The sequence below is a fragment of the Pseudomonas sp. HMSC063H08 genome, assembly GCF_001813645.1.
In the GTDB taxonomy this organism is placed as follows: Bacteria; Pseudomonadota; Gammaproteobacteria; order Pseudomonadales; family Pseudomonadaceae; genus Pseudomonas; species Pseudomonas aeruginosa.
Genome location: NZ_KV813540.1, coordinates 55,109 through 109,938 on the forward strand (window position 1 = coordinate 55,109; position 54,830 = coordinate 109,938).

Here is a 54,830-nt window from a genome sequence, read left to right on the forward strand (position 1 = left end):
CTTCTCGAAGTCGACGATCCGGTCGTCCAGTTGCAGGACCACTTCCAGGCGCGGGTTGCGCGCCATGAATTCCATCACCAGCGGCCCCAGCCAGAGCGTGCCGAAGCTCATCGGCGCCATCACCCGCAATTCCCCGCACAGGTCGTTCTCGCGCAGGGCCACGCTTTCCGCGGCGTTGTTCAGGTCCTGCAGCGAGGCCTTGGCCGACTTGTAGAAGAAGCCGCCGGCCTCGGTCGGCTCGACGTTGCGCGTCGAGCGGTAGAGCAGGCGCACGCCGAGGTGGCGCTCCAGGTCGCTGACGCGTTTGCTGATCACGGACTTGGACAGGCTCATGCGTTCGGCGGCGGCGCTGATGCTGCCCAGCTCGACCACGTTGAGGAAGGCCTGTATGTCTTCAAGGCGCAGGCTCATGGCGAATCTCGAAACAATCGGGAGGCAGACTGTCGCATGCGGGAGAACTCCTGGTAAGGGGACGCGCGCGTCGAACGTGCAGGAACGGCAATGGCAGGGCAAGCGTAGCGCGCCCGGGGAATGGCATTGTTCTGGTATCGAGAACACCGTTTTCGCATTTTGCCGGGCGGTAAATCGCTGTCGCTGTCACTACTCTTGATGGGCGGCGTGCGCTCCCGAGACCGCCCATGCATGCCTCCCAGGAGGCGCTTCGTTTCACACCGCGCGGCGACGGACGCCGCCCGAGACCGGAGAAACACCATGTCCTTCACCTACAAGCGACTCGACAAGAACGATGCGGCGGTGCTGTTCGTCGACCACCAGGCAGGCCTGCTCTCCCTGGTCCGCGATTTCAGCCCGGACGAGTTCAAGAACAACGTCCTGGCATTGGCCGACATCGCCAGGTTCTTCAACCTGCCGACCATCCTCACCACCAGCTTCGAGGACGGCCCCAACGGCCCGCTGGTGCCGGAACTCAAGGAAATGTTCCCGCAGGCCCCGTACATCGCCCGCCCCGGCAACATCAACGCCTGGGACAACGAGGACTTCGTCAAGGCGGTCAAGGCCACCGGCAAGAAGCAACTGATCATCGCCGGCGTGGTGACCGATGTCTGCGTAGCCTTCCCGACCCTCTCGGCGCTGGAGGAAGGGTTTGACGTATTCGTCGTCACCGACGCCTCCGGCACCTTCAACCCGGTGGTGCGCGACGCCGCCTGGGCGCGCATGACCGCCGCCGGCGCGCAACTGATGAACTGGTTCAGCGTCGGCTGCGAACTGCACCGCGACTGGCGCAACGACATCGAAGGCTTCGGCGCCATCCTCGGCGGCCACCTGCCGGCGTACGCCAACCTGATCCAGAGCTTCGGCACGAAGAAGTAAGCCGGCTTCGCCGCTGTCCCGGACACAAGGCACTCCGGCCATCGGGTGCCTTGTGTCGTTTTCCGTCCAGGTGTTTTCATCGGAACGCCGCTTCGCCGGAACCCGAGGTTCCGGCACGCCCCCCATGCACAGGAGAAACCCCATGGCTACCCAGGTCGTCAACGCTTCCCTCGGCACCACCCCTTACCGCGTGACCCTCGGCGACGACAGCCACCAGTGGCTGAGCGACGTGCCGGCCGCCCTCGGCGGCGGCGACAGCGGTCCCTCGCCGTACGAGATCCTGCTCTCGGCGCTGGGCGCCTGCACGGCGATCACCGTGGCGATGTACGCGCAGCGCAAGGAGTGGCCGCTGGAAGGCATCGACGTGCAACTGGACATCGTCGAGGAACGCACCAAGCCGGAGCCTTTCACCCATATCCGCCGCGACATCCGCCTGGCCGGCGATCTCGACGCCGAGCAACGCCAGCGTCTGCTGGAGATCGCCAATGCCTGCCCGATCCATCGTGTACTCTCCGGAGAGGTCAGCGTCAGCAGCCAACTGCGCGACTGAACCCCGCACACACATCGAGGAGCACGGCATGAGCGACGACATCAAGGTATTGGGCATTTCCGGCAGCCTGCGCAGCGGCTCCTACAACAGCGCGGCGCTGCAGGAGGCGATCGGTCTGGTTCCGCCGGGCATGAGCATCGAATTGGCGGACATCTCCGGCATCCCGCTGTACAACGAGGACGTCTACGCCCTCGGCTTCCCGCCCGCGGTGGAACGCTTCCGCGAGCAGATCCGCGCGGCGGACGCGCTGCTGTTCGCCACCCCGGAATACAACTATTCGATGGCCGGGGTGCTGAAGAATGCCATCGACTGGGCCTCGCGGCCGCCGGAGCAGCCGTTCTCCGGCAAGCCGGCGGCGATCCTCGGCGCCAGCGCCGGGCGTTTCGGCACCGCGCGGGCGCAGTATCACCTGCGCCAGACGCTGGTGTTCCTCGACGTTCATCCGCTGAACAAGCCGGAAGTGATGATCTCCAGCGCGCAGAACGCCTTCGACGCCCAGGGCCGGTTGCTCGACGACAAGGCGCGCGAGCTGATCCAGCAGCAGTTGCAGGCCCTGCAGCTATGGGTGCGCCGCCTGCGCGGTTGAATGCCTCGTCACCGGAGAGCCTGAACATGAGCAATACCGAAGAGCGCTGCGACCTGTCCTCCTCGCGGGACTGTCCGGAGCGCCGCGACCACCTGCTGCAACGAGTCACCGCGCGTGCCGCGGAAATCGGCGGCGGGATCACCGTCAGTCGGCTGATGCCGTCGCGCCAGCGGCGGATGATCGGTGCCTGGTGCTTCCTCGACCATGCCGGTCCCGCCGAATTCGAACCCGGCGGCGGCCTGGCCGTGGGCCCGCACCCGCACATCGGCCTGCAGACCTTCACCTGGATGATCCAGGGCGAGGCGTTGCACCGCGACAGCCTGGGCAACGTCCAGGTGATCCGTCCGGGCCAGGTCAACCTGATGACCGCCGGCCATGGCATCGCCCACACCGAGGAGTCGCTGCCCGACGAGCGCCACGCCCACGCCGCGCAGTTGTGGATCGTGCTGCCCTACGAGCAGCGCGACATCGCCCCGGCCTTCGACCATCATCCCGACCTGCCGCGCTGGCAGGAGCAGGGGGTCACCTTCACCCTGCTGGCCGGCGCTCTGGACGGGCGGCAGGCGCCGTGCCGGCTTTACTCGCCGCTGCTCGGCGCCGACCTGGCCTGCGACGATGGCTCGACCCTGCAACTGACGCTCGACCCGCACTTCGAGTACGGCCTGCTGCCGCTGGAAGGCGGGTTGGAAGTGGGCGGCGAGCATTTCGCGGTGAACGAACTGGCCTACCTGGGCGACGGCCGCGACGGCCTGCAACTGCAACTCGATCCTGGCGCGCGGGTGCTGTTGCTGGGCGGCGCACCGTTCGGCGCGGAGATCTTCATGTGGTGGAACTTCGTCGGCCACAGCAAGGGTGAGATCGCCCGGGCGCAGAAGGCCTGGGAGGAGGGGGATGCCCGCTTCGGCCGGCTCGACGCCCTGGAAGGGCCGCGCTTGAGCGCTCCGCCGATTCCCTGGAAGATCGACGCCGAGTGAGGTCGATGTGCCGCCGGGTGCCCCGGCGGCGTCCTCGAATGCCTGTCGGCGATCGTTGCGGACCTGCGGTCTGGCGATTCGCCGGCAGCGGGAAAACTTTCTGCACCCATCGCCGGTCAGAACTCGCCTATCGCATGCACCGAACAGGAAGTGAGCCACATGCAATTCGAACACCTGGTCCAGGTCAACGACCGGACGCTTGTCGACCTGCCGGTCCTCGACCGGCTGCAACTCTGGGAAGGCCTGGTCTGCCGTGCGCGCGAGCCACAGTATTTCGTCGTCGGCCTGGAGCGTTTCGAGATCCTCGTCGATGACGGCGACCGCCTGCACCGGCGCCTGTACCTGCCGGGTCTGGTGGTCGAGGACGAAGTCGTGCTGAAGGCGCCGGACAGTGCCCACTACAGCATCAAGCCGAGCGCCGAGGTGGCCGGCGGCAGCCTCGACATGACCATCGAGGAGCCGGAGCCCGGCTCGCTGTTCGTGCGTTTCGCCTACTGCACCCGCTACCTGCAGCCGCTGGGCGACGAACTGCCCTACGACGCCTTCGTCAAGCAGGCCTATATCGCCATGGATGTGGAGACCATCGCCACCATCCGCGACCGGTTCGGCGCCAGCGCCGCCAGCGGGAGTTGAGCGTGGAACACGGAAGCAGTTTTCTCCAGTCCGGCGTGGTCTTCCTGATCGCGGCGGTGTTCATGGTGCCGCTGGCCAAGCGCCTGCAACTGGGCGCGGTGCTCGGCTACCTGCTGGCCGGCGTGCTGATCGGTCCCAGCGTGCTGGGCCTGGTGGACAACCCGGAAAGCGTCGCGCAGATCTCCGAGATGGGCGTGGTGCTGCTGCTGTTCATCATCGGCCTGGAGCTGTCGCCGCGGCGCCTGTGGGTGATGCGCAAGTCGGTGTTCGGCGTCGGCCTGCTGCAGGTGCTGCTGACCGGCGTGGTGATCGGCACCGTGGCCCTGGTCGGCTTCGACCAACCGGTGAACAGCGCGGTGGTGCTCGGCCTGGGCCTGGCGCTGTCGTCCACCGCCTTCGGCCTGCAGATACTCGCCGAGCGCAAGGAACTGACCCAGCCCCATGGCCGCCTGGCCTTCGCCATCCTGCTGTTCCAGGACATCGCGGCGATCCCGCTGATCGCCATGATCCCGCTGCTCAGCGGTGCGCACAGCGACGCCGGCGGCAGCGAACTGACCCAGACCCTCAAGGTGGTCGGCAGCATCGCCGCGGTGGTGGTCGGCGGCCGCTACCTGCTGCGCCCGGTGTTCCGCATCGTCGCCCAGACCAAGCTGCAGGACATGTCCACCGCCACCGCGCTGCTGGTGGTGATGGGCACCGCGCTGCTGATGGAGCTGGCCGGTGTGTCCATGGCCCTCGGTGCCTTCCTCGCCGGCCTGCTGCTGGCCGACTCGGAGTACCGCCACGAACTGGAGGCGCAGATCGAGCCGTTCAAGGGCCTGTTGCTCGGCCTGTTCTTCATCAGCGTGGGGATGAGCGCGGACATCAGCCTGCTGCTCAAGTCGCCGTGGATGGTGCTCGGCCTGACCGTGCTGCTGATCGCCCTGAAGGCGCCGGTGCTGTACTTCGTCGGGCGTATTTCCGGCGGCCTCGACAAGGCCTCGGCGCTGCGCCTGGGCGTGGTCCTGGCGGCCGGCGGCGAGTTCGCCTTCGTCGTGTTCAAGATGGCCCGCGACCAGGGCCTGTTCCAGAACGACCTGCACAACCTGCTGGTGCTTTCCATCACCCTGTCGATGGCCCTGACCCCGTTGCTGGTACTCGGCCTCGCGCGCCTGCTGGCGAAGGAGCCGGAGGCGACGAAGCCGCCGCCGGAAATGGAACGCATCGACAACGACGACACCCCGCGCGTGGTGATCGCCGGGGTCGGCCGCATGGGCCAGATCGTCGCTCGCGTGCTGCGCGCCCAGCGCGTGCCGTTCATCGCCCTGGACACCTCGGTGGAGACCATCGAGCTGACCCGTACCCTCGGCGCGATCCCGATCTTCTACGGCGACCCGATGCGCCCGGAGATCCTTCGCGCGGCCCAGGTAGAGAAGGCCGAGTTCTTCGTCATCGCCACCGATGACCCGGAGACCAACATCGAGACGGCCAAGCGCGTGCGCAAGCTGTATCCACACCTGAAGATCATCGCCCGCGCGCGTAACCGCCAGCACGTCCACCTGTTGCTCGACGCCGGGGTCGAGCCGGTGCGCGAGACCTTCTTCTCCAGCCTGGAGATGAGCCGCATGGTGCTCTGCGGCCTGGGTCTGAGCGAGGAACAGGCGGACGCGCGGATCCGTCGTTTCCGCCGGCACGACGAAGAGGTCCTGGCCTCCCAGCACCTGTTCTACAACGACCGCGACGCGCTGATCAAAAGCGCTCGCGAGGCGCGGGTCGAGCTGGAGACGCTGTTCCAGACCGACCAGCTGGAAGACCGTGGCGCGGTAGCGGCGGAGACCCCGGAGAAACCTTCCCGCGCCTCCTAGCGCCCGACCCATGCCGGTACGCCGGCATGGGTGATTCCCACGCCTGGGTCCATACTTTGCGGATATCGCAGTACGAAGGTTGGGATACCCGCGCGGCATCCCCTCTGTAGGGTGGAGGGCATCAGCCCAGCAGACGGCTGGACGCTTCCGCCGATCGAGGAACCTTATGCCTGTCGAACACCTGGACGTACTCATCGTCGGCGCCGGATTGTCCGGCGTCGGCGCCGCCTACCACCTGATGAAGCATTGCCCCGGCAAGAGCTTCGCCCTGCTCGAGGGGCGCGCGGCGATGGGCGGTACCTGGGACCTGTTCCGCTACCCCGGCATCCGTTCCGACTCGGACATGTTCACCCTCGGCTACAACTTCAAGCCATGGAGCGATCCCAAGGCCATCGCCGACGGTCCGTCGATCCGCCGCTACATCGAGGAGACCGCGCGGGAGAACGGCATCGACCGGAAGATCCGCTACCGCCACCGGGTGCTCAGGGCCGACTGGGACTCCGCCAATGCGCGCTGGAACCTCGACGTGCAGCGCGGTGACGAGCCCGAGCCGCTGCGCATGACCGCGCAGTTCCTGCTGATGTGCACCGGCTACTACCGCTACGAGGCTGGCTATACCCCGGAATTCGTCGGCCGCGAGGACTTCGCCGGGCAGGTCGTCCATCCGCAGCTGTGGCCCGAGGACCTCGACTACAGCGGCAAGAAGGTGGTGGTGATCGGTAGCGGCGCGACCGCCGTGACCCTGGTGCCGTCGCTGACCGACAAGGCCGCCCACGTCACCATGTTGCAGCGCTCGCCGTCCTACGTGATCACCCTGCCGCAGAAGGACGCGATCTCCAATTTCCTTCGCCGCTTCCTTCCGGAAACCTGGGTCTACCGCCAGGCGCGGGCGCGCAACGTGGCCATGCAGATGGTCTTCTTCATGCTCGCCAGGACCTTCCCCGGCCTGGTCCGCAAGGTCCTGCTCAAGCTGGCCAGCCTGCAACTGGGCAAACGCTTCGACATGCGTCACTTCAGCCCGCGCTACAAGCCGTGGGACGAGCGGGTCTGCGCGGTGCCGGACGGCGACCTGTTCAAGGTGCTGCGCAAGGGCAAGGCGTCGGTGGTCACCGAGCACATCGACCGCTTCGTCGAGCGGGGCATTCGCCTGAAGACCGGCGAGGTGCTGGAGGCGGACATCATCGTCACCGCCACCGGCCTCGACCTGGTGATGTTCGGCGGCGCCGAGCTGGCGGTCGACGGCAAGCCGTTCCAGGTCAACCAGAGCATGGGCTATCGCGGCATCATGCTGCGCGACCTGCCAAACCTGGCGGCGGTGGTCGGCTATACCAACGCCAGCTGGACGCTCAAGGCGGACCTCTCCAGCGAATACTTCTGCCGCCTGATCAATCACATGGACGCCACCGGCATGCGCCAGGTGACCGCCCGCGACAGCACCGGCGACGTGCGCGAGGAGCCCTTCCTCAACCTCGACTCCGGCTACATCCAGCGCGCCGCCGAGCGCATGCCCAAGCAGGGCGACCGGATGCCCTGGAAGCTTTACCAGAACTACGTCCTCGATCTGGCGCTGCTGCGCTACGGCAAGGTCGAGGACGGCTACCTGGTGTTCTCCTCGCCGGCGTCGCAGCGGCAAGCCGGCGGCGCGGCGGTGCAGGCCCTGGGCTGAACCCGGCGGGCACCGCTCAGGCGTTCGCCGCGACCTGCCCGTAGGCCTTGCGCCAGGCGTCCAGGCCGCCGGCCAGCGCCCAGGTGCGGGTGAAGCCGGAGGCGTTGAGGCGCTGGGCGAGCATCGCGGCGGAAAGTTCGTGGGGACAGGCGCAATAGATGACGATGCTGGCGTCCCTGAGGTCGCCGGGCAGGTCCTTCAGCGACACGTTCAGTTCCACCGGGATGGCTCCCGGAATGCCGCTCGGCTCGTCTTCGTGATGGGCGCGGACATCGAGGATCACCGGCAATTGCCCCTGTTCGCGAAGGCTTTCCAGTTCCTCCACGCTGATTCGCGGAATCCGCCGGCTGCGCGACAGCAGGCGCTGGCGCTGCCAGAGCTTCCAGGCGATGAAGGCGGCGAAGGCGCCGGCGATCAGCAGCGCGCCGATGGCCGCGTAGTCGCTGAGCAGGGCCAGCAGGTGGTCCACCGCATCGCTGAAGATCACCCCCAGCAGCAGCGCGGAACCGGCCCAGAGTGCCGAGCCGGCGGCGTCGTAGGCGAGGAAGCGGCGCAGGCGGGTGCGGGTCATGCCGGCCAGGGTGGTGGACAACGCACTGGCGCCGGGCAGGAACTTCGACATCAGCAGCGCCCTCGGACCGACCCGCAGGTACATGTTCTGGCTCTGGCGGATGCAACTGTCCTGGGACAGCGAGACCTTGCAGATGCTGCGCAGGAGGAAGCCGCCGTAGTGGCGCCCGGCCAGGTACCAGGCGACGTCCGCCAGCAGGCAGGCGAGCACCACCACCAGCAGGACCACGCCCAGCGGCGCGCCGACGCCCTGCATGGCCAGCGCGCCGGCGACGATCAGCGCCGGGTAGGCGGGGATCGGCAGCCCGGCCTGTTCGCAGAGCACGTTGAGGAACAGCAGGAGCAGCCCGTGGTTCTCCAGCAGGGGTTGCAGTTCACGCATGGCGGAGCCTCTCGAATTCTTCTGCGGGTAGTGTGAGCGCGAAGCGTGAAGCTGGGAAGAACCAAGTCGGCAGGGCCGGAGGCGTTGCGGCGGATAACGCCGCTGCGTCGAGAGAGGCGGCCCTGGGCTGGGGCGAAACGAAAGCAGCCCCTCGCCCGTGGGGGGGCGAGGGGCTGTCGGGTCAGGCCACTTCCACCAGCAGCACTTCGCTGTCTTCCAGGGCCGTGACCTTCAGGGTCGGTTCGTCGCGTACCGCCAGGCCATCGCGGGCCTCGGCGCGCACGCCGTTGACCTCGATGCTGCCGGTGGCCGGCACCAGGTAGGCGCGGCGACCGTTTTCCAGGGCGTACTCGGCGCTCTGGCCGGCCTTCAGGGTCACCGCGGCGACCTCGGCGTCGGCGCGGATGTGCAGCGCTTCGCTGTCCTGCTCGTCGCCGCTGGCGAGAGTGACGAAACGACCGTCGCGCTCGGCCTTCGGGAACGGTTTGGAGCCCCAGCGCGGCTGGTCGCCGCGGCGGTCCGGGATGATCCAGATCTGGAAGATCCGGGTGGTCTCGGCTTCCAGGTTGTACTCCGAATGGACGATGCCGGTGCCGGCGCTCATCACCTGCACGTCGCCGGCCTCGGTGCGGCCCTTGTTGCCCAGGCTGTCCTGGTGGGTGATCGCGCCTTCGCGGACATAGGTGATGATCTCCATGTCGCGGTGCGGGTGCGGCGGGAAGCCGCTGCCGGCGGCGATCTCGTCATCGTTCCAGACCCGCAGGCGGCCCCAGTCCTCGCGCTCCGGGTCATAGTAGTCGGCGAAGGAAAAATGATGACGCGCGTTCAGCCAGCCGTGGTCGGCATGGCCCAGACGGTCGAAGGGACGACGTTCGATCATGATCGGATCTCCATTGGGCCCGTCGCCGCTCGTTTGCGCGAGGGGGCGGGCGGTTGATGGGGTCATCATCCGTCAGATCGTTACGATAAAAAAGTGCTTATTTTCGGCTTTATCTATCTAATTATTAGATTCGATCAGGGCGCGAAGGAAGCGCGGGTCCGCCAGTGCGGCGAGGTGCCCGCCCGGGTATTCCCGCACCCGAGCGTCCAGGCGACGGGCGAAGGAACGTTGCAGCGACGGCGGGCTGAGCCGGTCGGCGGCCGCCACCACGTAGGTGACCGGGCAGGCTGGACGAGTCTGCCGTGGCGAGTCGATCAGCAATTGCGCGGGTTCGCTGGCGCTGGTCGGCACCTCGGCGCCGAGCAGTTCGAGGAAGCCGGCGCGGTCTTCCAGGCGGACCCGCCCTCCGAGCGGGTCGAGGCGGCATAGCCCGAGGAGATTGTCCTGGCCGCTGTCCTGGTAGCTTTCCAGCGCGCCGCCGCCCTCGCTGACCAGCGCGCTGAACAGGTACAGGTGCGCGGCGCGCTCGCCCAGGCGGGCCGCCAGGCATTGCGCCAGGTAGCCGCCGAAGCTGTGGCCGCAGAGTATCACCCGCTCCTCGCCGGCCAGCGTGGTGGCGGCCTGGTCCAGCCAATGCGCCAGGTCGCATCCGGGCGCGTCGCGCAGATGGTCGCAGCTTCGCCAGCCGGCGCCTTCCACGGACCAGGCGGAGCGGCGCAGGAAAAATCCCGAGACCAGCAGCGCGCCGCTCATCCGCCGGCCCGCTCGGCCTGGCGCAGGCCGACCGCGCCGACCTGCAGCAGCATGATCACCCCGCACAGCGCGGCCAGGCCGAGGTACAGCGCCTGGCTGCCGGCATGGTCGAGCATGATCCCGCCGTACAGCGGTGCCAGCGCGGTGCCGAGGCTGTAGAGATTGGCCGCGCCGAAATAGCTGCCGCGCAAGTCGTCGGGGGTCAGTTGGTCGACCTCCACGCTGAAGGTCGGGAACACGATCAGTTCGCCGAGGCTGAGCACCACCGTGGCCAGCGCCAGGCCGGCGAACAGGGTCACCGGGGTCCAGGCGAAGCCTAGCTGGGCCAGGAGCATGAGCAGCATGCCGAGCATCAGGCGGCCGCCGGTGCCGGTGTTTTCCAGCAGGCGGAGGAGGGGAAACTGGGCGACCACTATGGTCAGCGCGTTGATGGTCACCAGCAGGGCGATGCTGTTGACCACGTCGGGCAGACCGCTGCGGGTGAGGTACTGCACGAGGGTCGAATCGAAGGTGGCGTAGATCAGCGCGGCCAGCATGTTGCACAGCAACAGCAGGGTGAAGGCGCGATGCCGGGCCATGCTCAGGCAGGCTTCGAGGAACCCGGTCGAGGATCGCGGGGCAAGGCTGCGCCGCTTAAGTTCGAGGTGGTGCAGCAGGCGCCAGAGCAGCAGGCCGTAGCAGAAGTAGACCAGCGCGGTGACCAGGAAGGTGCCGGCCTGGGCGGCGACGCCGAGGGTCAGGCCGATCAGCGGGCCGAGGGCGGCGCCCAGGTTGATCAGGAAGTACCGGCAGTAGAGCGCCAGTTCCCGCGAGCGGCGATCCTCGACGCGGTCGCCGATCAGCGCCTTGCAGCTCGATTCGAGCAGGGCGCAGCCGATGCTCACCCCGGAGATCGCCAGTCCGTAGGACAGCGGCTGGCCGCTGAAGCCCAGCAACACGAAGGAAAGCCCGCTGAGGCTGGTGCCGAAGAAGATCAGGCGCTTGCGCCCGAAACGATCCGACAGCCAGCCGGTGTAGATGCCGCTGAGCGCGCCGCAGACGGTCGCCAGCGCCAGCAGCAGGCCGATGGCGCTGGCGGACAGCCGGAACTCGCGCCACAGCAGCAATGCCAGGAACGGCCAGACCATGAAGTAGGCGCCGCGGGTCAGCAGCGTACCGACGAGCATCACGTGGATTTCCGTCGGCAGGGCGCGGAAGCGTTGCACGCTGAAGGTGTTGTCGCTCACGGGCGGGGCTCCTGGGCGAGGGGACGGATGCCGCCGCGCAGGCTGCCGGCGGCTACCTGGTGGAACAGCGGCAGGAAGCTTTCCGGCAGTTCGCGGGTGAATTCGCTGCTCAGCCAGCAGCGCAGCAGGCAGCGGCGCTGCCGCTCGTCGTCGCTGAACTCGGTGCGCGCGTGCAGGGTGGTGTGGTTGTTCACCAGCACCAGCATGCCCTTGCTGAAGTCCAGTTCGGCATAGCCGTCGGCGCGTTCGATCGCCTCGTCCAGGCCGTCGAGCATGCTTCGCACCTGCGGGGCGAGGCTTAGCCCGTGGCGCGTCACCGATTCGTTGAACTTGCGGATATAGCGCAAGACGAAGGTCCGTGGGGTTTCCGTGAGCAGCGGCACCAGCGCGTAGTCGGCGTCGCCTTCGTCGCGCAGGTCGTGGGGGATCGGTTGGCCGAGCAGGGGCAGCCAGGCCGGATTGGCGGCTTCCAGGGTGGCGAGGACGTCGGCCGAGGAACGGATGCGGAAGGCGCCGCCCCGGCGTGCCGGCGACCAGCAGGCGAGCACCGTGAGGTCGGCGCGATCGGAGTGGAAGGCCAGTTCCTGGCTGGTCAGGTGGCCGCGCTGCGGCGCGTCGCGGGCGTCGCGCAGACCGAGGTCGCGCACTTCCTTGAGGTACTCGCCGTTGCGGTTGATCGCCACGGTGCGTCCCAGCCATTGGCAGAATGCGCGGAACACCCGCTGGAATTCGTCCTCGGCGAGTCCGCGCAGCAGCGCGGAATCGTGCAGCAGCACGCCGCTGCCGTGCTCCAGTTCGTGATGCAGGCGCTGGCGCAGGAGAGCCTCCGCGCTATCCGCGGGACGCCGCTCCAGCAGGCGCGCGAACAGCGTTTCCAGGCCGGCGGCGAAAGCGGCCGAAGCGCAGAACACCGCGTTGCCCCGCCAGGGCGCGGGGCGACGATGGATGGTTGTCATAGCGAGGCTCCGTATTCCTGCTGCCAGAGCGACAGGGTGGTGAGGGTGAACAACTGGTCGCCGGGCAGCGCCGCGACGCTCGGTGCGTCCAGGCCTTCCAGGCCGAGGTCGTGGAGCGCCGGCAGACGTTCGGCGAGGTGCCGGCGCATTTCCCCGAGGGCCTGCGGCCACCGTTCGAACGGCAGGCGGAAATGCCGTTTCGGCTGTGCCTGCCAGCGTTTCTCGCGCTGCTCCAGGAGCGCCACCAGCGGAGCCTTGGCGGTGTCGCCGACGATCCGCTGGAGGCGCCCGGCGCGCTGCGCCAGGGCGCCATGCAGGTAGGGGGTGCGCGCTTCGATGGTGCGCGACATCAGCAGATGGTCGGCGCGTCGCAGCAGCGGCTCCAGCGAGTAGTGCAGGTCGAACTGGCCGATCGCCGCCTCGAGGCCCTGGCCGAGGGCCTCGTGGGCGAGTTCCTCGATCCGCTCGGCGACCCGTCGGCCCGCCGGTTCCGCCAGCAGCGTAGCCTTGCGCCGGTACTCGCCGAACCAGGCGGTGGCGAAGCGCCGCGGTTCCGGTGCGTCGCGCCGGCGCCAGAGTTCGAGATGGCGCGGGTAGCCCCAGAACAGTTCGTCGGCGCCTTCGCCGAGAAGCACGCAGTGATAGCCCTGCTCGCCGATACCGTCGGCCAGGCGCTGGTACATCAGCAGGCTGGACATCCGTGTCGCCCCGCCGAAGTTGCCGACCGCGCGACGCAGCAGCGGCATGAAGGCTTCCTGGCGCAGCTCGAAGCGTTGCAGCCGAGGGTGTGGCAGCAGGCTTTCCTCGTCGCCTTCCAGGCACAGGTGGAAGCGTTGCAACTGCGGGTCCAGGTAGCTGCCGAGCAGGTTGGAATCGACCCCGCCGCTGACCAGCAGGGCGCAGGGGCGGAAGGTCTGGCGGCAGCGTTCGAGGGTTTCGCCGAGCTGCTCGTCGAGGCTGTCCGCCTCGCTGGCCGGGGCGGTGGCCAGCCGCTGGCGCTGGCAGAGGCGCGGACGCTCCTGGGAGAGATCGAAGCGCAACACCTCGCCGGGCAGCAGCAGACGGACCTGCTGGAACAGGGTCTGGCCTTCCAGCGGCACGCCGGCGGCGACCACCTGGGCGATCGCCTCGGCGTCGGCGCGGGCGCCGCCGAGCAGGTGCAGCAGCGCCCGCGGCTCGGAGGCGAAGGCCAGCAGGCCGCGCTCGGGCTGGTAGCTGTAGTACAGCGGCTTGATGCCGAACTCGTCGCGCAGCAGGGTCAATTGCCGGGTCTGCGGGTCCCAGCTGGCGAGGGCGTACATGCCGTCCGGCAGTACCCCGCGCTGCAAGCCGTCGAGCAGCAGGCGGATCTCGCCATGGATTTCGCAGCCGGCCTGGTAGACCTCGCCGTTGTAGGCGACCCGCCGCTGACCCTCCTGCGGCGGCAGCGGCACCGCCGCGGCGCCGGACATCGGCAGGCGGGTCATGCCGATGGCGCCGTTCGGCAGGGCCGCGATGCCCTCGCCGAACGGACCCCGATGGGCCAGCAGGCGTAGCGCTCCGGCGAAGCGCGAGACACTGAAACCGGTGCCGACGTAACCGAGGATGCCGCACATCACGAGGCTTCCCGTTGCAGCAGCGTGGCGAGCGCACGGCGATCGTGCTTGCCGGCGCCATTCAGCGGCAGGGCCTGGTGCGACAGCACCACGCGCTGTGGCGCGCGGAGGGTGCCGAGCTGCTGCTGGAGCCAGGGCAGGAAGGCGAACTCGACCTGCGGCGCGGTGTGGATCACGGCGACATAGTCTTCGCCATAGAGCGGGCAGTCGACCTTCAGGCAGCAGACGTCGATCACCTCGTCCAGGCCGTTGAGCGCCCGTTCGCATTCATTCAGGTGGAACAGGTTGCCGCCCTTGTTGATGGTGCCGTCGCAACGGCCGAGGACGTGCACGCAGCGGTCCTCGTCGAAGTAGGCGAGGTCCTGGGTGTTCAGCCAGCCGTCCTCGAGCACCTGGGCGGTCAGGTCGGGGCGGTTGACGTAGCCGGAGAACAGGCTCGGCGTGCGCACCCACAGGCGCCCGCGTTCGCCGCTGCCCTCCAGCGGGCGGCCGTCGGGGTCAGTCAGCTTGAGTTCCAGGCCGACGGCCGGTCCCACCGAGTTGTCGAACGCATCGCCGCGACGCTTGCCGAAGAGGAAGGCGAAGCCGCACTCGCTGAGGCCGTAGATGTTCGCCAGCGCCGCGTAGTCGCGCTGGAAGGCCGCTTGCAGGTCGGCGTCCAGGCGCGCCGAGCCGGCGACGCAGAGCAGGCGCTGCAACGGCAAGCGGCGCGGCGGCGGGGAGCCTTCCTTGACCATGTGGTTGACCACCGGCGGCACCAGGTAGAGGAAACTGATGCCGAAGCGTTCCACGTATTCCCAGAAGCCTTCGCTGTCGGCCCAGCAGTGCAGCGGCAGGAGCACCGCGCTGCCGCCGTACAGCAGCGGGAAGAGGAAATTGATGCCGAGGATGCCCAGGCCGCTGATCCGGTAGAAGCAACCGGAGCGCGTGTGCTCGCCGATGCCCAGGCAGTCGCGGCCGATGCGGTAGGCATGGAGCATGGCCTGCTGGCTGAGTTCGATGCCTTTCGGCTGGCCGGTGGTGCCCGAGGTGAACAGGATCATGTGGCTGTGCGCGGCGCGGTCGAGCCGGCGCGTCGCGCTGCGCTCGAAATCCAGCGCCAGGCGCAGCCCGGCCAGCGCGCCCTCGAGCGGATGTTCGCTGACCAGCGCTTCCAGGCGCATCTCGTCGACGATGGCCTGCTTCGCGGCCTCCCCCCACTCGGGATCGATCAGCACCAGATGCTTGCCCGCGCGCATGACCGCATAGATCAGGCAGAGGTTGCGGTAGCTGTTGTCCAGCAGCACGCCGACACTGCGGCAGGCATGCGCGGCGATCTGCTCGGCGAGGGCGTCGACCTGGTGGTCGGCGTCGCCCCAGGTGTATTCCAGCGGGCGCTCCGGCTCGCGGGCGTCGATCAGGAACGGCCGCCGCGGGTCGGCGCTGCCGAGATGGCGGAGGGTGCTGTCGAGCGATACGGGTACGGGGAGGCTGCTCATGCCGGCTCCTCAGCGATTCAGCGCGGTGAAGGCGTGGATGTCGAAGTTCACCGCCACCTGCGGCGCGCTCTCGATCTCGCGCACCGCGGCGATGAAGCGGTCGGCGTAGTCTTCGCCGCCTTCCTGCTCGATGTAGCGGGTCACGTAGCTGGTGGAGAGGAAGAACAGCGCGACCTCCTCCGGGCTGAGGAAGATGATGTTGGCGAACACTTCGCGGCGGCAGTCGCGCAGGTGCGGGCAACTGCCCATGATCTCCAGGGTGTCGTCATAGCGGGTCAGGCGCGGGTCGCGGTGTTTGGCCCACTTGTTCACCAGTTCGTGCTCGATGAAGTCGCGCAGCGGCCCGTAGGCGATCGGGAAGTCATACTTGTAGGCGCAGAACAGCCCGCCGGGGGTCAGCCAGTCGGCCATGCGCGTCAGCACCTGCTTGCGGTCCATCCAGTAGAAGGAGGTGGCGCTGGTGACCAGGTCGAAGCGGCGTTGCGGCGCGAAGGTTTCCGCCGGCGACACGCTGAAGCGGATCTCCGGGTAGTTCTCGCGGGCCTTGGCGATCAGCGCCTCGCCCAGGTCGCTGCCTTCCACGTAGCGGAACCAGGGTTGCAGGCGGACGGTCGAGACGCCGTTACCGCAGCCGATGTCCAGCGCCGCTTCGCGTGCCGGGGCGCGTTCGGCGAGGTTGCGGTAGAGCGAATCCGGATAGGCGATCTTGCCGCGGACCACGTTGTAGGCGTCTGCGTGCTTGTCGAACTGCTTCATTGGGTAATCTCCAGTAGGCTCTCGTGGTAATCGCCCTTGTGGACGAAATTGATGTAGGTGCCGCTGCCGCCGAGGTAGCGGTAGCTGTGCTCGACGCCGGCGGGGATGAACACGCTGGCCGGGCTCTGCAAACGGCGCAGCTGGCCGCCTAGCAGGACTTCCACCTCCAGGCCGCGGTAGTCCTCGTCGCTGCCGAGGAACAGGAACACCGAGTCGCAGTTGTGTACGTGGCTGTCGACGTGGCCCGGCCCGCCGTCGCCGACGTCGTGGAACTGGCGGGCGATGAAGTAGAACGGCGAGCCGTCGAGCAGGCGCCGGTCGAGCATGACGAAGCGCTTGCCGGGGCCGTGGCGGTGGTACTTCAGTTCGCTGGCGGACTTCTCGAAAGGCGTGAGGAATAGGGATTGGCGGTGCATCGGCGTGTAGCGTTGCAGCGAGACGCGGCCGTTGATCAGTTCCGGATCGAAGGCGCTGTAGGCGTCTTGGTTTTCCTGCATGGCCAGCTGGTGCAGGCGGGCGACATGGACGAAGGCGTTCTCGCCGACCACCGGGTGCATCGGCGAACGCTTGATCCGGCTGTGCGCCTCGACCAGTTCGGAGACCGCGAGGACGTTCTTCAGGTTGAAGCGGTCGGCGGCGAACTTGGTGTGCAGCAGGGTCAGCAACTGGAAGGTATCGGTGATCCCGGCGCGTTCGCCGATCCCGTTGCAGCTCGCCGAGTGCCACTGGACCCCGGCCTGGATCGCCGCCAGGGTGTTGCCCAGGGCCAGGCCGCGGTCGTTGTGCACGTGGTACTCGAAGACCACGTCGGGGAACTCGTGGCGCAGCAGCGAGAGCACGTCGAAGGTCTCGTCCGGCAGCAGGATGCCCACGCTGTCGGCGAAGCAGATGCGATCGGCGCCGGCGTCGCGCGCGGTGGCGATCATGCTGACCAGGTCGCTGACCGAGGTGCGCGCGGCGTCTTCCACCGTGGCCCGGACCCGCAGGCCGCGTTCGCGGGCGTAGCGGATCGCGTCGTGGAACAGTTCGAGCACCTCCTCGCGGTTCATGCCCTTGAACTTGGTTTCCAGCGAGATCGCGTTGATCGAGGCGAACAGCCCGACCCACTGCGCACCGGTTTCCAGCACCGCGTCGATATCCTCCCGGCGCGCCCGGGCGTGGGCCAGCACCGGCGTGGAAACCGCCGCCACCACGGCGCGTACCCGCTCGCGTTCGTCCGCGGAAATCCGCGGGTGGCCGCACTCGATCATATCCACCCCCAGCGCCGCGATTTCCCTCGCCAGCTGGACCGACTGCGCGCTGTCGAAGCTGCACTGGCGGGCCTGGCACCCCTCGCGCAGGGTGCAGTCGATGACCCGGATCATCGTCTCGCTCCCGCGTCCGAGGCCGACAGCGTCGCCAGCCGCGGCTCCCTGATGAAGTCGTGGATCTTCGGCGCATGGCCGAACTGGCGGGAGAAACGGGCGAGGAAGGTGACCATCTTCAGCGAGTAGTCGCACAGCTGCGGAAGATAGTGGTCGAGGTTGTCCTCGGTGATTGCCTCGTCCGGGAACACGCTTTTCAGGTTGGAAGCGATCCAGGTTTTCATGCTGTCCTCTCGATTCAGTTGGTGGAATTCGTCGTCGTCGACGAAGACGATCGGCATGCCGATGCGCAGCTCGCCGCTGCGGTTGTTGTGGCTGCCATGTGCGGTGCGGGCGGGCCAGACCAGGACGTCGCCGGCGTCCAGCTCGGCATCCACCAGTTGCTCGCGGGAAATGCCGTTGGCCTGGAGGTCGATGCACTTGAACATCGGGTAGGCGAGGTCGAACTCGTGGGGGAAGATGGTGCGGTCGTCGGGGTAATAGAACATCCCGCCGTTGTCGTTCCGCGATGGGGTCAGGGCGACCCAGAAGGTCTGCGCGCTTTCGTAGCGCTTCTCCCACAGCGCGATGTCCTGGTGCAGCGGGATGTAGGACTCGTCGGCATGGCGCTTGATGAACGCCGCGTGGCGCAGCAGGCGCGGCTTGCGCAGATGGTCGCGGACCAGCGCGTCGAGCCCGGAACGGGCGAACCAGTCGTCCCAGAAGAGCGGATCGTGGCGGTGCAGGTTGCGCACTTTCTTCGCCTCGCGGCGCTCGTCGTCGGCGATGTCGAATTCCGGTTCCAGCGCCGGGTCCGGCCGCTGCGCCGCGGCGAGGATCCAGTCCAGCGCCTGTTGGCGCAATTGCGGGGATACCACCTGCCGATAGTGTTTCATTGGACGGACTCCTTGCTGACGGTGTGGACGATGAAATCGATCACCGCCGGGTCCTGCAGGGCCAGGTGGTGCGGACGCTCGCAGGGGAAGGTGTCGAGCTGCTCGATCAGGTCGCACCAGCGTTCGGCGGCCGGGTCGCGGCCGGCGTCGTCCCGGCAGCGCACCCAGCTGGCGCGGGCGAGGCGATGGCGGGGCTGCCAGCGGCCGAACAGCTCGACATTGCGCAGCAGGACCTCTTCGCGCAGTTCGCCAAGCTCGCTCATCAGGGCGATCCATTCGCGCATCTCGGCGCTCAGCCAGCGCTGGTATTGCTCGCTCGGCGGCATTCGCCGCAGGGCCGGCCAGGGCAGGTGGCTGTCGATCATCAGCAGGCGGCTGGCCGGCAACTGGCGGGCCATCTCGTAGCCGACCAGGCCGCCGAAGGAATAGCCGATCAGCCAGTCCGGTTCTTCCGCCAGGCCGTCGAGTACCTGGCTGGCGAGGGCTTCGATGCTGGCGTAGGCATCCAGCCGGTGGTAGTCGACCGGCCGGCAGTCCGTTGCGCCGAGGCGTGCCAGCAGCCCGCGGAAGCAGCTCGGGTGGCCGATGAAGTCAGGCAGCAGGATCAGCATGGGCGCAGCGCCTCGGCCATGGCCGCCGCCAGCGCCAGGGTCCGTTCGCGGCCGAAGCGGCTGGCCAGGCTGGCGTCCCAGCCGCCGTCGTCGCGCCGGACCAGGGTCAGGGTCAGCGGCAGGCGGCTCTTCAGCGTCGGCCGGTGGATGAACCCGGCGCTGCGGAATGGCTGGTCGATGACATTGATCATCACCTGGGCGTCGGCATAGCGCAGCCCGGCCCGTTCGGCGATGACCTCCGCCGGCAGCAGGCTGTGCTCGAAGGCCTCGAGCCTGTGTCGTTCGAAGGTGTCCTCGGCGATCGCGGCGTCCAGCAGCAGCGGCACCAGGTTCAGCCAGCAACCGGAAACCGCCGTGCCTCGGCGACTGCGCAAGCTGACCGGGGTCAGCGCCAGGACCTTGCCGGTGGCGCCCTGGCTGGCCAGGGCGAGAGCCAGGGCGCAGGCGAGCCGGGTCAGCAGGGCGGCTTCGCCGCCTCCTGGCGTGGCGGCCAAGCGGAAATCTTCGCAATGGCTGGCGCGCTCCGCCCAGGGCAGGCTCGCCAGTTCGCGGAACGCCTCGCCGCGCTCGCTCCAGTAGTCTTCCAGCCTGGTCCTGCGCTCCCGCAGCTGGCGCTCCAGGCGCCATTGCTGCTGGAGGAAGCCGAACTCGGGGGCCGCCGCTTCGGCCGCGGGGTTGGCGTTGAGCGCGGCCAGGCGGGCCAGCAGCACGCTGGCGAAGTCGGCGTCGGCGACCAGGTGATGCAGCCAGACGCCCCAGCGCGCACGTCCTCCGCAGCGCCCGTGGAACAGTCGCAGCAGGCCGCGCTCGAACAGGGAATGCGGGCGTTGCAGCAGCGCTGCGATGAGCGCGTCTTCGTCGGCGAAGGGGCCGACTTCCAGCGCCGGGCTCTCCTCGGGCCGCCCGTGGACGACCAGTTCGAAACCTTCCGCGCCGCTGTCCACCTGGCTGTCGAGCAACGGGAACTCTTCGCGCAGGCGCCGACCCAGGCGCGTCAGGTCGGATGCCGGCACCTCGGCCGGAGCCAGGTAGCAGAGGCCGAAGCGGGTCAGGTCGGCGCCGAGCAGCTCGCTGAAGACCATCCCGCAGGACCAGGGCGACAGGTCGACGCGCAAGGACTGCGCGGCCTCATCCGGCATCGGTTGGTGCCGCAGGCGATCGCGCTCGGAGGGGGACAGGCGGTGCCAATCGCCGACCACCACCAGGTGCTCGCGGAACCAGTGGTAGCGCACCTCCGCGGAGAGACCGACGTTCATGCCGCGCTCCTCGACAGCACCAGCGGCTGCTCCGGCGTCGCCGCCCGTTCCAGCAGACGCTCCGGCGCCAGGCCGTGGCTGCGCAGGAGACGGCTGAACTGGTCGAGGCGCGAGTTTGCCTGCAAGTCGGCGAGTCCCAGGTTTGCTCCCGCACCCGCCGATTGACAGAGGGCGACCAGTTGCAGGGCGAGCAACGAGTTGCCGCCGCAGAGGAAGAAATCCTGGTCGGCGGCGCCGACCTCGCAACCCAGCAATTCGCTCCACAGCTGCGCGCAGCCGCGTTGGTCGGGATCGAGCGCGCTGGCGCAGCGCTCCAGCGGTTCTTCCAGGCGGCGCAGCAGGGCGGCGCGGTCCAGCTTGCCGTGCGCCGTCAAGGGCAAGGCCTCGACCCGGACGCAGGCATGCGGGCGCTGCCAGGTGGGCAGTTGGCGGAGCAGGGCCTGTGGGCTGGCGTCGGCTTTTCCCGTCCAGGCGCAGAGCAGTTGCTTGACGCCGTTGCGCTCGCGGACCAGCAGGGCGCAGTCGAGGATGCCCGGCTGGCGGCGCAAGCGCTGTTCCAGGGCGGGGAGGTCGAGGCGATAGCCGTTCAGCTTGACCTGGCCATCGCCGCGGCCGATGAAGCGCAGCCGACCCTGCTCGTCGTAGCGAGCGCGGTCGCCGGTACGGTAGGCACGCAGCAGGCGGCCGCGATAGGGCAACTCGACGAAGCTGGCGCGGGTGCGCGTCGCATCGTTCCGATAACCCTGCGCCAGGCCGGCGCCGAAGGCGACGATCTCCCCGGCCCGGTCGGGCTCGGCGATCTCCTGTCCGTGCTCGTCGAGCAGGAGCACTGCGGTGCCGGCGATGGCCTTGCCGATGGGGATGTCGTCTTCCTCGAGGTCGTCGTCGGTGACGACATGGCAGCAGGTGAAGGTGGTGTTCTCCGTCGGTCCGTAGCCATTCACCAGGTGCAGTCGCGGATGCCGCAGCAGCGCCCGGCGCACGTGCGGCACCGAGAGGATGTCGCCGCCGGTGAGCAACTGGCGAAGGCCGCCGAGGCAGTCCGGGTCGAGGTCCACCAGGGTGTTGAACAGCGAGGCGGTGAGCCAGGCGCTGTCGGCTCCGCGCTCGTCGATCAGCCGGCGCAGCACGCCCGGGTCGAGGGGGCCGAGGTCGTTCAGCACGCAGCAGCCGCCGTTGAGCAGCGCGCCCCAGATCTCCAGGGTCGCCGCATCGAAGGACAGCGGCGAGTTCACCAGGAAGCGCATCTGCGGAGCGAACGCGAGGAACGACTGGCCCAGGCACAGACGGGTAATGCCGGCGTGGGTGCAGGCGATGGCTTTCGGGCGGCCGGTGGTGCCCGAGGAGAAGTTGATGTAGGCGATCTGGTCCGCCGCGAAGCATGGCCGGGCGACCGAGGCTGGAGCGGCAGGCAGGTGCCTGACCGGGACGCAGGGAAGACCGTTGGCGGGCGTCGGCGTGGTCGAGCAGTCGAGGATCAGGCGGCAGTCGACCTGCCGGCACAACTCTGCATTCCAGGCCGCCGGTTGTTTCAGGTCTATATATAAGTAGTGATGGCCGGATAATAGTATGGCGAGCAGGCAGACAATGCTTTCCCGAGAATATTCGCCGTACACTCCAAGACAAACTCCCGGCTGCGGATAATGCTCGAGAAGATAGTCTGAAAGTTGTTCGGCGCTATGCAGGAGTTGCCGATAGTCGACACTTCCGAAACGGTCCCTGATGGCTTCGCGATGGGGATGAAGCGCTGCCATTTCGCTGAAGCGGGCCACCACCGTTGGGTGCGCGTACAGGTCGAGCAGGGAGTTCTGGGACATTCTGGCGATCGCCTTTTTTCGAAAAAATGAGTCCATCTGCCGGCTTCTTCGGCTAAATGAAGGGTTTTTGGTTTTTCGTGAGGACGGCGGCCGAGTCATCCCGGGAACTGCCAGTCGTCCGCCGCCCACCGGCTCACTCACGCGAGCGGCAAGCGTCGAGGCGCCTTGCCCGGAAAAAACGTTATGGAAATACGGAGTGCCGTCGACTCAAGGGCAGTCAACTGCTGCCATGCAGACTTATCGTCAGGAAAGAGAGAAAAGCGATGAGAATGGATTCACGGTCACGCATTGCACTTCCACCTTGCGTTGGGTTTCCGAAGTGTTTCGCTGTGTGTGTGTTTTTATATGTTTCGTGGGTATTTAAAATAAGATACAAATTTCCCCTCACAACTATGAGAATTGGTAGTTGGCGAAAGGGCGGTATGAGGGGCGTCGAAGCGCGCCGGCTGATGGCTTTTTGCCGAGGCAGGCGGCCGCGGCTACGCCTGCCGGGGGTAGCACGGACAGGTGGTGTCGGGGGGGCCTGGCCGCTGCGGCGAGGCGCGGAGGTCCGGCTGGCGCGGCGATCATCACAGAAGATTCTGCGGCGTCATTCATCGCTTGAATGGTTGCTGCCGCAAGCGCGCCCGGCGCCGTCGATGCTGGTCGGCGGTGTCGGGCGCTCGCTGGCGTTGCGTTGGCCAGCCGTCCCGGCCGGGTGCGTAGGCACCGGCCGGAGGTTTTCAGGAGGCGGGCAGCGGCGCGCCCTTGGGCCATAGCAGCCAGAGCCGTCCCGGCTGCTTCATGTGTCCGGCGAGTTCGCCGGCGGCGTCGCCGGTGCCCCAGAACAGATCGGCGCGGACCTCGCCGACGATGGCCCCGCCGGTATCCTGGGCCGCCACCGGACGGACCACCGCGCTGCCGTCGTCAGGGCGGGTGGTGGACAGCCACATCAGGCTGCCCAGCGGAATCACCTTGCGGTCGATGGCTACGCTGTAGCCGTCGGTCAGCGGTACGTTCAGCGAGCCGCGCGGACCTTCGTCGCTGTCCGGGCGCAGGCTGAAGAACACGAAGCTGGGATTGCTCGCCAGCAGTTCGGAGACCCGCTGCGGATTGGCCTCGGCCCAGTCGCGGATGCGCTTCATGCTGATCTCTTCCTTCGGCACCAGGCCCTGCTCGACCAGCCAGCGGCCGACCGGCTTGTACGGGTGGCCATTCTGGTCGCCGTAGCCGATGCGCAGTTGCCGGCCGTCTTCCAGCTGGATGCGCCCGGAACCCTGGATCTGCAGGAACTGCAGGTCCATCGGGTCGCCCAGCCAGGCGAGCACCGGCGCGCTGGAGCCGTTGTCGCGGATCGTCGCGGCGTCGTCGTAGGGTTTCAGCACCCGGCCTTCCAGGCGTCCGCGCAGGCGCTTGCCCTTGAGTTCCGGGTAGACGCTTTCCAGCGCGACCACCACCAGGTCGTCCGGTACGCCGTAGACCGGCACCGGGGTTTTTTCGCCCTGGCTCAGGCTGCCGTGGTAGACCGGTTCGTAGTAGCCGGTGATCAGGCCCTGGTCGCCGTTGCTGGAGGAACGCAGGCTATAGACCTGCATCCGCTCCTGGAGGAACGCGCGCACCGCCGTCGGATCGGCGGCGACCGTCGTGGCGCTCGCACAGGGCTCGCCCCATACCGGGTCCTTGGCCAGCCGCGCGCAGGCCGAGCGCCAGGCATTGAAGCCGGCGAGCAGGTCGGCGTCGCTGGTGGCCGGCAGGGCGTCCCAGGGCACGCTGTTGTAGGTGGTGACTTCGGCGGGTTTGGGCGGGGGCTCTTTCTTGCCGTCGTCGCATGCGGTCAGCAGGGCGGCGAAAGGGAGCGCGCAGAGCAGCAGGCGGCGCCAGGGATGGAACGGAAACTTCACGCCAAGGACTTCCTGGTGGTGGATCGAAGCCCGCTAGCTTGGGCAAAGCGCGACGGTGCGTCAAACCGCGGCGACGACCGAAGCGTATCGCCGCGTTCCGCCTGCCTGACGATTCGCGCCGGCGCCAGGTCCAGCACCGCCAGGCGGCTGCCCGGCGCCTGGCGGCGAAGACTGGCGAGGATCGGCAGGAGGATCGCCGACTCGGCGTAGTCGGTGGCGGCGACGCGCCAGGTATGCCGCGACTGCGTCGGATCGAACGGCGCGGCCGGCGCCTCGATGACCTGCAGCGCTGCGCGCCGATCCCGTTCCGCCGGCAGAACGGCGGCGACCACCTGATCCCGGCGCTGACCTGCGCGACGAGCTCACCCCGCAGCGGGTCGGTTTCGCCATGCACCTGGAGTGAGCGTTATCCGCGCCGTCCAGGGGCTGTGCGCGATGCTCCGCCAATGGTTTCTTCCAGCCATTGGCAGAATGCCCGGGTCAGGCTGTTGCGTTCGCTGTCGCGGTGCACCAGCCAGGCCCATTCGGGCCCGCGGACATTCTGTTCGCAGAGCGCGACCAACTGTCCGGCGGCTCGCGCGGGTGCGGCCAGCAACTGGCTGACCAGCGCGATGCCGAGGCCCTGGGTGGCGGCCTCCAGCAGCAGTCCGGGGTCGGAGAAGTTCAGGCCGGCACTGCGTTGGCCAACGTCCGCGCCGCCCTGTACCTGCCAGTGGCTCCAGTCCATTTCGCGCTCGCCGTGCAGGGTGCCGCGCCGTTCCGCCGGCAGCGCCAGCAGGTCGGGATGGCAGGCGGGGTAGAGGCGGTCTTCGAGGAGCGAGCGAAAGCTGCATTCGGCCTGGGCGCAAAGGTCGTCGCGGATGGCTACGTCGATGGTCTGGCTGGCCATCTCGGGTACCTCGTCGGTGGTCAATAGCCAGAGGTCCACCTGTGGGTGACGGCGATGGAAATCGCCCAGGTGCGGCACCAGCCAGTGGCGGGCGAAGGCCGGGGTGGTATTGACCACCAGTTGGTTGGGCTTGCGGTACTGGTCGAGGCGACGGACCCCCGCGGCCAGTTGCTGGAGCAGGGACTGGGTGGTGCTGAGCAGATCGAAGCCAGCGTCGGTCAGGCTCACCTTGCGTCCGTTGCGAAAGAACAGCGGTTGCTCGAGATAGCCTTCCAGGCTGCGGATCTGCTGGCTGATCGCCGACTGGGTGAGGTGCAGCTCCTCGGCGGCCTTGTGGAAGCTGCCGAGGCGGGCGGCGGCTTCGAAGCCACGAAGGGCATTCAGTGGGGGCCAGTGTTTGAGCATTGCTGATAAGCCGGGCTAATTAGGTTTGCGCAGAATTTATCGTTTGTTGAGCCTGATGCCTAGCCATAGCATCTCTTCAGGCAATCCACGCCTATTCCGCCAGATAAAAAATACTTACTGGAAGCCGACCCATGAATACGCTCGACACAGGCTGGCGCATGCCCGCCGAATGGACTCCCCATGCCGCCACCTGGATGGCTTTTCCGCACAATCGGATGCTCTGGGAGTCCGAATGGGGCGTGAGCCTGGCGGACGTACAACAGGACTTCGCCGCAGTGGCCAACGCCATCGCGCGTTTCGAACCGGTGAAACTGGTGGTCGACCCCGCCGCGCTGGACAGGGCCGGGGAGCTGTGCGCGGGCAATGTCGAACTCATCGAGCTGGCCATCGATGACAGTTGGTGCCGCGATTCCGGACCGAGTTTCGTCTGCCATCCGCAACTCGGGTTGGCCGGTGTCAGCTGGCGTTTCAACGCCTGGGGTGGAAAGTCCGCCTACGCGCAGGACGCCAGCCTGGCGCGGCGGATTCTCGATGGCCTCGGCCTGGAGTGTTTCGGCGTGCCGCTGGCCAACGAGGGCGGGGCCATCCACGTGGACGGCGAGGGCACGCTGATCACCACCGAGTCCGTGCTGCTCAATGCCAATCGCAACCCTGGCCTGAGCAAGGCCGAGATCGAGGCATTGTTCGCCCGCCTGCTCGGCGTGACCAGGACCATCTGGTTGCCCGGCGATCCCGACCGGGTCACAGGCGACATGACCGATGGCCATGTCGACGGCGTCTGTGCCTTCGCCCGGCCCGGCGCGTTGTTGCTGGACGCCACCCGCGACACCACCTCCGCCTACGCCGAGGTGGTGCGGGAGAACCGTCGCGCCCTGGAGCTGGCGCTCGACGCCCGCGGTCGGCGTTTCGAGCTGATCGAACTGTTCGATGCCGGCGAAGTGGCTCCGGAGGAGGGGGTGTTCTGTGCCTCCTACACCAATTTCTATATCGCCAATGGCGCGATCATCATGCCGGCCTACGGTGTCGCCGCCGACGACGCGGCCGCCGCGACCCTGGCCCGGGCCTTCCCCGCTCGCGAGGTGGTGCCGGTGCGCATCGACCACCTGGCCCACGGCGGCGGCGGCGTGCATTGCATCACCCAGCAGCAGCCGGCCTGGCCGGCGCGGAGGTGAGCGATGCGCCACCTGACCCTGGCCACTACCCAGTTCGCCTGTAGCTGGAGTCTCGACGACAATCTCGACCGCGCCGAGCGCCTGGTCCGCGAAGCGGCTGCCCGGGGCGCGCAACTGGTCCTGTTGCAGGAGCTGTTCGCCACCCCGTACTTCTGCATCGAGCAGGACCATCGCCATCTGCGCCTCGCCGAAACCTTCCGTGGCAGCCGGGTGCTGGCGCGCTTTTCCAGCCTGGCGCGGGAGCTTGGCGTAGTCCTGCCGCTCAGCTGGTACGAGCGCGCCGGCAACGCGCGCTTCAACTCGCTGGCGGTGGCCGACGCCGATGGCCGGTTGCTCGGCGTCTACCGCAAGGCCCACGTCCCCAACGCCATCGGCTACCAGGAAAAGGAATATTTCAGTCCGGGGGATAGCGGCTTTCGCGTCTGGGACACCGCGGTCGGCCGTATCGGCGTCGGCATCTGCTGGGACCAGTGGTTTCCCGAGACCGCGCGCTGCCTGGCGCTACTGGGCGCCGAGGTGCTGCTGTTTCCTACCGCCATCGGCTCCGAGCCTGGCGCCGCACAGCTGGATTCCCGCGATCACTGGCAGATCGCCCAGCGCGGCCAGGCCGCCGCCAATCTGGTACCGCTGGTGGCTGCCAACCGGATCGGCCGCGAGGTCGCTTGCGGCGACCCGGCGCTGGCCATGCGGTTCTACGGTTCGTCCTTCATCACCGACCACAAGGGTGCCTTGCTCGCCGCGGCCGGCCGCGACGAGGAGGCGGTGCTGGTCTGTGGCCTCGACCTCGATGCGATAGGCGAAGAACGCCTGGCCTGGGGTGTCTATCGTGACCGGCGGCCAGAGCTGTATGGCCCGCTGATGAGCCTGGACGGGCGTGACCCGGCCAGCCGACACGCCTGGGAGGTGTCCCCATGAAACGTTCCGCGCGACCGCTGCTCGCCGCGCTGCTCCTGGGCCTGGGCGTGGCCCAGGCGGAAGAGAAAGTGCTGCGCCTGTATAACTGGGCCGACTACTTCGCGCCCGATACCCTCGCCGCGTTCACCCGGGAAACCGGCATCCGCGTGGTCTATGACGTGATGGACAGCAGCGAGACCCTCGAGGCCAAGTTGATGTCGGGGAACAGCGGCTACGACCTTATCTTTCCCGGCGATACCGTGGCCGAGCGGCTGATGCGCGCCGGCGCCCTGCAGAAGCTCGACCCCCGGCGCCTGGAGCATCTCGACGAGATCGAGCCGGGCCTGCGCGAACTGCAAGCCCGCTACGCGCGTTCGCGCGACGCCGCGGTGCCCTACACCTGGGGCACCATCGGCCTGACCTTCAACCGCGAGCAGATCGAACGGCGCCTGGCCGACGCTCCGCTGGACAGCCTCGACCTGCTGTTCAAGCCGGAATTGGCGGCGAGATTCGCCGACTGCGGGATTTCCCTGATCGACTCGCCGGACGAAGTGCTGGCGCTGGCCCTGCATTACCTGGGGCGCGATCCGCGCAGCGGCAAGCCGCAGGACCTGGCCGCCGCGCTGGCCTTGCTGCAGCGCATCAAGCCCTACATTCGCAAGTTCCAGTCGCAGCCGGTGGCGCAACTGGTGAACGAGGAGATCTGCCTGTCGCTGGGCTACAGCGGCGATGCGATCCAGGCCCAGCGCGCCGCCGACGAAGCCGGCAAGGCACTGCGCTTCGTCTACCGGGTGCCGCGCGAAGGCACGTCTCTGTGGATGGACAGCATGGCGATTCCGGTCGACGCGCAGCACCCGGAATATGCCTATGCGTTGATCAACTTCATCATGCGCCCGCAGAACATGGCCGCGATCAGCAGCGCTACCGGCTACCCGACCTCCAGCGCCGGGGCGCGGGCCCTGGTATCCGCCGACATGCGCGACAACCCGGACATCTATCCGGACGCGGCGACCTACGCCCGGCTGTTTCCCGGCCAGGACATCCCGCAGCGCGACATGCGGGCGCGGATGCGCGCCTGGACTACCTTCAAGACCACCCGTTCCGATCCCGTTCCCGAGGACCCGAAATGATGACCCGCAGACATTTCCTCCAGCGACTCGGCGCCAGCGCCGGCCTCGGTGCCGCCCTCACGCTCGGCCTGGAGTTCGGCTCGCCGCGTGGACAGGCGGCGGCCGATCACTGGCACATGCCCGACGAGCACCTGCCGCAGGAACGGGTGTTCCTTGCCTATGCCGCGTCCCCGTCGATCTGGAAGGACCTGGCCGAGGACGTGAATCGCAGCGTCGCCCTGCTGGCCAGGACCATCGCCCGCTACCAGCCGGTCACGCTGCTCTGCCGGCCCGCGCAGGAGGCCGCGGCGCGCCGCGCATGCGGCGGCGCCAACATCGACTACCTGGCGTTGCCGCTGGACGATATCTGGGTCCGCGACTACGGCGGCTGCTTCGTGCTGAACGGGGAGGGCGAAGCGGGCCTGGTGGATTTCAACTTCAACGGCTGGGGCGGCAAGCAGCAGGCCGGCAACGATAGCCGCGTCGCCGGCGTGCTAAGCGAGCGACTGGAGGTCCGCTACATCGCCAGCCAACTGACCGGCGAGGGCGGCGGCATCGAAGTGGACGGGCGTGGCACGGCGATCCTCACCGAAAGTTGCTGGCTCAACGACAATCGCAACCCCGGCATGGACAAGGGCCAGGTCGAGGCCGAATTGAAAGCCCTGCTCGGCCTGCGCAAGATCGTCTGGCTGCCGGGTATCCGCGGCAGGGACATCACCGATGCGCATGTCGACTTCTATGCGCGCTTCGTCAGGCCGGGCGTGGTCATCGCCAATCTCGACAACGACCCGGACTCCTACGACTACGCCGTGACCCGCGAACACCTGGAGATCCTGCGCACAGCCACCGACGCCGACGGTCGCGCGCTGCAGGTGCATACCCTGTCGCCGCCCCTGAAGCCGCGCCGCGACTACTCGCGAAACAACCCGGACTTCGCCGCCGGCTACATCAACTACCTGCCGATCAACGGCGCGGTGATTGCCCCGCAGTTCGGCGACGCCAGCGCCGATCGCCACTGCGGGGAATTGCTGGGCCGCCTGTATCCGGGGCGGGACATCGTCCAGCTGAACATCGATCCCATCGCCGCCGGAGGCGGCGGCATCCATTGCGTGACCAAGCACATGCCACGTGCCTGAGTCGCCTGCGGCGGGCTCAGGCCGGCATCGGCCGCCGGGCACTGGCGAACAGCTCGGCGCCGATTCGCCGAGCCTGCTCCAGGTGCGCGGCTGGATCGGCGCTCTCCGATTCCAGCAACAGTTCGGAACGGACCACCCGTGCGCCGCAGTAATCGAAGATGCCATGGTCGATCTGGGTGCGCATCGCCCCGGCGTAGCCGTGCCGCTCGAAGGTGTCGGCATCGGCGCCGCCGACACCGACCAGCACCACGCGCAGGCGCTGCAGCTTTTTCCGCAGGTCGCCGCCGATGCTGTAGTCGAAGGCCCAGCCATTGGAGAACACGCGATCGATCCAGCCCTTGAGCAGGGCCGGCATCGACCACCAGTAGATCGGGTAGACCAGCACCAGGGTATCGGCGCGATCGATGCGCGCCTGCTCGGCGAGGACGTCGGCGGGAGGCGACGCCTGGCCGCGATGCACGGCGTGGTCGGCCAGGCCGAAGCGCGGCTCGAAGCCTTCCGCCGCCAGATCGGCGGTTTCCGCGGAATGGCCGGCGCGGACTACGCCTTCGGCGATGTGGGCGGCGAGGGCGTGGGTGAGAGAGCGAGGATGGTGATGGGCGACGACGATCAGGGCATGCATGGGCGAATTCCTCCGGGAATTGCGGGAAGGGGGGGCAAGTCGATAGTCTGGGTAAAACCTACCTTTTGTAGGTTACCTTTAGTAAGTTACTTTTAGTAGGTTATCTATGTCAATGCACTCCCCAGACGACCCGTCGCCACGCCGCCGCCTGTCCCGCGACGAGCGCCAGCGCCAGTTGCTCGAGGTGGCCTGGCGGCTGGTCCGCGAAGAAGGCACCGAGGCGCTGACCCTCGGTCGCCTGGCCGAGCAGGCCGGGGTGACCAAGCCGGTGGTCTATGACCACTTCGGCACCCGCGCCGGCCTGCTGGCGGCGCTCTACCAGGATTACGACCTGCGCCAGACGGCGCTGATGGAGGCTGCCCTGGAAGCGAGCGAGGCGACCCTGGAGGGGCGCGCTGACGTCATCGCCCGCGCCTATGTCGACTGCGTGATGCAACAAGGCCGGGAGATTCCCGGGGTGGTCGCGGCCCTCGCCAGCTCGCCGGAGCTGGAGCGGATCAAGCGCGACTACGAGGTTCTCTTCATGGACAAGTGCCGCGCCGTGCTGGAGCCCTTCGCCGGCGGCGGACGGCTGACCGTCGCCGCTCTGCGCGCAATGATCGGCGCCGCCGAAGCGCTGTCGCACGCGGCCGCCACCGAAGAGATCGCCCCGGAAGAGGCGCGGCGGGAACTGTACGAGGCGATCGTGGCGATGGTCGCGCGGAGTCGTCGGTGAAGGAACCGCGTGCCCTGGAGGAATATCGCCGGGCGATAGTGGCGGCCTGTCCGGAGCTGGTGGACGCCACTTTCGCCATCCTGGCCTCGGGCTGGCATTCCACGGCGGTGGAGGTCGGAGGGCGCTGGGTGTTCAAGTTTCCGCGCGGCGCGGAGGCCGAGGCGGCGCTGCTGCGCGAGGCCGCCGTGCTACGCCTGGTGCGTCCGGCGGTGAGCCTGGCGGTGCCGGCGCCGCAGGTGTTTGCGGGACCGCCGCTGTTTTCCCGCCACGAGAAACTGCCTGGCGGTTACCTCCTGGGCGAGGACTATCGGCGCCTGGACGAACCCGCACGGCAGGCGGTCGGCGATGCGCTGGGGCGCTTCTACGCCGAGCTGCATCGACTGCCACCGGCGCGCATGCGGGCGGTTGGAGCCTTGCCGGTGCGTCCCTGGGAGTCGCCCGCGGCGATGCGCAGGCGCGCCTTGCCGCTGCTGCCTGCGGCCTGGCGCGAACGCGCGGAACGCTTGGTGCGGGAATATGCCAAGCTGCCTGCCGATCCGCTGGGTTCGATCTTCGGCTTCTTCGACGGCCATGGCTGGAACATGGCATTCGATAGCGAGGCCGGGCGGTTGAACGGTGTGTACGACTTCGCCGACGCGGGCATCGGTCCGCTGCACCAGGAATTCATCTATTCCGCGTTCATCGATGCCGACCTCACCGAGCGCATCGTCGCCGCCTACGAGCGCTTCAGCGGTCGGCGCCTGGAGCGTCGGCGGATCGCCTTGCTGACGGCGGCGCATCGGCTGTCGGAGTTGGCCGAGCTGGCCGACGAGCCGCGCCATCTGCCGGACATGCTCGCCGGCGCCCTCGACGGCCTGGCCCTGGCGGAGGCGCAGGGCCTGGCCTGATGAGGGGACGTGCGGTCGTGCTGGGCAGGACGGATATGCCCGCGTGCGGACATTCGCCGCGAAGTACCGCTACCGCTCAGAGATAGGCTTGCGCACGGCGCCGCGAGCGCGGCATGCGGTTCTTCCCGGACAATTCGTTGAGACGCGCCTGCCAGGCCTTGCGGGCGGCATCGCGGTCCTGGCGCTGCGCGGCGGCGGGCCTGGCCTCGGCTTTCGGCCGCGGCGCGGCCTTGTCGGTCACTGGCGCAGCGGCGGTGGGGGTGACAGGGGCACTGGCCGGAGCGGCGTTTTCCTGGGCCTGGGCGAAGGCGTTGGTGCGCCGGCAGGTCTTGCAACTGACCTGGCCGACGTCGCTCGAGCCGTTCACGTTGCTGTCGCCGCGCCCGCAGGCTGCCTGGCCGGATTCGCTCAAGAAGTGCGTAACCATCTGATCCTCCTGGAGAAAAAAGGGCGGCATTATTCCCAGAAGTGCCTTCGAGTGCCAGTCTCGGGGGAGAACAGCTGACGAACTGCAAGGCCGTTCCGTCGACCTCCGTTCAGTCGGCTGGCCGCCGCATGCTGTCGCGCACGTAGCGGGCCGGGGGGCTGCCGAGCGCCTTGCGGAACATGCCGATGAACGAGCTGACCGACTCGTAGCCGAGGATCTCGGCGGTGCGTTGCACCGAAACGCCGGCGGACAGTTGCTGCAGGGCGATGATGATCTGCAATTGCTGGCGCCACTGGCCGAAGGTCATGCCGGTCTCCCGGCGCACCATCCGCGCCAGGGACCGCTCGCTCATCGCCACTCGCCTGGCCCATTCGGCCATGCTGGCGCGGTCGCCGGGGGCGCGGGTCAGTTCGTCGGCGATGCGGCGCAGGCCGCGGTTGTCCGGCAGCGGCAGGTAGAGCTGTTCGGTCGGCGCCTGTTCCAGGAGTTCCAGCAGCACCCCGGCGAGACGTGCGAGCGGGCCGTCGTGCGGATAGTCCTGCGGTTGCGCGCTCAGGTGCAGGATCAGTTCGAGGACCAGCGGCGACAGGGCCAGGGTGCAGCAGTCGCTCGGCAGGCGTGCCGCCCCCGGCTCGACGAAGAGGAAGCAGACCTTGCCGTTGGCGGTGACCCGGTTGCTATGGGCGATGCCGCCGGGAATCCACACACCGAACCCGGCCGGCACCATCCACAGGCCATCGGGCACCGTGCAGGTGATGCCGCCGCGGCAGGCCACCACCAGCTGGCCCTTGCGATGCCGGTGCACCGGCACTTCGGTGTCGTTGTGCCGGGCCTCCAGCTGCAGGGCCAGGGCCGGCTGGCCGAGCGCGTCGGGATCGAAGCGTTGGGCGAGGTAGGTCTGCGGTTCACGGCTCACGGCAGGTCCTTTGGTTGTCCGAATTCGATTATTTTCTGGCTGAGTAGTCGATATTTGCAAATCGCCACGACCCGTAGCCTGTGCTCCTCAACCCGACAGGAGCGGCCGACCGCTCCGCGCCCTCGATACCCTGGTGCCCTGCATGCTGAGCGAAGTCTCCGTTTCCGGCCTCTACGTGCCGCCATTGTTCCTCTACCTGTGCCTGGCGATGCCGCTCTACCTGCTGCTGGAGCGCCTCGCCTGGCGCTGGCTGGAATGCGCCTGGCATCCCGGCCTGCTGCGTTTCTTCCTGTCGTTCATCGTGCTGTCCGTGCTGGTGCTGAAGTTCTGAGCCGAGGTCCCCATGTCCATCGTTCGTCTTTCCAAGGTGGCTGCGACCTTCGCCTGCGGCCTGCTCGCCCTGTGCCTGGCGTTGCAGTTGTGGCAAGCCTACGTGCTGGCGCCCTGGACCCGCGACGGGCGGGTCAGCGCGCAGGTGATTCGCATCGCGCCGGAAGTTTCCGGCAGCGTCGAGGCGGTGTTCGTCGCAGATAACCAGCGGGTGGCCCGCGGCGATCCGCTGTACCGCATCGATCCGCGCAGCTATCGCCTGGCCGTGCGCCAGCGCGAGGCGGAGCTGGAGCAGGCGCGGGAAACACTGCGCCAACGTGACGAGCAATGGCGCCGACGCATGCAGTTGGCCGGCGCGGTTTCGCGCGAGGAGGTCGCCAACGCCGGTCGCGCCCTGCGTATCGCCCGCGCCCGCGCCGAGGCCGCCGGGGCGGCGCTCGACCAGGCTCGGCTGGACCTGCGGCGCAGCGAGTTGCGCTCACCGGTGGACGGCTATGTGACGCAGTTGCGCGTGCAGCCCGGCGATTACGCGGCGGCGGGCCGGACCAACATCTTCATCGTCGATCGGCGAAGCTTCTGGGTCACCGGCTATTTCGAGGAAACCAAGCTGCGCAATGTACAGGTCGGCGCGCCGGCGACGATCAAGCTGATGGGGTTCGATCCGCTGCTCGACGGCCATGTCGCGAGCATCGGTCGCGGTGTCGCCGACCTCAACGAAAGCCGTGCCGACAGCGGCCTGCCGCAGGTCAGCCCGAACTTCAGCTGGATACGCCTGGCGCAGCGCGTGCCGGTGCGCATCGAACTCGACCGGGTACCGGCGGGCGTGGTGCTTGCCGCCGGCATGACCGGCAGTGTCGAGGTGCTGCAGGCGGGGACCGCGCGGCACTGGCGGCTGACCCGCTGGTTGCAGGAGTACCTTTGATGGCGGCGTCGGCGTCCGGCGGGCGCGATTGGTACGCGGCGTTGCCGTTGCCCTGGCGGACCGACAGCCTGGGCTACGTGCTGCGCAGCATCGGCGCTGCCGCTCTGGCGCTCGGCCTGGGACTCTACCTGCAACTGGATTCGCCGTTTTCCGCGGCGTCCACTGTGCTGTTGCTGATCAATCCGGTGCAGGGGGCGGTGGTCGGCAAGGGCTGGTGGCGCGCCGTGGGTACCCTGGTCGGCACGCTCGCTGCCTTCGTCCTGACCGCGCTGTTCGCCCAGAAGATGCTGCTGTTCGTCGTCGCCCTGGGTTTCTGGCTGGGTCTCTGCGTCGGCGTCATGAGCCTGGTCCGGCACTTCTACGCCACCGCCGCGGTGGTCGCCGGCTACACCGTGTGCCTGGCGCTGGGACCGGCCATGGTCGAGCCCGAGGCGGCCTTCGAGCACATCGTCACCCGCGCCTCGGCGGTAATCGTCGGGGTCTGCTGCCTGAGCCTGGTGACCGTGCTCTTCAGCCGCAGGACCGTGTCCGGGCGGGTGCGCCAGCGTCTCGTCTCGCTCTGCGCGGCGACGCTGGCGCTGGTCGCTGCGCGGCATGCCGGTGCGGCTGACGGGGAACTGGAGCGCCGTCGCCGGACGCTGGCCGGCGAGGTCTACGCGGTAGACGACCTGCTGGGCGTCGGTCGCGCCGAGTCGCGGGCGCTGAGCGCTGCGCTCCCGGCGATCCGCGGTGGCCTGGCGGCGCTGTTTTCCACGCTGATGGAGTTCCGCTTCGCCGGCGAGACGCATTGGGCCCGGCGCTTGGCGGAGCGTGGACTGGCGCTGCCGATGGCCGACGACCTGTGCCTGCTGGGCGGCCAACTGGAGCGCGGCGAGCTCGACTTCGCCGGCGCCGCGCGACGGCTCGCGAGCTTGCGCGGTCGCCTGGCGGCGATTCGGCGCGGACTTCCGACAGACCAAGCGGATGCCTGTCGCGAAGGGCTGTTCATGGAGCGTCTCGACGAGCAACTGGATGACCTGCAGGCCGCCCTGCGGGGGTTCGCCCGGCTCGACGGCCGGGCCCCCGCCGACGTCCGCCCAGCGGCCTTCCATCGACATTACCGCGAGGCCTTGCGCAACGGCGCGCGAGCCTGGCTGGCGATGCTGGTCGGCGGCGCCCTGTGGTTCCTCAGCGGGTGGGACCAGGGGCCGACCCTGCTGGCGGTGCTCGGCCCCTACTGCACGCTGCTGGCAGCCTCGCCCTTTCCCGCCGAGGGCACGCGCAATTTCATTCGCGGCACGCTCTACGCGATACCTGCCGCATTGCTCTGCAAATTCCTTCTGCTACCGCTGATCAACGGTTTTCCATTGCTGCTGCTGTGCCTCGCCTTCTTCTGGTCGTTCGGTATCCAGGCCACCACAGTGCCCAGGCGGGCGTTGCAGGGAATCGCCTACCTGATCGCCTTCAACACCCTGGTCGCCACCGGCAATCTCGCCCGCTTCGATTTCGGCGACTTCGCCAACCAGTCCTGCGCCTGGGTGCTGGCGCTCTGCATCAGCCTGCTGGTCTACCGCCTGCTGCCGAAGGACCTGGAACGGCATTCGGCGTCGCTGCTCGACCATCTGCGCCGCGAGACCCTCGCCTTGCTGCGTCGTCGCGCCGGTTTCGACGCGCATGCCTGGCAGGCCCGCCAGCAGCATCGCATCGCCCAGCTGGGCGCGCTGCATGGCATGGAACATCCGCGCAGCGCGCTGGCCCTGCGCCTGGGCTTCGTATCCCTGCAACTCGGCCGCGAGTCGCGGCGCCTGTGGCGCGCCCTGGCCGGGCTCGACCCGGCCGCCGCGGAGGCGCGGTGGATCGAGCGCGCACTGCGAGCCATCGCCGTCCGCCATCGCGATCCGCCGCTCGCCGCGCGGCACGCACGCCGTGCCGGCGCCCGCCTGGCGGCCGCCGGCGAGTGGCGCCTGGCCGCGATCCTCACCGACCTCGCCTGGTTGCTCCGGGCCTATTCGCAAAGCGTCTCGTCCGACGGGGCGCAGCATGGAGAAAAGACCTCATGAAAACCTCGTTCTTGCTGGCCTTGCTGCTGTCCTGCTGGTCCCAGGTCCAGGCGGCGGACGACGACGGGAAAGAGTTGCCGCCGATCGAGCGCTACGACTACGGCATGCCGCTGGACATCGAGCGGGTGCTTTCCGTCACGCCGGTGCCGGCCACCTGTGGCGTGGTGCCGCTGGTGATGCTCTACCGCGACAGCGCCGGACGCCTACATCGCTTGCAGTACCGAGGCCTTGGCGCGGGCTGTTCGCGCCACTGAGAAGCGGGCGCAGGCGCTGTCTCAGCGCGCCGCGCCTTCGATGATCGCCAGGACGTCGCCGATGGCGTGCTCCAGGTAGTCGCCCGCCTTGTACGCCGCAAGCGCCTGCGGACCGCCGTCGAGCACCGCCTGCGGCCGTTCGACGAAGCGTCCGAGCAGGTTGAACTCCTCGTCCAGCACCAGTACCAGCGGAATCGGGATTCGCTCCAGCGCCAGGCGCTGGCGCAGGTCGTCCTCGGCGCGGCCCTTGGAAATGATTGCCAGCTCGATATTCGGTTGCAGGCGCTGCGCGAAGTCCAGCGCGGCCAGGTTGATCTGGCAGTCCGGGCACCACATTTCCCCGGCGACCAGCAGGCGATAGCGCCGTTCGATGCGTTGCAGGCGTTCCGTCAGCGCGCTCGGCAGCCCGTTGCTTTCCAGCTTCTGCCGGAACCGCGCGACCGCGCCCTGTTCCGTGGCCAGGCCATGGCCGACGAAGGCGGCGAAGTCTTCTCCGATATCGAACAGTTCCGCGTAAGAGGCCATGCTGGTTTCGCTCCTGTGCTTGGGGAGGGATGGCGCGGCGGATACGCCAGGCAGTCGCGCCACGCCGGGGCGGCCAGGGTAGCGCGCTCGCCGCGTCGCGGCGAGCGCCGGCGTGCTTCGCCGGGACTGGTCGTTAGCATGGCGCGGCTGGTAAAAAGACAGCGCCCCCACTGCCCGCCAAGGCCCGCCCGATGCTGATCGACCTGCCTTCCACCCGTCCGGTCTTCGCCTATGCCCAGGATTATCTCCACGGCGAGCGCGTCGAGCTGCACCGGCATTCGCGCGCGCAATTGATCCATGCGCTCAGCGGGGTGGTCACGGTCGGCACCGCCGAGGGCACCTGGGTGGTGCCGCCGGGACGCGGTGTCTGGTTGCCGGCCGGTATCGAGCATGCCCTGCGTTTCGCCGGCCAGGTGCGCATGCGCACCTTGTTCATCGCCCCGCAAGCGCGCCACGACCTACCGCAGGACTGCCGGGTGGTGGACGTGCCGCCGTTGCTGCGGCAATTGATCGTCGCGGCGATGCGGATCGCCCCGGACTACCCGCCGGGCGGCCGCGACGAGCGGGTGATGGAGCTGATCCTCGATGAACTGCGGGTGCTGCCGATCCTCGCCCTGCACGTGCCACAGCCGGTCGATCGGCAACTGGCGGCGCTGTGCCGCAGCCTGCGCGCCGAGCCGGCCGCCGACTGGAGCCTGGGCGATGCCGCGCGTCGCCTAGGCGTCAGCCCGCGGACCCTGACCCGCGCCTTCCAGCGCGAAACCGGTCTCAGCTTCGTCCAGTGGCTGCGGCGCATGCGCCTGCTCGCCAGCCTCGATGCGCTGGCGGCAGGGCACTCGATCCTCGAGGTCGCACTGGACCTCGGCTACGACAGCCAGAGCGCCTTCAGCGCCATGTTTCGCCGGACCCTGGGCGTTTCGCCGAGCCTCTATTTCGGCCGCGGCGCCGCCTACGGGGTGGCCGAGGGCGACTGAGTTCAGTCCTTCTGGCGCAGCATCAGCGAGGCCAGGGCGCAGGCCAGGAGCGCCATGCAGGAAAGGTAGAAGGCGTCGGAGTAGGCCATCAGATAGGCCTGCTGGCGCACCCCGTGGTCGAGCAGGGCCAGCGCCTGCTGCTGCTCCGGCAGTTGTATCCGCACCTGGCCACCGCCCAGGCGCTGCTGCAGGGCGCCGTCGAAGATCGTCAGGGTCTCGCCGATCCGCTCGGAGTGGAAGCGCTCGCGCAGCGAGACCAGTTGCGTCAGCAGCGCGGTGCCGATCGCGCCGCCGAGGTTGCGCAGCATCGAGATCAGCGCCGAGGCCGAGCCGGCCTGGGCCTTGTCCAGGCCCTTCACCGCCAGTACCGAGAGCGCGACCATGATCAGCGGCTGGCCGATGCCGCGCACGACGATGGAGGGGATGATCACGTTGCGTCCCGCGTCGGCGTTCAGGTGCGCGCCCATCCAGCAGCCCAGGGCCATGATCGCGAAGCCGCCGGCCACCAGCAGCTTGGGGTTCAGCCAGCGCATCAGGCGCGGCAGCAGCGGCGCCAGGAGCAGTTGCACGAGGCCGTAGAGGATCAGGCTGTCGCCGATCTGCCGGGCGTTGAAACCCTGCAACTGGGACAGGTAGTTGGGCACCAGGAACACCAGGCCGAAGGTCGCCGCGCCGAACACCGCCATCGCCAGGCTGGACACGCCGAAGTTGTAGCTGCCCAGCAGGCGCAGGTTGATGAACGGCCGCGCGCCCCACAGTTGGCGCTGTACGAAGAGCAGCAGGGCGAGCACGGCGAGGACGGCGAAGGTGCGGATGAAGCCGGACTCGAACCAGTCGCGGCGGCCACCTTCCTCCAGCACGATCTGCAGCGCGCCGAGGCCGGCGACCATCGCGCCGATGCCGAGCCAGTCGGCCTGGCGCAGGCGTTCGCGGTCGCCGTCGCGGGGGCGGATCGACCAGGCCACCGCGGCCAGCAGGGCGATCCCCGGCAACAGTTGCAGGAGAAAGATCCAGCGCCAGGAATAGGCATCCGCCAGCCAGCCGCCGATCGACGGGCCGGCGGCCTGGGCCACGCTGTTGGAAAGGCTGAACAGCGCCATGCCGAGGGGTATCCGGCTGGACGGCAGCTCGGTGAGGATCAGTTGCATCGACAGCGGGATCAGCACCGCCCCCGAAGCCCCCTGGATCACCCGGATCAGGATCAGCGTCGACAGGTTCGGCGCCAGCGCGCAGCTCAGCGAACTGAGCAGGAACACCAGCGAGCCGAGGAGCATCACCCGGCGCAAGGAGAACACTTCCACCAGCCAGGCGGTAAGCGGGATCATGCTGATTTCCGCGACCAGATAGGCGGTGGAGATCCACGAGCCCTCCTCGAAGGTGGCTCCCAGCGCGCCTTCTATCTCCGGCAGCGCCGCGCTGGTGACGTGCACGTTCATGCCGGCCATGAAGCAGCCGAACAGGCCGCCGGTGACGGCGACCCAGGCACGCAGCGATACCTTGTCGTCAGCGCTCATCGGCGGAGGCTCCGTCCGGTTCGCGAGTGTCCACGGTGGCGATCACCGACATCCCCGGCAGCAGCCGGCCCCGCTCGGCGGCGTCGGCGTCCAGGCGGATACGCACCGGGAAGCGCTGGACGATCTTGGTGAAGTTACCGGTGGCGTTGTCCGGCGGCAGCAGCGCGAATACCGCGCCGGAGGCCGGCGCCACGCTGTCGACGCGGCCGCGCCAGCGGCGGCCGAACGTGTCCACCTCCAGCTCTACCGGTTGCCCGGGGCGGATGCGTTCGAGCTGGGTCTCCTTGTAGTTGGCCACCACGTAGGCCTGCTCCAGTGGCACCACCGCCAGCAGCGGCAGCCCCGGCGTGACGTACTGGCGCAGGCGCACCTTGCGCTGGCCGACGCGGCCGGCGAATGGGGCGCGGATTTCGGTATCGTCCAGGGCGTGGCGCGCCAGTTCGCGCGCCGCCGCGGCTTCCTGCAGCTCCGCCTGGCGCTGGGCGAGCGCCGCCTCCGCCTCGCGTCGCCGGCTCTTCAGTACGTCCCTGGCGGCGCGCTGGCGGCCTTCCTCGGCGCTTGCCCGCCGCGCCGCCGCACGCGCTCGCTGGTGCACCGCGTCGGCATTCTCCAGGCGCTGGCGACTGGTGGCATGCTCGTCGGCCAATTGCCGGTAGCGTCGCCAGTCGGTCTCGGCGCGGCGCCATTCGGCTCGCGCCGCTTCGCCATCGGCGCGGGCGCGGCTGATCGTCTGCGCCTGCTCCAGCAGTTGCCGATCGAGGGTCTCCAGCTTCGCGCGCTGGGCTTCCAGCGCCGCCTGCGCCGCCGCTTCGCGGGCCTCGGCGGCGCGCAGGCGCTGGCGGAAGTCGCGCGGGTCCAGGCGCAGCAGCAGGTCGCCGGCCTGGACGTCGGCGTCGTCGGCCACCAGCACCTCGGCGACGTAGCCGGAGACCTGCGCGCTGACCGCCACCCAGTCGGCGCGTACATAGGCATCGTCGGTGCCCTCCAGGAAGCGTCCGCTGCTCCACCACCAGGCCAGCAGGGCGGCGAGCGCGATGGCGCCGGCGAGGCCGCCCAGCAGCCAGGTTCGGCGCCGGCGCGTGACTGCTGGCATGGTTTCGCCAGTGGTGTGTTCGATGGGTTCCCTGATTGCCTGGTTCATTGTCCGTTTTCCTGGTGGGAGGGGCTGGGAGCGGCTTGCCAGCCGCCGCCGAGAGCCCGGAACAGTTCGACCTGGCGCTCGGCGACGCGCATCTCGGCGTCGACCAGGCGCGCCCGGTCGGCGACCAGGCTGCGTTGGCTGTCGAGCAGCTCGAGGGCATCGAGGGCGCCGGCGCGATAGTTGCTGCGCGCCAACCGGTAGGCGTGGCGCTGCTCGTCGAGGGCACGCTGGAGGTCGGCACGCCGCTGGCGCTCGCCGGCATACAGCGCCAGGGCACGCTCGACCTCGCGCAGGGCGCCGAGCACCGCTCCGTCGAAGCGCGCCAGGGCGGCGTCGCGCTCTGCCGCTGCGCTGTCCAGGCGGCCTCGCGCGCTTTCCCGGTTGGGGAAGCGCCAGCTCAGCAGCGGGCCGGCCGCGTAGGCCAGCGCGCCGCTGCCGCCGAGGCCGGCGAGGGTCACTGCGGAGGTTTCGGCGCCGACGGCGAAGCTGATGCGCGGGTACAGCTCGGCTTCGGCCAGCGCGCGCCGGGCGTCGGCGGCGGCGAGCCGGCGCTCGGCCGCGCGGACGTCCGGGCGGCGCGCCAGCAGGCTCCAGCCGTCGCCGGTGGGCAGGGCACGGCGCAGTTGCGGTATGCCGGCGCAGGTCGCGGCAGGAGCGTCCAACTGGCGCGGCGAGCGCCCGCTGAGCAGCGCCAGTTCGTAGAGTGCCGCGCGCCGCCGCGCCTCGAGCATCGGCAGCGCGGCGCGGGTCCGCTCGCGCAAGGCCAGCAGCCGGCGTCGCTGCAGCTCGCTGGAAAGGCCGGCGGCGAGCTGGCGTTCGCTCAGCGCCAGGCTCGCGTCGAGCAGGCCGACCGATCGGCGTTGTACCTCTGCCCGTCGCGCCAGGGCGCAGGCGCGGACGTAGGCGAGGGTGGTCTGGCTGGCCACGCTGACCCTGAGCAGGTCGCGCGCCGCTTGCGCCGCTTCGGCATCCGCCTTCGCCGCGGCGATGCGGGCGCGGACTTCGCCCCACAGGTCCAACTGGTAGGACAGGTCGAGGCGGGCGGTGTGTTTCCACTGGCTGCGCAGCTCCTCGTCGGTGGCTTCGGCGAGGGTCTGGTCGTCGCCGTCGCGCCCATACTGGTAGCCATAGCCGACCTCGGTCCGTGGCCAGCGTTCGCCCTGTGCGCCGCGCAGATGGCCGAGGAGCGCGCGGGCATGGGCATCGGCTGCGGCCAGGTCGCGGTTGTGGCGCAGCGCGGCGGCCACCAGGTGGTTCAGCCCAGGGTCCTGGTAGAGCGTCCACCACTGGGCGGGCAGCGCGTCGCCGCGGGTTCCCGCCACCCTCGACAGGCCAGGGTCGAGGCTTTCCGCGCGTGGCGCGGGTTGGTTGCGGTTCGCGCAGCCCAGCGCGGTGGAGATCCCCAGCGCCAGCGCCACGCAACGCAGATGACTGGCAAGCGGCATTGCCCTGCTCCCGTGTCTGAAAGAGCGGGGAACGGTAAGGCAGGCGCGGGCGGCCTGCGCCGGCAAAAGCGCCAGTCATCGTCGCGAAATGGACAGTCGGCGGATTTTTCAGCGTTGTCGCATCAGGTACGGGCCGCAGCCCAGGGCCAGCAGCCCGGCCGGGATGGCCAGCAGGGAGATGCGGGCGATCTGCCGGGAGTAGCGGTTCACCCCGGCAAAGCTGTCGCCCTTGGTGGCGGTCTCCCGGCGAAACCCCGGTCGCGGCTTTCGGCGCGGCTGCGTTCGAGAAGGAACTCCACGGCGACCACGCCCAGCCAGAATGCGACGGCGAACAGGCGAAGGGACAACGGCAACGGGTGCATGGCGCGCTCTCGCTGGTCTTTCAGGCGTTCTCCGGATGCCATCTCAGCCAGCGCAGGGCGTCGTCCCACAGCGCCTCTGCACCGGCGCGGAAGTAGCCCATGTGTCCGAGCGGTCCACCGTCGGGTCGCAGGTCGAGGGTTTCCAGCGGTGCGTTGCGGTAGGCCTCGACGAAGGCGTCCCGCGAGCGCGGCGGTGCCCAGGGATCGTCCAGGGCGGTGGCGAACAGACAGGGCGTGCGCACTGCGGCGTAGCGCTGGTGGAGGTGGCGCATCGCCGGGTCGTCGAAATAGTAGCGGGGATGGCGGCACCAGCGCTTCCAGTCGCGGTAGACCCCCAGCGGCAGGTCGTCGCCCATGCCCAGCAGGCTCCAGGCCATGTAGCCTTTCCAGGCCACCAGCGGCGGCAGCACCAGGGTCCACAGCAGGCGCACCTTGAGCGCTTCGCGGCGCGACATCCAGCCGCTCCAGCCGGCGCCGCTGCCGAAGCTGTAGCAGGCGGCGAGCCGCCCATGGTCGGGCAGCAGGCCGATGGCGTGGCCGCCGAAGGAGTGGCCGATCCAGTACAGCGGCCGCTCCTCCCGGCCGAGCAGCTCGACGGCGGCGGCGAGGTCCCGGTAGGCCCAGTCCAGGTAGGACATGGCGAAGCCCTTCAGGCTTGCCGGCGCGGATTCGCCGATGCCGCGATAGTCCAGGGTGAGTACGTCGAAGCCCTGGCGCGCGGCGTGTTCGGCGAAACGCCGGTAGAAGCGCTGGGCGACGCCCGTCGCGCCGGCCACCAGCAGGTTGCCATGGGCGTGGCCCGGCGCGTGGTAGCGGTAGGCGAACAGCGGATAGCCGTCGGTCGCGGGCAGGGCCAGGCGTTCCATCCGCACCGGCGCTGCGGAATGTTGAGTCAACGAAGTCATGTCGGTTTCCGCAGGAGAGATGGAGCGGAGCGACCGGGGGTCGACCCGCAGGGGAGCTAGCGGCCTTTGAACGCCGGCGCGCGCTTTTGCACCATCGCCAGCACGCCCTCGCGGACGTCCTCGCTGCCGATCAACGCGGCCAGCGACTCGTTGACCCGCGACAGCGCCGCATCGTCCCCCTCGTCGCGCCCCTGGAACGCCGATTGCAGCGCGGCGCGCACCGCCAGCGGCGCGGCCCGGGCGATCCGCTCGGCGTATTCGAGGGCCCGTGCCAGTTCCTCGCCGGGTTCCACCACCTCGGTGAGCAGGCGCATGCGCAGGGCTTCGTCGGCATCGAACTCATCGCCGGTGAGGATGTAGCGCATGGCGTCGGTCCAGCCCGCCGCGCGCGGGAAGCGCACGGTGGATCCGCCCAGCGGCGGGATGCCGCGTAGCACCTCCAGATGGGCGAAGCGCGTGCCGCGCGCGGCCACCGCGATGTCGGCATTGAGCATTAGCTCTATCCCGGCGGTCCAGCAGGTGCCTTGCACCGCGACCACCAGCGGCTTGCTTCGACGCGGCTGGACCACGCCCCAGGGATCGACGCCGCCGTCCGGATAGCGGAAACCGCTGGCGGCGAGCTTCGGTGCCAGTTCCATCAGGTCGAGCCCGGCGGTGAAGTGCTCGCCATGGGCGAAGAGCACGGCGCAGCGGGACTCCTCGCTGCGCTCGTATTCACCCATGGCCAGCGCCAGGTCCGCCAGCATTGCGCTGTCGAAGGCGTTGCGCTTGCCCGCGCGGTCCAGGCCGATGAGAAACAGATGACCGCGCTGCTCTCGGGTGACGCGGCCCGGGCCGCTGTTGGCTTCGCTCATGATGCCTCTCTCCTGTGCTTGGGTTGGTGGAGCGGAAACTTCTTCTAGTTACCTACCGAACATTCGGTTTGTAAAAACTAAACAAACATTCGGTAACCGTCAAATTGAGGCGCCAAGGCTTATGGCATAGAATCAACGCCTTTGATCGAGAACAGGAACCTTCCGTGCGTCCGTTGAAAATCTCCCGCGACGAGCTTCTCCAGCGCTGCGCCGGCACCTTCCGTCGCTACGGCTACCACGGCACCACCATGGAAATGCTGTCCAGCGCCTGCGGCTTGACCAAGGCCTCGTTCTACCACCACTACCCGAACAAGGAAGCCTTGCTCCGCGACGTTCTCGAATGGACCCACCAGCGGCTCGCCGAGACGCTCTTCAGCATCGCCTACGACCCGCTGCTGACGCCCCGCGAGCGCCTGGAAAAACTCGGCCGCAAGGCCGCCCGGTTGTTCCAGGACGACAGCATCGGCTGCCTGATGGGCGTGGTCGCGGTCGACGCCAGCTATGGTCGCAGCGAGCTGATGGCGCCGATCCGCAGTTTCCTCGACGACTGGGCGCAAGCCTTCGCCCAGCTCTACCTCCCGGCCTTCGACGAGGCGCAGGCGCTGGAGCGCGGCCGGCAACTGGTGGCCGATTTCGAAGGCGCCATCCTGCTGGCGCGCATCTATGGCGAGCCGGGCTATATCGATGGCGTCACCCGGCGAGCGCTGGAGCAACTGGCGGGCTAGCCTGCGCCCGCCTTCAACCTGAACGAAGCGTTTCGCCAGGCGGTCGGAACAACAGGTCCCCGTTCCGGAAGCCGAGTCCATGCCGCTGCGCCGTGCCGTTTTCGCCATCCTTTTCGCATCCCTGGGCAGTCCTTTGGTCGCCGCCGAAACACCCCTGCGCCTGGAGCGCCTGGAGCGCTGCGGCGATCTCCTGGCCAGCGAGCGGCAGGAGTGGTGCCTGCGCGTGCGCGGCCTGGGTGCCGGCCTGCCGCGCCTGTTGCTGGACGGCCGCGAACTGCCGGCCACCGCCCTGCGGCGCGAGGGCGACGGCCTGCGGCTCCGCCTGGACCGCCGTGGCCACGCCAGCGGTCCGCTTTGGCTGGAGCAGGGCGGGCGCAGCAGCAATCCGGTATGGCTGACCCTGAACGGCAGCCATGTGCTCGCCGCCGGTCCCGACGAGGTGGCGAAGAACATGGATGGCCTGACCACCTACGTCGACCTGGTCAGCCTGTTGATCGAGGAGAACCACGATGGTCGCCGGGAGGCCGAACGCCTGGCCGATAAATATGGCGCGCGGGTGGTCGGCGCGATCCCGCCGTTGAACCTCTACCAGTTGCGCCTGCCGGCGCGCGACCTCGTCCAGCGCGACGCGCTGGTCCTCCGCATCGGCAGCGAGACCAGCGTGGACGCCGTGGTGGTGGAGGAGTCCGTGCCGGAGAAGGGCGAGGAAACCGAGGCGGCGCGCCGGCCCGTGGACAAGCCGGACAGCGACTCCGACGAGTGGGCGGCCAATCGTTTCATGGACGCGGTGAACTATTACCAGCGTCGGGTCCGCGCCCGCCAGGCCCCGCTGGAGACCCGCCCGGTGCGCATCGGGGTGATCGAGCGCGACGTCGACTTCGACGCCCCCGACTTCGCCGACTACCTCGGCCCCTGCAAGGCGCCCGCGCCGCGTACCTGCCTCTACGCGCGCGATGCCGAACGTCCCGACAACCACGGTTCGACGGTCGCCGGCATCCTCGCCGCGCGCTGGGACCAGGGCGGCAACAGTGGCTTCCTGCGTGGGCTGGACCGCGCCAGCCAGGGTTTCGAAGTGATCGTCGAGCGCAATTCCGACGCTGGCATCACGGCCAACGTCGCCGCCTCGGTGAACCTGGTGGAGGATGGCGTGCGGGTGCTCAACTGGAGCTGGGGCATCCACCGCGTCGGCGCTCGCGACGTCGACGGCGACGAGGTGGATTCGCTGGTGCGCTCGGGGATCGCCATGAGCGGCTACGAGGAGTTGCTCGAGGAATTCTTCCTCTGGCTGCGCAAGGAGCATCCGGACGTGCTGGTGGTCAACTCCGCCGGCAACGGCTCGTCCTACTCCGGTACCGACGAATACCGCCTGCCGTCCTCCTTCGTCACCGAGCAGTTGCTGGTGGTGGGCGGCCACCAGCGCAGCGAGCGCCAAGGCCTGGCGGTGGACGACCCGGCCTACGCGGTCAAGCGCAGCACCTCGAACGTCGACATGCGGGTGGATGTCACCGCCGCCGCCTGTACCCATGCCTCGACCCTGGAGCGGGACGCGCGGGGCGAGGTGCACTGCGGCACCTCCTATGCCACGCCGATGGTCGCCGGCACGGTCGCCGCCATGCTTTCCCTCAACCCGCGGCTGCGACCCGAGGAGATCCGCATGCTGCTCCGGCGCAGCGCCATGACCATCGGCGGCGACTACGATTTCGAGCCGGCCGATGCCGAGGACCTCACCGCACCGATCCTGCCCTCGGAGCGCGGCTACCGCCTGGACCACCGCGACGTCGGCCGCTCGGCGCGGCTGGACATGCAGAAAGCCCTGGACCTGGCGGTGAAGAGCCGCGAGCGGGTGCGCTGAGGCGTTCCGCCGGCCCGGGGCCTCACGGCGAGGCTTCCAGCAGCCGGGCGAGGCGTTCGGCGAGTTCGTTGTGGCGGAACGGCTTGGTCAACACCTCGAAGCCGTTGAGTTGCTCGGGCCTGAGGTTGGCGTAGCCGGTGATGACCAGCACCGGCAATTGCGGGAAGCGCTGGCGCAGTTCCTCGGCAAGCTGCACGCCGGTCTTGTCGGCCATGAGATGGTCGGTGACCAGCAGGTCGGGCGCCAGGCCGCGCTCGACCTCGCCCAGGGCTTCCTCCGCCGACGCCGCCTCGCTGACCTGGTAGCCGAGATCGCCGAGCAGCAGCGCGGTGGTGTAGCGCACCATCCTGTCGTCGTCGACCAGCAGCACGTGGGTCGGCCGCAACGCTTCCGGTGCGTCCGGGCAGCTTTCTGCGGTGGATTGCGTCTGCTCCGCGGTGATCGGCAGCCAGATGCTCACCCGGGTCCCCTTGCCGATCTCCGAGTGGATCCCCAGGCCGCCGCCGGACTGGGCGACCAGGCCCTGGACCATCGACAGGCCGAGGCCGGTGCCCTTGCCCACGCCCTTGGTGGAAAAGAACGGCTCCATGCAGCGGGCCAGCACCTCGGCGGGCATGCCTCCGCCGTTGTCGGCGACTTCCAGGCACACGTAGCGGCCGGCGCCGAGACCGTCCACCGCGCCGTCGATCACCAGGTCGGTCCGCGCGCCTATTTCCAGGCGGCCGCCTTCGCCCATGGCGTCGCGGGCGTTCACCGCGAGGTTGAGGATGGCCAGTTCGAACTGGTGCGGATCCACCACCACCGCAGGCAGGCGTTCCGGGATCTCGATGCGGACCTCGATGGTCGGGCCGAGCGAGCGCTCGATCAGGTCGTGCATGCCTTCGACCAGCTCGCGCAGGGCCACCGCCTGCGGCTTGAGGGTTTGCCGGCGGGCGAAGGTGAGCAGGCGACCGACGAGGTTCCGCGCCCGTTCGGCGGACTGTAGCGCGCCGTCGATGAGGTCGGTGGAGCGGGCGTCGTCGAGCCGCCGGCGGATCAGTTCCAGCGAGGCCATGATCGGCGTCAGCAGGTTGTTGAAGTCATGGGCGATGCCGCCGGTCAACTGGCCGACCATCTCCATCTTGCGTGCCTCGTGAAGCTGCGCCAGGGCGCTTTCGCGCTGGGCGAGCATGGTCGCGACACGTTCTTCCAGGCTTTCGTTGAGTTCGCGCAGCTCGTTCTCGGCGCGTACCCGCGCGCTGATGTCCATGCACACGCAGAGCAGGCCGCTGGCGGCATGCTGCTCGTCCACCAGCGGCGTGACCTGGTTCTGCACCCACACCGTATCGCCGTCGGGGCGAACGTAGCGGCCGCTCATCTCGAACGCCGCGCCGGTCGCTCCGCCTGGCGCCGCAGGGAGGGCGAAGTCGGCGGGGTCGAGGATGTCCTGCATGCGCAGGCCGAGCAGGGTCTCGCGCGAACGGCCGGCGATCTCGCAGTAGCGATCGTTGACCCGGGTGAAGCGCCAGTTCCGGTCGCATACCGCGATGCCCGCGCTGGCCTGGTCGAACATCGCCGCCAGTTGCGCGGAACTGGTGCGCAGCGCCAGCTCCGCGCGGGCATGGGTGAGCGAGGTCCAGGCCAGCTTGGCGGCTTCCTCCGCCAGGCGGCGCGAATCTTCGCCGAGCGCCTGCGGATGGGCGAAGTGGATCGCCAGCAGCGCCTCCAGCCGGCCGTGGCGCAGCACCGGGACGTGCAGCGTGGCGCCCAGCCCCAGGCGCGCGCGGCTCGCCGCCTCGTCGAGACTCATGCCGCGCTCCCCGGCGAAGTCTTCCCGCGCCACGCTGCGTCCGGCATGCAGTTCGCCGGACAGGGTGGCGCCGAACGCCAGGTAGCGATGCCGACCGACCGCCGAACGGCCGTCGTGGAGATAGTCGCGATGGACCTGGAAGGTCATGCCGTCGCCATTGTCCTCGCCGAAGAATATCCGCGACGCGCCCAGCTCCTCGCCGAGCCGGCGCAGGGCGGTGGCTTCGATCTCCAGGGGATCGGCCAGGGACGGCAGGGTCTGGCCCAGTTCCAGGAGGAACGCCTGGCGGCGTTCGAAACGCACCCGCTCGGTGGTCTCGGTGACGATGCACAGCACGCCGCCGACGGAACCGTCGGTTTCCCGCACCGCCGAATAGGACACGTCGAAATAGACCGTCTCGCCGCGTCCATGGCGTTCGATGTAGAAGGGCCGATCCTTTGCCGCGAAGGTTTCACCGGTCTCGTACACCCCGCGCAGCAGCGGTTCGAGGTCATCCCACAGCTCCCGCCAGTTCTCTATCGCCGGCCGGCCGAGGGCGCGCGGATGCTTGTCGCCGATGCTCGGCGCGTAGGCATCGTTGTACAGGGCGACGAATTCCGCGCCCCAGAACAGCACGATCTGCGCCTTGGCCGGCAGCAGCGTGGCCATCGTCGTCTTCAGGCTCGCCGACCAGGCGTCCGGCGGGCCGAGGGGCGAACTGGCCGCGTCGAGGCTGAGCAACAGTTTCCCGACCGCTCCTCCGTTGGCCAGGAAGGCCGGTGGATGGTCGAGGGTGTTCGGGTCCGGTTCGATGGTGAAAGGCTGTGCCATGTCTGCGGAGTCTTGCTCGGTTCCGGTTGAGGTGGTGGGTCGTATGGAATATAGGAGGGCGGTGGGTGCGCTTGCGTTCAATCCGGCTGGGCGGGATGGCGCACCGGGGCGCTCCAGACGCTCGGCGCGTTGCCAGGCGGAGTCTGGCGATGATTTCGTACGCGGTGCCCGAGACCGCGATGGAGACTTGGCGTAGGGGCGAACGACGCCACCGGCGTCATTCGCCATGGCCGGGTCAACCGGAACGTCGAGCGGCTACCAGGCGCTGCTGCAGGCGCGTCAGGAAGGCCACTTCGAAGGCGGTCTTCTGCATCGGTGTGGGCAGGCTGTCGCGGCCGAAGGCGAAGGCGGTCCAGAGCTGGCCTTCGATCTGGTCGGCAAGCCAGTTCTCGGCCTGGCGGACGCCCTTGTCGATGGCGGGCTGGGCGGGAACCGGCCAGAGCAGGGAGAGACCGGGCTGCCGGTCGGCGGGGGGAATCTCGACCATCAGGTCCTTGTAGCGTTCGATGATTGCGTCGACGTGGGTCTTTTCCTTTTCATCCTTCGTCATGCTGGGTACTCCGTTTCTGAGAGTCACATGACCTGCCGCCTTCGCTGTCAATCGATGGAGGCAGGATCGCGCAGGGTTGACAGACCGGGAAACGGAACCGGCAGACCACGAGGGTCTCCCCACGCGATCCGCCATGAAGGCCCGCAGTTGGAAAACTGCGGTCGAGCCGATGCCTGCAAAAGCATTCGCTGCTTTCGCATGCACCGCTCGGCGCATCGCGCCGTCTCTTCGGGCTGTCAAACCCGGTCACGGATTTGGCCGTGACGGGCGCAGGATAGGGGCAGGCAAGGCGGGGAGCAAGGGCGGGAACGGGTGACGGCAGAGGCTATCGGCAGGCAAGGCGTTGGCTGAAGCGATTCATTGAAATAACCCGGCCTTGGAGCGCGCCGTTAATCATCGTTTACCAGGAGAAAACAATCCGCCTGGACTGTTCGATTCAATATTTTGTGATGCGCTTCACGTAATAAGAGTATTCCTTATGAGCCACGCAAAAGTGTCATTCGCTTCTTCGAAGAGGGCGCTGCCGAAGTTGCACGCTAGTTGGGCACGCCGCGAGGGCGGCTCGGCACTTTGGTGCATAAGGATATAACCCTTTCTTCATTTCTGATTTTCGTCAGAGTTCGTGCCGGGGCGACCGTCCGTCATTCGATATTAATTAAAAGCGTCAATAATCCGTTTAGGAATCAGGGGCTTGGAAATCCACCTGGCAGAACTGACAGGTCGGTATGCCCAACCAAAGTATTGAACTGATTTAAGTGGTGGTACAAATTCGCCTTTCCCATGTTAGTCCTACTTAACAGGCGAAGCGGTGGAGAGCGCTCTGTTGCGGGCTGCTCGGGATTAAATGGGTTTCGCCCTCGGGGGGCTCCTGTCTTCCAATAAAAACAAGTTGTCGCCAGGCCTGATGAACTTTCAGGTACCCGCGTTCCGTTTTCTCGCGGAACTCACTGACTGCGCTTAACCGCGTGACCGGTTCGGTCGGTAAACAGCGACCTGCGCCGGAAACGCGATAACCGAGACAACTCAATCGAGGAACAGAAGATGGGATTATTCAATGCAGCCGCGAACCTGTTCGGCCAGGTCTACGAGCGCGCGACGCAGGTGGCCGCCACCGCCGTCACGGCGGTGGCGGACGTGGCCAGGACATTGGTGGGCTCCACCGTCGACGCCGTGGAGCAGCAGGTGCACGAAGCGCTTACATCGGTGCATGACGCCGTTGCCAGCGTGGAGCAGGCGCTGGAGGGTACGGTCGGCGCGGTGGCCGGCACGCTCGGCGAGATCGCCGGCGACGCCCTCGACACCGTAGGCTCCGCGGTCGGCACGCTGGGCGGGCTGGCCGGCAACTCGCTGGCGATCGCCGACGACTTGTTGCACGGGCGCGTCGAGCCGGAGGATTACCTGAAGCTGGTCGGTGACCTGGGGCAGGGCGTCGGTGCCACCGTCGGCCATGCCTGGGAATTCGGCAGCGATAGCCTGAAGGCCGCCAACGATCTCTATCACGCCGCCTACCAGGGTGGCTCGCTAAGCCTCGGCAATAGCGACGGCCCGCTCGGGGTCAATGTGATCGGCTCGCTGCTCGGCGGCAATCACGACCAGGGCGTGATTCCCGATAGCCGCGGCATCCTCGGCCCGCTGCCGATCAACGTCTCCTTCACCGAGCAAGGCCTGACCTTCGGCGGCGAGACGCCGCTGACTCCGCTGGTCACCGCAGCCCTGGCGCTGAATCCGATCACCGCGCCGCTGGTGCCGGTGCTGGCGCCGCTCAACCTCGGCGGCCTGGGAGTGGTCGGCTCGGTCGACAAGGAAGGCTTCAGCGCCAAGTTCTACGGTATCGCCGGACCCAGCTACAACCTCGGCGTGGCCAATCTCGGCGGCACCCTGGAGCTGGGTAGCTACAACGAGGTCAAGCTGCTGAGCTGGAACGAGGTGACCCTCAAGGACCTGCCCATCGTCGGCGGCATCCTCGGCTACGTGCCGGTGGTCAAGGACATCGGTGTCTCGCTGCCGACGCTGGACCTGCACTTCGACAGCAAGCTGTATGCGCAAACGATTGCCGGTGTCGATGTCGCCGGGGTCGGGCCGAAGGGCCAGATCGAGCTGGTGCATGACCTCGACAATGACCTGTCGATCGTCGCCGGTATCGCCGGGGATACCGCGCACAGCGCCCTGGACGGTGCCGGCAAGGTGCTCGCGGCGCTGCTCGGCCACGGCGGCGAAGCGGCGCCGCCGACAATCCAGCTGATCGGCGCCGACCCGGCGCCGGAGCATCAGGCCCTGGCCGCCTGACGGCGAGGGAACGCCCGGCACAGGGAGGTGCCATCCGGGCTCATTCGGGATTCCAGCGGCAGTCGTGGCAGAAGTGAGCGCGCTCGATGGCAAGGCTCGGTTCCAGCGTTACCAACGAAATCAAACAGGCCCTGGCGGCCAGTCGCGGCGCGTTGCGCAGCGTGGCGGCGTTCTCCGGGGTGATCAACCTGCTGATGCTGGTGCCCTCGCTGTACATGCTGCAGGTGTACGACCGCGTGCTGTCCTCGGCCAACGAAGTCACCCTGTTGATGCTGACCCTGATGGCGCTCGGCGTGTTCGTCTTCATGGGCGCGCTGGAGGCGCTGCGCAGCTTCGTCCTGGTGCGGGTCAGCGAACGCTTCGACGGCCAGTTGCATGGGCGGGTCTACGCTGCCGCCTTCGAACGCAACCTGCGCGCCGGCGGCCAGGAGGCCAGCCAGGCGCTGCACGACCTGACCACCCTGCGCCAGTTCATCACCGGCCAGGCGCTGTTCGCCTTCTTCGACGCACCCTGGTTCCCGGTCTACCTGCTGGTGATCTTCCTCTTCGACCCCTGGCTCGGCCTGCTCTCGCTGGTCGGCGCGCTGGCCCTGATGGCCCTCGCCTGGTTCAACGAACGCGCCACCCGTGCGCCGCTGGCCAAGGCCGGCGAGTTGTCGATCAAGTCCGGCCAACTGGCCAGCAACAACCTGCGCAACGCCGAGGTGATCGAGGCGATGGGCATGCTCGGCAGCATGCGCGGGCGCTGGGAACGGCTGCACCAGGCGTTCCTCGACCAGCAGAGCCTGGCCAGCGAGCGCGCGGCGCGGATCAACGCGCTGAGCAAGTACCTGCGCATCGCCCTGCAATCCCTGGTGCTCGGCCTCGGCGCCTGGCTGGCGGTGGAGGGACGCATCACCCCGGGGATGATGATCGCCGGCTCGATCCTGATGGGCCGTGCGCTGGGGCCCATCGACCAACTGATCGGCGTGTGGAAGCAGTGGGGCGCGGCGCGCGATGCCTATCGCCGGCTGAGCGGCCTGCTCGACGAATTCCCCGCCCGCGAGCGGCGCATGGAATTGCCCGAGCCGCGTGGCCACCTGCTGCTGGAGTCGCTGGACGCGGCGCCGCCCGGCAGCGAGGCGCGCACCCTGCGTGGCCTGACCCTGGCGATCCCGGCCGGCTCGGTGGTCGGTGTGATCGGTCCGTCCGGCTCCGGCAAGTCGAGCCTGGCGCGGGTAGTGCTGGGCATCTGGCCGACCCTGCACGGCAGCGTGCGCCTGGACGGCGCCGAGATCCGCCAGTACGAGCGCGAGACCCTCGGCCCGCGCATCGGCTACCTGCCGCAGGACATCGAACTGTTCGCCGGCACGGTGGCGGAAAACATCGCCCGCTTCGGCGAGGTGCAGGCCGACAAGGTGGTGGAGGCGGCGCGCCTGGCCGGGGTCCATGAACTGGTCCTGCGCCTGCCGCAGGGCTACGACACCGTGCTCGGCGTCGGCGGCGCCGGGCTTTCCGGCGGCCAGCGCCAGCGCATCGCCCTGGCCCGGGCGCTGTACGGCGCGCCGACCCTGGTGGTGCTCGACGAACCCAACTCGAACCTCGACGACAGCGGCGAGCAGGCGCTGCTGGCGGCGATCCAGGCGCTCAAGGCGCGTGGCTGCACGGTGCTGCTGATCACCCACCGGGCCGGCGTGCTGGGTTGCGCCGACCGCCTGCTGGCGCTGAACGCCGGCCAGTTGCACCTGTACGGCGAGCGCGACCAGGTGCTCGCCGCCTTGAACAACCAGCGCGCCGCGTCGGCGTCGCAGCAGCGCGCGGACTACCGGGTGGCCGGCTACGGCGCGCCGCAGGTGGTGGCCGCGCCGCGCCAGGGAGGTGTGGAATGACCCGCACGGTGAAACGCGACGAGAACGCCTATGCGCGACTGGGCTGGCTGCTGGTCCTGTTCGGCTTCGGCGGTGCGCTGCTCTGGGCCGCCTTCGCGCCGCTCGACCAGGGCGTGGCGGTGCCGGCCACGGTGATCATCTCCGGCCAGCGCAAGTCGGTGCAGCATCCGCTGGGCGGGGTGGTCAAGCACATCCTGGTGCGCGACGGCCAGCATGTGGAGGCGGGCGAGCCGCTGATCCGCATGGAGCCGACCCAGGCCCGGGCCAACGTCGATTCGCTGCTCAACCGGTACGCCAACGCGCGGCTCAACCAGGCGCGCCTGCAGGCCGAATACGACGGCCGGCGGACCCTGGAGATGCCCGCGGGGCTGGCCGAGCAGGCCCCGCTGCCGACCCTCGGCGAGCGCCTGGAGTTGCAGCGGCAGTTGCTGCACAGCCGCCAGACCGCGCTGGCCAACGAACTCTCCGCATTGCGGGCGAACATCGAGGGGCTGCGCGCCCAGCTCGAAGGGTTGCGCCAGACCGAGGGCAA

Annotated in this window: 50 protein-coding genes and 2 pseudogenes (2 of these 52 running past the window's edge); 24 read left to right on the forward strand and 28 right to left on the reverse strand. The window is 68.6% G+C overall.

Annotated elements, in window-relative coordinates:
• Positions 1 to 411 carry the 5' portion of a LysR family transcriptional regulator gene (locus HMPREF2924_RS22695; protein WP_003082475.1) on the reverse strand. 504 nt of this gene lie to the left of the window's left edge, so only the first 411 of its 915 coding nucleotides appear in the window; the start codon lies at positions 409 to 411; its stop codon lies beyond the left edge, outside the window.
• 300 nt (positions 412 to 711) lie between these two features.
• Between HMPREF2924_RS22695 and ycaC the strand changes: the two genes are divergently transcribed.
• From ycaC to HMPREF2924_RS22730, 7 genes are all read left to right on the forward strand, one after another.
• A complete protein-coding gene (ycaC, locus tag HMPREF2924_RS22700) occupies positions 712 to 1,329 on the forward strand; it encodes an isochorismate family cysteine hydrolase YcaC (RefSeq protein ID WP_003082476.1) in 618 nt (205 codons plus the stop codon).
• 142 nt (positions 1,330 to 1,471) lie between these two features.
• Positions 1,472 to 1,879 (forward strand): OsmC family protein, encoded by a 408-nt coding sequence (locus tag HMPREF2924_RS22705; RefSeq protein WP_023094823.1) that lies wholly within the window; start codon positions 1,472 to 1,474, stop codon positions 1,877 to 1,879.
• A gap of 28 nt (positions 1,880 to 1,907) precedes the next feature.
• Entirely contained in the window at positions 1,908 to 2,465 is a 558-nt protein-coding gene (locus tag HMPREF2924_RS22710) for an NAD(P)H-dependent FMN reductase (RefSeq protein ID WP_003082483.1), read from the forward strand.
• A 26-nt stretch (positions 2,466 to 2,491) separates the two neighbouring features.
• Positions 2,492 to 3,439, forward strand: coding sequence for a pirin family protein (locus tag HMPREF2924_RS22715; protein ID WP_003133691.1), 948 nt, complete (start codon positions 2,492 to 2,494; stop codon positions 3,437 to 3,439).
• 159 nt (positions 3,440 to 3,598) lie between these two features.
• Positions 3,599 to 4,072 (forward strand): SRPBCC family protein, encoded by a 474-nt coding sequence (locus HMPREF2924_RS22720; RefSeq protein ID WP_003082488.1) that lies wholly within the window; start codon positions 3,599 to 3,601, stop codon positions 4,070 to 4,072.
• Positions 4,073 to 4,074: 2 nt separating this feature from the next.
• The gene (kefB, locus tag HMPREF2924_RS22725) at positions 4,075 to 5,916 is read left to right on the forward strand and encodes a glutathione-regulated potassium-efflux system protein KefB (RefSeq protein WP_003086638.1); all 1,842 of its coding nucleotides are present in this window, start codon (positions 4,075 to 4,077) and stop codon (positions 5,914 to 5,916) included.
• A 166-nt stretch (positions 5,917 to 6,082) separates the two neighbouring features.
• Positions 6,083 to 7,582: a flavin-containing monooxygenase gene (locus HMPREF2924_RS22730; RefSeq protein ID WP_019485859.1), complete on the forward strand. Its 1,500-nt coding sequence runs from the start codon at positions 6,083 to 6,085 to the stop codon at positions 7,580 to 7,582.
• 16 nt (positions 7,583 to 7,598) lie between these two features.
• On the opposite strand, the gene HMPREF2924_RS22735 is transcribed toward HMPREF2924_RS22730, so the two are convergent.
• The 15 genes and pseudogenes from HMPREF2924_RS22735 to HMPREF2924_RS36105 all read right to left on the reverse strand — a co-directional run.
• Entirely contained in the window at positions 7,599 to 8,534 is a 936-nt protein-coding gene (locus HMPREF2924_RS22735; RefSeq protein WP_003133680.1) for a DedA family protein/thiosulfate sulfurtransferase GlpE, read from the reverse strand.
• A gap of 181 nt (positions 8,535 to 8,715) precedes the next feature.
• Positions 8,716 to 9,414 carry a pirin family protein gene (locus tag HMPREF2924_RS22740; protein WP_003133679.1) on the reverse strand — a complete coding sequence of 233 codons (699 nt, stop codon included), beginning with the start codon at positions 9,412 to 9,414 and terminating at the stop codon, positions 8,716 to 8,718.
• 117 nt (positions 9,415 to 9,531) lie between these two features.
• Positions 9,532 to 10,167, reverse strand: coding sequence for an alpha/beta fold hydrolase (locus tag HMPREF2924_RS22745; RefSeq protein ID WP_003133677.1), 636 nt, complete (start codon positions 10,165 to 10,167; stop codon positions 9,532 to 9,534).
• Positions 10,164 to 11,393 carry an MDR family MFS transporter gene (locus HMPREF2924_RS22750; RefSeq protein WP_003082502.1) on the reverse strand — a complete coding sequence of 410 codons (1,230 nt, stop codon included), beginning with the start codon at positions 11,391 to 11,393 and terminating at the stop codon, positions 10,164 to 10,166. The genes HMPREF2924_RS22745 and HMPREF2924_RS22750 overlap by 4 nt, the downstream gene beginning before the upstream one ends.
• Positions 11,390 to 12,349 (reverse strand): clavaminate synthase family protein, encoded by a 960-nt coding sequence (locus HMPREF2924_RS22755; protein ID WP_003082503.1) that lies wholly within the window; start codon positions 12,347 to 12,349, stop codon positions 11,390 to 11,392. The genes HMPREF2924_RS22750 and HMPREF2924_RS22755 overlap by 4 nt, the downstream gene beginning before the upstream one ends.
• The gene (locus tag HMPREF2924_RS22760; protein WP_003133674.1) at positions 12,346 to 13,944 is read right to left on the reverse strand and encodes an asparagine synthetase B family protein; all 1,599 of its coding nucleotides are present in this window, start codon (positions 13,942 to 13,944) and stop codon (positions 12,346 to 12,348) included. Before HMPREF2924_RS22760 ends, HMPREF2924_RS22755 begins: the two co-directional genes overlap by 4 nt.
• Positions 13,944 to 15,422 (reverse strand): ANL family adenylate-forming protein, encoded by a 1,479-nt coding sequence (locus HMPREF2924_RS22765; RefSeq protein ID WP_015503295.1) that lies wholly within the window; start codon positions 15,420 to 15,422, stop codon positions 13,944 to 13,946. Before HMPREF2924_RS22765 ends, HMPREF2924_RS22760 begins: the two co-directional genes overlap by 1 nt.
• 9 nt (positions 15,423 to 15,431) lie before the next feature.
• A complete protein-coding gene (locus tag HMPREF2924_RS22770; RefSeq protein WP_003112447.1) occupies positions 15,432 to 16,178 on the reverse strand; it encodes a class I SAM-dependent methyltransferase in 747 nt (248 codons plus the stop codon).
• A complete protein-coding gene (locus tag HMPREF2924_RS22775; protein ID WP_003086676.1) occupies positions 16,175 to 17,542 on the reverse strand; it encodes a 2-isopropylmalate synthase in 1,368 nt (455 codons plus the stop codon). The genes HMPREF2924_RS22770 and HMPREF2924_RS22775 overlap by 4 nt, the downstream gene beginning before the upstream one ends.
• Positions 17,539 to 18,417 (reverse strand): phytanoyl-CoA dioxygenase family protein, encoded by an 879-nt coding sequence (locus tag HMPREF2924_RS22780; protein WP_003133670.1) that lies wholly within the window; start codon positions 18,415 to 18,417, stop codon positions 17,539 to 17,541. Before HMPREF2924_RS22780 ends, HMPREF2924_RS22775 begins: the two co-directional genes overlap by 4 nt.
• Positions 18,414 to 19,028: an alpha/beta fold hydrolase gene (locus HMPREF2924_RS22785; RefSeq protein WP_003133668.1), complete on the reverse strand. Its 615-nt coding sequence runs from the start codon at positions 19,026 to 19,028 to the stop codon at positions 18,414 to 18,416. The genes HMPREF2924_RS22780 and HMPREF2924_RS22785 overlap by 4 nt, the downstream gene beginning before the upstream one ends.
• Positions 19,022 to 20,284 carry a hypothetical protein gene (locus tag HMPREF2924_RS22790; protein WP_003133666.1) on the reverse strand — a complete coding sequence of 421 codons (1,263 nt, stop codon included), beginning with the start codon at positions 20,282 to 20,284 and terminating at the stop codon, positions 19,022 to 19,024. Before HMPREF2924_RS22790 ends, HMPREF2924_RS22785 begins: the two co-directional genes overlap by 7 nt.
• Complete coding sequence (locus HMPREF2924_RS22795; protein WP_023094822.1) at positions 20,281 to 22,101, reverse strand: non-ribosomal peptide synthetase; 1,821 nt, start codon at positions 22,099 to 22,101, stop codon at positions 20,281 to 20,283. Before HMPREF2924_RS22795 ends, HMPREF2924_RS22790 begins: the two co-directional genes overlap by 4 nt.
• 722 nt (positions 22,102 to 22,823) lie before the next feature.
• Complete coding sequence (locus HMPREF2924_RS22800) at positions 22,824 to 23,981, reverse strand: murein transglycosylase A (RefSeq protein ID WP_003082509.1); 1,158 nt, start codon at positions 23,979 to 23,981, stop codon at positions 22,824 to 22,826.
• Positions 23,982 to 24,067: 86 nt separating this feature from the next.
• Positions 24,068 to 24,253: pseudogene (locus HMPREF2924_RS36105) on the reverse strand (LysR family transcriptional regulator); the annotation flags it as partial.
• Here HMPREF2924_RS36105 and HMPREF2924_RS36565 point away from each other — a divergent pair.
• Positions 24,236 to 24,384 (forward strand): annotated as a pseudogene (locus HMPREF2924_RS36565) (hypothetical protein); the annotation flags it as partial. The pseudogenes HMPREF2924_RS36105 and HMPREF2924_RS36565 sit on opposite strands and share 18 nt — an antisense overlap.
• Positions 24,385 to 24,387: 3 nt before the next feature.
• On the opposite strand, the gene HMPREF2924_RS22810 reads toward HMPREF2924_RS36565, so the two are convergent.
• Positions 24,388 to 25,275 (reverse strand): LysR substrate-binding domain-containing protein, encoded by an 888-nt coding sequence (locus tag HMPREF2924_RS22810; protein ID WP_003133659.1) that lies wholly within the window; start codon positions 25,273 to 25,275, stop codon positions 24,388 to 24,390.
• 131 nt (positions 25,276 to 25,406) lie between these two features.
• Between HMPREF2924_RS22810 and HMPREF2924_RS22815 the strand changes: the two genes are divergently transcribed.
• Genes HMPREF2924_RS22815 through HMPREF2924_RS22830 form a run of 4 tightly spaced genes read left to right on the forward strand, consistent with a single transcriptional unit; the run spans position 25,407 to position 29,586 of the window.
• Positions 25,407 to 26,447: an agmatine deiminase family protein gene (locus HMPREF2924_RS22815; RefSeq protein WP_003086692.1), complete on the forward strand. Its 1,041-nt coding sequence runs from the start codon at positions 25,407 to 25,409 to the stop codon at positions 26,445 to 26,447.
• A 3-nt stretch (positions 26,448 to 26,450) separates the two neighbouring features.
• Positions 26,451 to 27,362 (forward strand): N-carbamoylputrescine amidase, encoded by a 912-nt coding sequence (gene aguB, locus HMPREF2924_RS22820; RefSeq protein WP_003133657.1) that lies wholly within the window; start codon positions 26,451 to 26,453, stop codon positions 27,360 to 27,362.
• On the forward strand, positions 27,359 to 28,471 hold the full coding sequence (locus HMPREF2924_RS22825; protein WP_003109236.1) for an extracellular solute-binding protein: 1,113 nt from the start codon (positions 27,359 to 27,361) through the stop codon (positions 28,469 to 28,471). Before aguB ends, HMPREF2924_RS22825 begins: the two co-directional genes overlap by 4 nt.
• Positions 28,468 to 29,586 (forward strand): agmatine deiminase family protein, encoded by a 1,119-nt coding sequence (locus tag HMPREF2924_RS22830; protein WP_023094820.1) that lies wholly within the window; start codon positions 28,468 to 28,470, stop codon positions 29,584 to 29,586. Before HMPREF2924_RS22825 ends, HMPREF2924_RS22830 begins: the two co-directional genes overlap by 4 nt.
• Before the next feature lie 16 nt (positions 29,587 to 29,602).
• Here HMPREF2924_RS22830 and HMPREF2924_RS22835 read toward each other — a convergent pair whose 3' ends face one another.
• Positions 29,603 to 30,208: an NAD(P)H-dependent oxidoreductase gene (locus HMPREF2924_RS22835; RefSeq protein ID WP_003133653.1), complete on the reverse strand. Its 606-nt coding sequence runs from the start codon at positions 30,206 to 30,208 to the stop codon at positions 29,603 to 29,605.
• 106 nt (positions 30,209 to 30,314) lie between these two features.
• Here HMPREF2924_RS22835 and HMPREF2924_RS22840 point away from each other — a divergent pair, with 106 nt between their 5' ends.
• On the forward strand, positions 30,315 to 30,923 hold the full coding sequence (locus tag HMPREF2924_RS22840; protein WP_003133652.1) for a TetR/AcrR family transcriptional regulator: 609 nt from the start codon (positions 30,315 to 30,317) through the stop codon (positions 30,921 to 30,923).
• A gap of 38 nt (positions 30,924 to 30,961) precedes the next feature.
• Positions 30,962 to 31,810 (forward strand): aminoglycoside phosphotransferase family protein, encoded by an 849-nt coding sequence (locus HMPREF2924_RS22845; RefSeq protein WP_003133650.1) that lies wholly within the window; start codon positions 30,962 to 30,964, stop codon positions 31,808 to 31,810.
• A 76-nt stretch (positions 31,811 to 31,886) separates the two neighbouring features.
• Here HMPREF2924_RS22845 and HMPREF2924_RS22850 read toward each other — a convergent pair whose 3' ends face one another.
• Together HMPREF2924_RS22850 and HMPREF2924_RS22855 are read right to left on the reverse strand one after the other, a co-directional pair.
• A complete protein-coding gene (locus HMPREF2924_RS22850) occupies positions 31,887 to 32,237 on the reverse strand; it encodes a hypothetical protein (protein WP_003086702.1) in 351 nt (116 codons plus the stop codon).
• 109 nt (positions 32,238 to 32,346) lie between these two features.
• On the reverse strand, positions 32,347 to 33,153 hold the full coding sequence (locus HMPREF2924_RS22855; RefSeq protein ID WP_003082516.1) for an AraC family transcriptional regulator: 807 nt from the start codon (positions 33,151 to 33,153) through the stop codon (positions 32,347 to 32,349).
• A 133-nt stretch (positions 33,154 to 33,286) separates the two neighbouring features.
• Between HMPREF2924_RS22855 and HMPREF2924_RS22860 the strand changes: the two genes are divergently transcribed.
• The 4 genes from HMPREF2924_RS22860 to HMPREF2924_RS22875 are packed head-to-tail and all read left to right on the forward strand — an operon-like array spanning position 33,287 to position 36,698.
• Positions 33,287 to 33,484, forward strand: coding sequence for a DUF1656 domain-containing protein (locus HMPREF2924_RS22860; RefSeq protein WP_003082517.1), 198 nt, complete (start codon positions 33,287 to 33,289; stop codon positions 33,482 to 33,484).
• A 12-nt stretch (positions 33,485 to 33,496) separates the two neighbouring features.
• The gene (locus HMPREF2924_RS22865) at positions 33,497 to 34,405 is read left to right on the forward strand and encodes an efflux RND transporter periplasmic adaptor subunit (RefSeq protein ID WP_003112442.1); all 909 of its coding nucleotides are present in this window, start codon (positions 33,497 to 33,499) and stop codon (positions 34,403 to 34,405) included.
• Entirely contained in the window at positions 34,405 to 36,444 is a 2,040-nt protein-coding gene (locus tag HMPREF2924_RS22870) for an FUSC family protein (protein WP_003133648.1), read from the forward strand. The genes HMPREF2924_RS22865 and HMPREF2924_RS22870 overlap by 1 nt, the downstream gene beginning before the upstream one ends.
• Positions 36,441 to 36,698: a DUF2790 domain-containing protein gene (locus tag HMPREF2924_RS22875; protein ID WP_003107483.1), complete on the forward strand. Its 258-nt coding sequence runs from the start codon at positions 36,441 to 36,443 to the stop codon at positions 36,696 to 36,698. The genes HMPREF2924_RS22870 and HMPREF2924_RS22875 overlap by 4 nt, the downstream gene beginning before the upstream one ends.
• A gap of 21 nt (positions 36,699 to 36,719) precedes the next feature.
• Here the strand turns inward: HMPREF2924_RS22875 and HMPREF2924_RS22880 are convergent, their stop codons facing one another.
• Entirely contained in the window at positions 36,720 to 37,223 is a 504-nt protein-coding gene (locus HMPREF2924_RS22880) for a thioredoxin family protein (RefSeq protein WP_003086710.1), read from the reverse strand.
• A 191-nt stretch (positions 37,224 to 37,414) separates the two neighbouring features.
• Here HMPREF2924_RS22880 and HMPREF2924_RS22885 point away from each other — a divergent pair, with 191 nt between their 5' ends.
• Positions 37,415 to 38,197: an AraC family transcriptional regulator gene (locus HMPREF2924_RS22885; protein ID WP_003133644.1), complete on the forward strand. Its 783-nt coding sequence runs from the start codon at positions 37,415 to 37,417 to the stop codon at positions 38,195 to 38,197.
• A gap of 2 nt (positions 38,198 to 38,199) precedes the next feature.
• Here HMPREF2924_RS22885 and HMPREF2924_RS22890 read toward each other — a convergent pair whose 3' ends face one another.
• From HMPREF2924_RS22890 to HMPREF2924_RS22910, 5 genes are all read right to left on the reverse strand, one after another.
• Positions 38,200 to 39,711 (reverse strand): MDR family MFS transporter, encoded by a 1,512-nt coding sequence (locus HMPREF2924_RS22890; RefSeq protein WP_003133642.1) that lies wholly within the window; start codon positions 39,709 to 39,711, stop codon positions 38,200 to 38,202.
• Positions 39,701 to 40,852 (reverse strand): HlyD family secretion protein, encoded by a 1,152-nt coding sequence (locus tag HMPREF2924_RS22895; RefSeq protein WP_003133640.1) that lies wholly within the window; start codon positions 40,850 to 40,852, stop codon positions 39,701 to 39,703. The genes HMPREF2924_RS22890 and HMPREF2924_RS22895 overlap by 11 nt, the downstream gene beginning before the upstream one ends.
• On the reverse strand, positions 40,849 to 42,297 hold the full coding sequence (locus HMPREF2924_RS22900; protein ID WP_016263766.1) for an efflux transporter outer membrane subunit: 1,449 nt from the start codon (positions 42,295 to 42,297) through the stop codon (positions 40,849 to 40,851). Before HMPREF2924_RS22900 ends, HMPREF2924_RS22895 begins: the two co-directional genes overlap by 4 nt.
• 382 nt (positions 42,298 to 42,679) lie before the next feature.
• Complete coding sequence (locus HMPREF2924_RS22905; RefSeq protein ID WP_003133586.1) at positions 42,680 to 43,564, reverse strand: alpha/beta hydrolase family protein; 885 nt, start codon at positions 43,562 to 43,564, stop codon at positions 42,680 to 42,682.
• Positions 43,565 to 43,620: 56 nt separating this feature from the next.
• On the reverse strand, positions 43,621 to 44,418 hold the full coding sequence (locus tag HMPREF2924_RS22910; protein ID WP_003086719.1) for a crotonase/enoyl-CoA hydratase family protein: 798 nt from the start codon (positions 44,416 to 44,418) through the stop codon (positions 43,621 to 43,623).
• 164 nt (positions 44,419 to 44,582) lie between these two features.
• Between HMPREF2924_RS22910 and HMPREF2924_RS22915 the strand changes: the two genes are divergently transcribed.
• Positions 44,583 to 45,143, forward strand: a complete 561-nt coding sequence (locus HMPREF2924_RS22915) for a TetR/AcrR family transcriptional regulator (protein WP_003133584.1) — start codon at positions 44,583 to 44,585, stop codon at positions 45,141 to 45,143.
• Between the two features lie 79 nt (positions 45,144 to 45,222).
• Positions 45,223 to 46,995: a S8/S53 family peptidase gene (locus HMPREF2924_RS22920; protein WP_003133583.1), complete on the forward strand. Its 1,773-nt coding sequence runs from the start codon at positions 45,223 to 45,225 to the stop codon at positions 46,993 to 46,995.
• A 22-nt stretch (positions 46,996 to 47,017) separates the two neighbouring features.
• On the opposite strand, the gene HMPREF2924_RS22925 is transcribed toward HMPREF2924_RS22920, so the two are convergent.
• Positions 47,018 to 49,594 (reverse strand): PAS domain-containing protein, encoded by a 2,577-nt coding sequence (locus tag HMPREF2924_RS22925; protein ID WP_003133581.1) that lies wholly within the window; start codon positions 49,592 to 49,594, stop codon positions 47,018 to 47,020.
• Positions 49,595 to 49,829: 235 nt separating this feature from the next.
• Positions 49,830 to 50,144, reverse strand: a complete 315-nt coding sequence (locus HMPREF2924_RS22930) for a LasR-specific antiactivator QslA (protein WP_003086723.1) — start codon at positions 50,142 to 50,144, stop codon at positions 49,830 to 49,832.
• A gap of 1,041 nt (positions 50,145 to 51,185) precedes the next feature.
• On the opposite strand from HMPREF2924_RS22930, the gene aprX reads away from it, so the two are divergent.
• The 3 genes from aprX to aprE all read left to right on the forward strand — a co-directional run.
• A complete protein-coding gene (gene aprX / locus HMPREF2924_RS22935; RefSeq protein ID WP_023094818.1) occupies positions 51,186 to 52,430 on the forward strand; it encodes a type I secretion system-dependent protein AprX in 1,245 nt (414 codons plus the stop codon).
• Positions 52,431 to 52,516: 86 nt separating this feature from the next.
• Entirely contained in the window at positions 52,517 to 54,298 is a 1,782-nt protein-coding gene (aprD, locus tag HMPREF2924_RS22940; RefSeq protein ID WP_003133560.1) for an alkaline protease secretion ATP-binding protein AprD, read from the forward strand.
• Positions 54,295 to 54,830, forward strand: partial view of an alkaline protease secretion protein AprE gene (aprE, locus tag HMPREF2924_RS22945; protein ID WP_003082540.1) — the beginning only. The gene runs 763 nt beyond the window's last position; 536 of the gene's 1,299 nt are visible here — the first part of the coding sequence; the start codon lies at positions 54,295 to 54,297; its stop codon lies beyond the right edge, outside the window. The genes aprD and aprE overlap by 4 nt, the downstream gene beginning before the upstream one ends.

What these genes read in the sequence shown, in the direction of transcription:
- HMPREF2924_RS22735 (WP_003133680.1), bottom strand. Translation starts at nt 8,534, where the DNA reads ATGCGTGAACTGCAACCCCTGCTGGAGAACCACGGGCTGCTCCTGCTG.
- HMPREF2924_RS22835 (WP_003133653.1), bottom strand. Translation starts at nt 30,208, where the DNA reads ATGCATGCCCTGATCGTCGTCGCCCATCACCATCCTCGCTCTCTCACC.
- HMPREF2924_RS22875 (WP_003107483.1), top strand. Translation starts at nt 36,441, where the DNA reads ATGAAAACCTCGTTCTTGCTGGCCTTGCTGCTGTCCTGCTGGTCCCAG.
- HMPREF2924_RS22740 (WP_003133679.1), bottom strand. Translation starts at nt 9,414, where the DNA reads ATGATCGAACGTCGTCCCTTCGACCGTCTGGGCCATGCCGACCACGGC.
- HMPREF2924_RS22885 (WP_003133644.1), top strand. Translation starts at nt 37,415, where the DNA reads ATGCTGATCGACCTGCCTTCCACCCGTCCGGTCTTCGCCTATGCCCAG.
- HMPREF2924_RS22760 (WP_003133674.1), bottom strand. Translation starts at nt 13,944, where the DNA reads ATGTGCGGCATCCTCGGTTACGTCGGCACCGGTTTCAGTGTCTCGCGC.
- HMPREF2924_RS22905 (WP_003133586.1), bottom strand. Translation starts at nt 43,564, where the DNA reads ATGACTTCGTTGACTCAACATTCCGCAGCGCCGGTGCGGATGGAACGC.
- HMPREF2924_RS22730 (WP_019485859.1), top strand. Translation starts at nt 6,083, where the DNA reads ATGCCTGTCGAACACCTGGACGTACTCATCGTCGGCGCCGGATTGTCC.
- aprD (WP_003133560.1), top strand. Translation starts at nt 52,517, where the DNA reads ATGGCAAGGCTCGGTTCCAGCGTTACCAACGAAATCAAACAGGCCCTG.
- HMPREF2924_RS22790 (WP_003133666.1), bottom strand. Translation starts at nt 20,284, where the DNA reads ATGAACGTCGGTCTCTCCGCGGAGGTGCGCTACCACTGGTTCCGCGAG.
- HMPREF2924_RS22780 (WP_003133670.1), bottom strand. Translation starts at nt 18,417, where the DNA reads ATGAAACACTATCGGCAGGTGGTATCCCCGCAATTGCGCCAACAGGCG.
- HMPREF2924_RS22870 (WP_003133648.1), top strand. Translation starts at nt 34,405, where the DNA reads ATGGCGGCGTCGGCGTCCGGCGGGCGCGATTGGTACGCGGCGTTGCCG.
- HMPREF2924_RS22825 (WP_003109236.1), top strand. Translation starts at nt 27,359, where the DNA reads ATGAAACGTTCCGCGCGACCGCTGCTCGCCGCGCTGCTCCTGGGCCTG.
- HMPREF2924_RS22710 (WP_003082483.1), top strand. Translation starts at nt 1,908, where the DNA reads ATGAGCGACGACATCAAGGTATTGGGCATTTCCGGCAGCCTGCGCAGC.
- HMPREF2924_RS22810 (WP_003133659.1), bottom strand. Translation starts at nt 25,275, where the DNA reads ATGCTCAAACACTGGCCCCCACTGAATGCCCTTCGTGGCTTCGAAGCC.
- HMPREF2924_RS22840 (WP_003133652.1), top strand. Translation starts at nt 30,315, where the DNA reads ATGTCAATGCACTCCCCAGACGACCCGTCGCCACGCCGCCGCCTGTCC.
- HMPREF2924_RS22785 (WP_003133668.1), bottom strand. Translation starts at nt 19,028, where the DNA reads ATGCTGATCCTGCTGCCTGACTTCATCGGCCACCCGAGCTGCTTCCGC.
- HMPREF2924_RS22715 (WP_003133691.1), top strand. Translation starts at nt 2,492, where the DNA reads ATGAGCAATACCGAAGAGCGCTGCGACCTGTCCTCCTCGCGGGACTGT.
- HMPREF2924_RS22765 (WP_015503295.1), bottom strand. Translation starts at nt 15,422, where the DNA reads ATGAGCAGCCTCCCCGTACCCGTATCGCTCGACAGCACCCTCCGCCAT.
- HMPREF2924_RS22920 (WP_003133583.1), top strand. Translation starts at nt 45,223, where the DNA reads ATGCCGCTGCGCCGTGCCGTTTTCGCCATCCTTTTCGCATCCCTGGGC.
- HMPREF2924_RS22900 (WP_016263766.1), bottom strand. Translation starts at nt 42,297, where the DNA reads ATGCCGCTTGCCAGTCATCTGCGTTGCGTGGCGCTGGCGCTGGGGATC.
- HMPREF2924_RS22910 (WP_003086719.1), bottom strand. Translation starts at nt 44,418, where the DNA reads ATGAGCGAAGCCAACAGCGGCCCGGGCCGCGTCACCCGAGAGCAGCGC.
- HMPREF2924_RS22745 (WP_003133677.1), bottom strand. Translation starts at nt 10,167, where the DNA reads ATGAGCGGCGCGCTGCTGGTCTCGGGATTTTTCCTGCGCCGCTCCGCC.
- HMPREF2924_RS22795 (WP_023094822.1), bottom strand. Translation starts at nt 22,101, where the DNA reads ATGTCCCAGAACTCCCTGCTCGACCTGTACGCGCACCCAACGGTGGTG.
- HMPREF2924_RS22895 (WP_003133640.1), bottom strand. Translation starts at nt 40,852, where the DNA reads ATGAACCAGGCAATCAGGGAACCCATCGAACACACCACTGGCGAAACC.
- HMPREF2924_RS22930 (WP_003086723.1), bottom strand. Translation starts at nt 50,144, where the DNA reads ATGACGAAGGATGAAAAGGAAAAGACCCACGTCGACGCAATCATCGAA.
- HMPREF2924_RS22850 (WP_003086702.1), bottom strand. Translation starts at nt 32,237, where the DNA reads ATGGTTACGCACTTCTTGAGCGAATCCGGCCAGGCAGCCTGCGGGCGC.
- HMPREF2924_RS22705 (WP_023094823.1), top strand. Translation starts at nt 1,472, where the DNA reads ATGGCTACCCAGGTCGTCAACGCTTCCCTCGGCACCACCCCTTACCGC.
- HMPREF2924_RS22770 (WP_003112447.1), bottom strand. Translation starts at nt 16,178, where the DNA reads ATGAAGCAGTTCGACAAGCACGCAGACGCCTACAACGTGGTCCGCGGC.
- HMPREF2924_RS22720 (WP_003082488.1), top strand. Translation starts at nt 3,599, where the DNA reads ATGCAATTCGAACACCTGGTCCAGGTCAACGACCGGACGCTTGTCGAC.
- HMPREF2924_RS22880 (WP_003086710.1), bottom strand. Translation starts at nt 37,223, where the DNA reads ATGGCCTCTTACGCGGAACTGTTCGATATCGGAGAAGACTTCGCCGCC.
- HMPREF2924_RS22830 (WP_023094820.1), top strand. Translation starts at nt 28,468, where the DNA reads ATGATGACCCGCAGACATTTCCTCCAGCGACTCGGCGCCAGCGCCGGC.
- HMPREF2924_RS22890 (WP_003133642.1), bottom strand. Translation starts at nt 39,711, where the DNA reads ATGAGCGCTGACGACAAGGTATCGCTGCGTGCCTGGGTCGCCGTCACC.
- HMPREF2924_RS22865 (WP_003112442.1), top strand. Translation starts at nt 33,497, where the DNA reads ATGTCCATCGTTCGTCTTTCCAAGGTGGCTGCGACCTTCGCCTGCGGC.
- HMPREF2924_RS22815 (WP_003086692.1), top strand. Translation starts at nt 25,407, where the DNA reads ATGAATACGCTCGACACAGGCTGGCGCATGCCCGCCGAATGGACTCCC.
- aguB (WP_003133657.1), top strand. Translation starts at nt 26,451, where the DNA reads ATGCGCCACCTGACCCTGGCCACTACCCAGTTCGCCTGTAGCTGGAGT.
- HMPREF2924_RS22755 (WP_003082503.1), bottom strand. Translation starts at nt 12,349, where the DNA reads ATGACAACCATCCATCGTCGCCCCGCGCCCTGGCGGGGCAACGCGGTG.
- HMPREF2924_RS22775 (WP_003086676.1), bottom strand. Translation starts at nt 17,542, where the DNA reads ATGATCCGGGTCATCGACTGCACCCTGCGCGAGGGGTGCCAGGCCCGC.
- HMPREF2924_RS22925 (WP_003133581.1), bottom strand. Translation starts at nt 49,594, where the DNA reads ATGGCACAGCCTTTCACCATCGAACCGGACCCGAACACCCTCGACCAT.
- aprX (WP_023094818.1), top strand. Translation starts at nt 51,186, where the DNA reads ATGGGATTATTCAATGCAGCCGCGAACCTGTTCGGCCAGGTCTACGAG.
- ycaC (WP_003082476.1), top strand. Translation starts at nt 712, where the DNA reads ATGTCCTTCACCTACAAGCGACTCGACAAGAACGATGCGGCGGTGCTG.